Genomic DNA, 43,319 nt, shown 5'->3' on the forward strand with positions numbered 1-43,319 from the left:
GGCGCGGGCGCTCGCCGGCTACCGGGTGGCGCACGGCGGGCCGGACGCGGGCGCGACCGCCGGGGCGGGTGGCCGCGGATTGCTGTCGCTGCTGGGAGTCGTCGACCCGTTCGCCCTGAGCCCCGAGCGCGCCTGGGTGCGGCGCACGGGCCGCGACCGCCTGCGAGTGCCGATCGGTGTCGATCCCTCCGGCATGCCGGTGGAGATCGACCTCAAGGAGGCCGCGGAGGGCGGCATGGGGCCGCACGGCCTGTGCATCGGCGCCACGGGGTCGGGCAAATCCGAGCTGCTGCGCACGCTGGTGGTCTCGTTGCTGATCACCCACGGTCCTGAACAGCTCAACCTGGTCCTCGTGGATTTCAAGGGCGGTGCGACGTTCCTGGGGCTCGAGAAGGCTCCGCACGTGTCTGCCGTCATCACGAACCTCGAGGACGAGCTGTCGATGGTCGACCGCATGCGCGACGCCCTGGCGGGAGAGATGCACCGCCGCCAGGAGTTGCTGCGCGCCGCCGGGAACTTCGCGAACGTCGGCGACTACGAGGCGGCGCGCGCCGACGGCGCCGGCCTCGCCCCACTGCCCGCGCTGTTCATCGTCGTCGACGAGTTCTCGGAGCTGCTCAGCCAGAAGCCGGAGTTCGCCGAGCTGTTCGTGGCCATCGGCCGACTCGGCCGCTCGCTGCACATGCACCTGCTGCTGGCCAGCCAGCGGCTGGACGAGGGCAGACTCCGCGGGCTCGACAGTCACCTGTCCTATCGGATCGGCCTGAAGACATTCTCCGGCAACGAGTCCCGGAGTGTCCTCGGGGTGCCGGACGCGTACCATCTTCCGCCCGTTCCGGGATCCGGGTACCTCAAGTGCGATTCCGGCGACCTCATCAGGTTCACCGCATCCTACGTGTCCGGGCAGGCGCCCCGGGGTGGCGCAACGGCCATGTCGGTGGAGCAGGTGCAGCGCGCATGGGCGATGGAGTTCACCGCGCAACCGCGGACGCCGCCGCAGGCGTCGATGCTCGTCCCCGCCGCCCCGCCCGCCGAGGTGGAGCAGTCCGCCCCGGTGCTGCTGGACGTGGTCGTCGGGCGACTGCGGTCCGGCGCGTACCGCGCGCACGAGGTGTGGTTGCCGCCGCTCGGTGCGCCGCCCGCGCTCGCCGCACTGCTCGAGGCGGCGGACCCGCGGCACGGTCAGGGCGACCTCACGGTTCCGCTGGCGCTGGTGGACCGCCCGTTCGACCAGCGGCGCGATGTCCTCACGGTGCGCCTGGCGGGCGCCGGCGGCAATGCCGCGATCGTCGGCGGGCCGCAGTCGGGCAAGTCGACCGCGGCGCGCACTCTGGTGCTGGCGCTGGCGGCGCGGTGCTCGCCGGACGAGGTGCAGGTCTATTGCCTCGACTTCGGCGGCGGGGCCCTCGCTTGCCTGTCCGGTGCGCCGCACGTGGGGTCGGTGGCCGGGAGACGCGACACCGACCTTGTGCGCCGTACGGTCGCGGAGCTCACCGCGATCGTCGATGCCCGGGAAGAGCAGTTCACGCGGCTCGGGGTCGAGTCGATGGACCGCTTCCGTGCCCTCCGCGCCGGGCCGGGGTGGTCGGTGGGAGACCGCCTCGATCGGTTCGGCGACGTGTTCCTGGTTGTGGACGGCTTCGCCGTGGTCCGTCAGGAGTTCGAGCAGCTCGAACCGCAGATCCAGGCGCTCGCGGTGCGCGGGCTGTCCTACGGGGTCCACGTGGTCGTCACGGCGAACAGGTGGGCGGAGCTCCGACCGGCGCTCAAAGACATGATCGGCACTCGCATTGAACTGCGTCTGGGGGACCCCGCAGACTCGGAGATGCACCGCAAGCGTGCAGCGCAGGTTCCGGCGGGCCGCCCCGGCCGCGGCCTCACAGGGGAGGGCCTGCACCTGCTGATCGCGGAGCCGCGGCTGACACCGCCCAGCGGTGAAGGGCGTGCGGCAGTCGACGATGCGGAAGCCGCCGTGGAGCTGCTGCGCGGACGGTGGCCGGGCCGCGCAGCGCCCGAGGTCCGCATGCTCCCGCGGATCCTGCTCCGGGAGTCGCTCGTGGAGCGGTGCGGCCCGGGCGGCGCCGGACTTTCCGTGCCGTTGGGCCTGGACGAGGCCGCGCTGGCGCCGGTGTTCGCGCGGTTGGGCGACCAGCCGCACTTCATGGTGTTCGCCGACCCGGAATCCGGCAAGACCAGCGCGCTGCGCACCCTCTGTCGGGGCCTGGTGGACGGGCACACACCCGAGCAAATGAAGCTGATCGTGGTCGACTACCGCCGCACGATGCTCGGCGAGGTCGTCGGTCCCCACCTGGCCGGGTACGCCACCACCGGCGACGTCCTCGGCCGGATGGTGGCGCACCTGCAGTCGGTGCTCGTCGGCCGGCTGCCCGGCGCCGACGTCACCCAGGTGCAGTTGCGTGCCCGTTCCTGGTGGGAGGGCCCGGAGATCGTCCTCGTCGTCGACGACTACGACCTGGTGGCCACCGCATCCGGAAACCCGTTGCAGCCGCTGGTGGAGTACCTGTCGCAGGGGAAGGACATCGGCTTCCACCTCGTCGTCGCCCGGCGCACCGGCGGCGCCGCACGTGCGCTGTTCGATCCGGTGCTCGGCCGGCTCAAGGACCTCTCCACGGACGGGATCGTCATGAACGGCAGCCGCGACGAGGGGCCGTTGATCGGCGGCGCCCGGCCGGATCGGATGCCGCCCGGAAGGGGCGTGCTGGTGAGCAGGTCCGGAGGGCGAAGGCTGGTGCAGCTGGCGTTCTCCGATGCTGCAGGGTGACAGGGTGCAGGATGATGCGCCGTGAGATGCCATGCCGCGGATTCGCCGGGTGCACGAGCCTGTGGATAACTCTCCTTGCGCGGCACCGCCGGTGGCCGTTCGGTGTAGTGTCGGAATCGTTCGGCCGCGGGGGCGGCGCGGGCGCCGGGCGCACCTGGGGAGCGGCCGGGTCGTGTGGGGGAGTTGCCGGGGAGCCTCAGGCGGAACGGCACGAGTGTCTTGGGGGGATCGCATAGTGAATCTGATCGCGTCCGTCGACCACATCCGATGGTGTGCAGACGAATTCGCGGGGGCCGGTGACGGGGTCGGTGCGGCGTCGGACGCGGACACCGCAGGGGTGGCAGCGGCGCTCGGCCCGGTGTTCGGGGTCCTCGGCGGCGGATTCGTCGAGTCCTTCGCGGCGGCACACGCCGCACACGCCGCCGGCGCGGCCGGGCTGGGAGCGGTCCTCGGTGCCGCCGGGGCGACGGCGACGGCCATCGCTGACGCCTACGAGAAGCATGAGTCCGCGCAGGCGTCCGCGCTCGCGGCGGAGGGCGGGCTGTGATCGCGGAGGCGTTGGCCAGGCCCATCACCGACCTGATCGCGCAGTCCGGCACCGGTGATCTGGGTGCCTGCGGCGCGGATGCCCGCGTGCGCGATGCGTCGGCGGGAATCGCGGCGGCGATGCGCACGGGGGTCACCTCGGCCGGCGCGGTGGGCGCGGGCTGGGAGGGGGTGGACGCGGAGGCGTGCGCACGGCTGGCGGCGCAAGCGGGCCGCGCCGGGGCGGCGCTGGTGGAACAGGGTGACGGCATCGCCGCGGTGCTCGGCGACGCCGCAGCGGGGGTGCGCCGCGGCGTGGGGGAGCTCGGCGGGATCCTCGATTCGTTCCTCGCCGTCGTCGCGTGCCAGGGGCCCGCGCTGCTCACCCCGGCGGGGCAGGTCGCGGTGGTGGCCGCGGCCGCCGACCACATCGAGCAGGCGCTGGCGGTGGTGGCCCGCATGCGTGGCGAGCTGGAGGCGCACGCCGCCGAGATGGCGGAGTTCATCCCGCAGGTGCCGCTGCCGACGATGCCCGACGGCGCCGGGCTGGTGCGCTTCGCCGAGGGACTTTCGCAGGCGGGGGCCGATCTGGCCGGGCAAGTGCGCATGGCGGCCGCCGGCGCCTGGGGAGACGTGAAGAGCCAGGTGGACGCCTACTTTGAAGCCGGAGCAGCGGGCGAAGGGGCGTCAGCCGACGCCGCATCCGGCGGCGTCGGGGCGGGCCAAGACGGGGCTTGCCCGCCCGGCTGCACCTGTCCGGCGTGCGCGGGCGCGGCGGACGGTGCGCAGACGGCCCCGGTCGCCGCCGACGGTGCGGTCGCGTCCGGCGCCGGGACGGGCTTCATGGGCGCCGGGGCGGAGGTCAGGTTGCCGAGCGGCGACGTGGTCACCGCCCCGAACGCCGAGGCGGCCGATGCGGTCCGCGCGGCGCTCACGCAGCGCGGCGTGCCGTACAGCTGGGGCGGTACCGATGCCGGGGAGGGCCTCGATTGCAGCGGGCTCACTCAGTGGGCGTACGGGCAGGCGGGCGTGGACCTGCCTCGCCTCGCGCAGAACCAGTCGGTGGGCATGCCGGTGTCGGCCGACGTGGTGGCCCCCGGCGACCTGGCGGTGTGGGACGGCCACGTCGCGATGGTCCTCGGTGACGGCAGGATGATCGAGGCAGGCGATCCCGTCCAGGTCTCCGCGCTACGGACGACCAACGGGGACATGCAGTTCCAGGGATTCTATCGGCCGACGGCCGGATGAGCGCCTACGTTCATCCGGTGCGGGGCGGGATGTGAACCGGCGTGGGGAGTGCCGGTAGTGGACAAGGCGAGGGGGAGCGATGGTGATCGGTGAGGCAGTGCGTAACGAGGTGCCCCGAGGGGCGCACGATGAGGACTGCGGGGAAGCGGCGGGGGCCGCGGAGCGTTCGGGTGCGGTGCGCGTGCGCGCCGCGCAGTCGGGGTTGCCGGTGCACGTGCACGTCGACGCGCAGCTGCCGGCGCGATGCGGGAGGGAACGGCTTGCGGGGCGGATCCTGCGGGTGTGCACGGCGGCCGCGGCCGCCGCGCAGGCACGGCAGCGTGCCGAGCTCGCCGCGGGCGGGATCGACGACGGACTCCTGGGTCGCATCGGACTGACTGACGCGGCCGGGGCGGCAGCAATCGGGCGGCGGGCGTGCGGGGAGGGGGAACCGGAGACGTGGCTGAGCAGGACCTGACCCTGGAGAACAGCGACGACCTCGCCGCGGCGGTGGAAGGGGCCTGGACCCAGGTGGAACATCTGCGCCGCTGCGCCGAGCGGATGCGGGCCGCGGTCGGGACGGGGTGCAGCGCCGACGGCAGCGTCGAGGCCGACGTCGATGGACTGGGCGTGCCCGCGGGGCTGCGGTTGCACGGCGATGTGCGCCCGGTGCGGGGGTGTGACCTCGGTGCGCGCGTGGTCGAGGCGTTCGCCGCGGCGTCGCACGACCTGGCGCGGCGGCACCGCGAGGTGCAGGTCGAGCTCGGCCTGGCGGACGGCAAGTGACCGCCGTCCCGCGCTCGCGGGACAACGGATTTCGGCGGGGCCGAAGCAGGCCCCGCACCGATGGATAGGGGAGGAGCACAGCAATGGCATTGACCACCGACACCGAGGTGATGCGCGCATCGGCGCAGGGGGCGATGGACGCTTCGGAGCAGATGAAGGCGACGCTCGGCCGGCTCAACGCGACCGTCGAGGGCGTGGCCGCGTCGTGGCAGGGCGACGCGCACACTGCCTTCGCGGGCGTCATGCAGCGGTACCACGCGAGCATGAACAAGATGCAGCTGTCTCTGGTCGAGATCAGCGAGAACATCAAGGGCAACAGCGTCGGCTACGAGGGGACCAGCCAGGACAGCGCGCAGTCGCTGAGCCAGGTCGGCGGCGCGCTCGACCTCTGACATCGCTTCGCGCGGAGCGGGCGTGGACACTCGCCCGGCTGCGCACCACTCGGGAAGGAAACACCATGACGGGACGCATCCACTACGACTTCGGCGGCATCGAGCAGTCGGCCTCGGAGATCGACGGCCACATCGCGGCTTTCAACGGGCACAAGGCCGACCTGGACACTAACGTCCGCACGCTTCTGGGGTCGTGGGAGGGCGAGGCGCAGGCGAGTTACCACGCGTCGCAGTCGAAGTTCGACCAAGCGTACGTCGAGCTCACCCAGGTGCTGCAGGTGATCAGCCGCAAGGTCAGGGAGGGCAACGACCTCATGCACGAGACCAACGCCCGGGCCGCCGCCAGCTGGGAGTAGCCGAGCGAGACCGGAGGCCGCCGTCGCCGGGCGGGTGCGCGGTGCGCGCCCGCCCGGTCGGCATCGCGGGACCATTTCAGGTCACCCGGTCGTCGGCTGACGACGTCGTATGAGATTGGGCGCACTCTGCTGCCGAGGACGCGACGTCTTCCGCCCGCAGTGTGGTCCCATTGGGGGATGCTCGATCGGGTTCGAGGGCGATCCGCGCGGTGGTGGGCCGGGGCTGTCGCGGTGCTGTGCGCCGTGGCGGCGCTGGGCCTCTGGTTCGGCGCCCCGCCGCTGTATCACTGGATGAGCACTCGGCAGGAGCGGCAGGGCGCGGTCTCCCTCGCGACCTACCTGGGCCTGCGCTTAGCGGAGACCGATACGGTCGTCTATTACGAGCACCATTCCTCATTTCCGGATTCCAGCGCGTATCTGGTCGTGGACTCGGCATCCGGTGCGGGCGCGCGCGAGATGCGCAGATCTTCGGGCCTCGCATCGTGTCATCTGGCGGATTCCGCGGACTTCGCCAACGCGCCGCCGGAGTACCGGCCCGCACCATCGCCGACGCTGATGTATTGCGAGTCGCAGGTTGTGCCCGCAGACGGCTTCCTCCGTGCTGCGTGGGATCCGGCTGTGGACCACGGCGAGCGGACCTACCTCTGGGCGATCGAGATGTGATGCACCATGCCCGCGACTATGCGGACCGGGTATGCGCTCTGGTGTGCGAAAGCGATCTACTGCACGCGTTCGGCGCCCACACCGGGAATGGCGGCCAGCGCATCGATCAGGGCGACGGGCCCGGCGATGAAGAGGTCGCTGTCGTACGCCTCGTACGCGGCGAGCCACACCCTGTCGTCCGGCCAGATCAGGTCGGGCCATTGACGCTGGAACCGGGTGGGGGTCGGGTTCCAGCCCATGTTCGGCGCCGCGCCGGCCGGTCCGCTGAACAGGACGTACCGGCTGCCGTGACCGACGCCCCCGATCGTCGCGCGGGGCCCGTCGAGGAACATCGTCGGCAGTCCGGCCGGGGGCGTCTGCGGTGCGGGTGCGCCCGCGGGGACGTAGGACGCGCCTGTGCCGGCGTGGCTGCTCCGCGTGACCGGCGTCCCCTCCTCCACGGCGTACCAGCATGTGGAGGGCGTGGTGGTGGCGCGCGACAGTGCGGCGGTGACGGCGGCGAGCACGGCGTCGGGCAGACCGGCGACACCGTCGAAGTCGTCGGGATCATCCGGGTTGGACAGGCGCACCCTTGCGGGGTAGCCGGTGGCGCGACCGGCTACGAAGGCGCCGCGGGGGAGCCACTCCGCCGGCGCCGTATCGGTCACCGGGGTCAGTCCGCGGGCATGCCATTGCGACCATGCCCGCGCGTCGCCGGCGGTGAGGGCCCCGAACCCCGCAGTGTCGTCCGGGTCCGCCACCGGCGCGTTCCGGTCGTGCGGGTAGCCGTCGCCCCACCAGAGGACCCCGCCATCGCGGATCGGCCGCGCCGGCTGCCGGTTCCCGGACGGTGTCACGCCGACGGCGGTGGCAATGCCGTCCGCGACCGCATCGGCCGCAGGGACATGGAGGCTCTCCGGATGGCGGTGCACCCCGAGTGCGTCGGCGCGGAACCCGAACAGCCGCGAAGCGTCGGCGCGCCGGTAGACGATTCTCAGGTAGCCCGGTTGATCGTCCAGGCGGGCCGAGACGACGGTGGCGCGTGGGTCGGCGTCGATCATGGTGACGGCGCGGTCGAGCACGTCTTGCGCCCATGACTGCGCCCATCGGCGCCGACGGTGCCACCGCCGCCGCCGCACTGCTTCGACGCCGGGCCACTGAGAGCTCTGGCCGCCCGGACTGCGGTACGGCCCCGGCGCCGGGGAGGGAGGCATGCGAAAGTTGCGCGTCACTGCGTGCCCTCCCATCCCGAACCCGCCCTTTCCGATGACGTAGTGCCCGGCCGGCCCCTGCCTACTGCCTGCGCCGGCCCGCCACGCGCACTCGCCGCATCCTCCGCCCCGGCCGCAGTCGGCGGCTGGACGCGCCTTGCGAGGCGGCGGGGCGGTCGAATGCGACGGGCGTGGCCGTTGCGGATGATGCCGTGCTCCGTGCGGGTCCGGGCGTCTTCTCGGCTGGGTGCGCGCGGCCGGACGTATCGACCGAAGATCGAGGTGCGTTCGGGCCGTAGTCTGCCTCGCTCGTGTCCGCGTCGGGGCGGCCGCGCCGGATCGCGCGCCGTTCGGCCGGCTTGCAATCCCACGCGTCGGGGTGCGCCGCCACCCAGCGCTGACTGCGCACCGCGAACGGGATGTGCACCAGATACACCGCGACGAGCACCAGCAGCACCACGTACGGGTAGGTGACCAGTCCGGCGACGGTCACGGCCACGCCGCCGAGCAGCAGCACCGCCGCGCGCCGGGGCACGGATGCGGCCTTCATCGCCAGGGTGGGTATGCGCGAGACGATGAGTACCGCGGTGAACAGGAGCCACACCATCACCAGCACCTGGTTGGTCCACCATCCGTCGCCCCACTGTTCTTCCGCGGCGATCGGCGCCATCGCCACCAGCGCCCCGGCCGGCGAGGGCACGCCGACGAAGAAGTCTTTGGTGTAGGAGGGGGCGGTGTCGTCGTCGACGAGCGTGTTGAACCGGGCCAGGCGCAGCACGATCGCCACGACGAACAGCAGCGTCGCGATCCACCCCAGCCGGTGTCCCTCGAGGAGGGATACGTAGATGACCAGGGCGGGCGCCACGCCGAAGGAGATCGCGTCGGACAGCGAGTCCAGCTCGGCCCCGATCTTGGTCGTGGCGTCGAGCATGCGGGCCACGCGCCCGTCGAGCGAATCGAGGATCGCGGCGAGCGCGATGAGCGCCAGCGCCACCCCCGGCTTGCCGAGCAGCGCGAAGTGCAGGGCGGACAACCCCGAGCACAGCGCGGCGATGGTGATGGTGCTGGGCAACAGCCGGATGGTGCTGATGCGCATGCCCTGGCGGTCGTCGGCGTCCTCGGCGGGCCCGACGACGGGGCCGCTCACCGGTCGGCCCTCCCGGCGTCGCGAGCATCGGGGCCGGGCGCGTCGGGGGTGGGCGCGCTGTCCGGAAGCTCGGCCAGGACGGTCTCGCCGCCCACCGTGCGCTGTCCGGGCTCGACGAGGATCCGTGACCCGGCGGGCAGGTACGTGTCCACGCGCGAGCCGAAGCGGATCAGCCCGTAGGTCTCGCCGATCCCGATGGTGGAGCCCTCGCCGGTGCGGCACACGATGCGGCGCGCCAGCAGTCCCGCGATCTGCACCGCGATCACACGGTGCCCGTCGGGCGTGCGCAGGGCCACGGCGTTGCGTTCGTTCACCTCGGCCGCATCGGGCAGGTCGGCCGAGAGGAACCGGCCTTTGCGGTACTCGATTCGCTCGACCACGCCGGTGACAGGGGAACGCTGGGTGTGCACGTCCAGGACGGAAAGGAACACGCCGACACGGGGTAGCGGGGCCTCGCCCATGCCGAGCTCCGCGGGCGGCGGGGCGTGGTCGACGAGCACGGCCTCGCCGTCGGCGGGCGCCACGACGACGCCGGGGCGCGTGGGCGGGACGCGGCGCGGGTTGCGGAAGAACGCGCCCGTCACCGCGGCGGCGGCGAGGGCGGGACCGCGCACGTACCGCCGTCGTCGGCCCGCCAACGCCGCGGCCAGGGGCACCGCCACGAATGGCGTCCCCGCGCGGTCCATGGGCGGCACGGTGGTGCGGATCAGGTGCACCGCGTGGGAGAGGGAGAAGGCGGGCTGCCCGGCGGCCTGCGATCCCGGGGCGCCGGGACTGCCCGGGCCTTCTACGTCGGTGGACTTCGGTCGGCGCGCCACTGTGTTCAGTCGTCTCCTCGGTCGCGGCCCCCGCCTGCTGCGGGGTGGCGGGGCATCGGCCCATTGTGCCAACACGCGGCGGCGTCGTCGCACCCGCGCAGGTGAGGGCGTCGACGCGGGCGGGGTGGTGGCGGCCGGATCAGACGGTGAGGTCCCTGACGGTGACCTCGGCCCCGGCGTCGAGCGCGGTGGTGTCCGCGGCGATCTCGAGCAGGCAGTTCGACGCGGCCATCCACCGCAGATGGTGCGACCCGGGAGGCCCGACGGTGGTGACGGTGCCGGCGTCGCGGTCGAATACGCCGCGCCGGAACTGCGTCTTGCCGGCGGGGGCCACGAGCGGCTCGGAGAGCACCGCGCGCCGACGCGGCCGCTCGGTGTCGCGGTACCCCATCGCCGCACGCAGCGCGGGACGCACGAACACCTCGAACGAGACGAGCGAGCTGACGGGATTGCCCGGCAACGTGACGACGGGGGTGCCGTCGACGATTCCCGCCCCCTGCGGCTTGCCCGGCTGCATGGCCACCCGGACGAACTCGACGCCCCGGCCGGCGAGGGCGTCCTTGACCACCTCGTAGGCGCCCATGCTCACCCCGCCGGAGGTGATGACCAGGTCGGCGTCGGCGGACCGCAGCACGGACAGGAACGCGTCGGCGTCGTCGGCGACGAAGTGCGCCTGCTCAGCCACGGCCCCGGCCTCGCGCGCCGCGGCCGCCAGCATGATTCCGTTGGACTCGTGGATCTGCCCGGGCAGCAGGTCGCGGCCCGGTTCCACCAGCTCGCTGCCGGTGGACAGCACCAGCACCTTGAGCGGGGGCACGACCGTGGCGTGCGGCGCGCCCAGCGCGGACAGCAGGCCGAGCTGCGCGGCGCCCAGTGCGGCACCCGCCTCCAGGACGACGGTGCCGGGGGTGACGTCGCTGCCGGCGCGCCGGATGTGGCGCCCGGCGGTGGGCGCGCGGCGGATCGCGACGCGGCCGGGGACCGCGTTGGCAGGCGGGGTGCCCGGGGCGGGTCCGCCGAGGGGGGCGGTGTCTTCGACCGGCACGATCGCGTCAGCCCCCACCGGCAGGGGCGAGCCCGTCATGATGCGGTGCGCGGTGCCCGGATCGAGCGGCGGGGTGTCGGTACGGCCTGCGGGGATGTCGGCGGCCACCGGCAGGGTGACGGGCTCGTCTTCGGAGGCTGCGGCGACGTCGTGCGCGCGGACGGCGTATCCGTCCATCGCCGAGTTGTCGAAGGCGGGGAGTGCGCGCCCGGCGACGAGGTCCGCGGCCAGGGGGCGCCCGGCCGCCTCGGTCAGGGGTAGGTCGGTCGCGGCAGCGGAACGGGGGAGGAGGGCCGCGACCACGGCGCGGTGCTCGGCAACGGTGCGCATGAGGCCATTGTGCAGGACGGTCTTGCGGCCGTGGCCCGACAGGGATAATTTAAGGGGTAATCATTCGGTAATAGACCTCGGGTCTGGACGTTCGGCGGGCTCGTGGAGATGGAGTGCGGAACATGGCAGCGGTAGAGGATGCGGTCCTGGACGTGCGCACGGAGCCGCCGGCGCGGCGCCACCAGTTGATCTTCGAGAGCTACGGGGCCTGCGGCGCGGGCGAGGGCTTCATCCTGGTCAACGATCACGACCCGAAGCCGCTGTATTACCAGTTCGCGGCGGAACACGAAGGCGACTTCACCTGGGAATACTTCGAGGAGGGGCCGGAGACGTGGCGGGTGCGTATCGGACGTCCGTGAGTGGTCGCGTGCGGGCACGCTCCGGCGTCGCGTCGTTCGATCGGGTGACAGTCGCATGCGTGACAGGCGAACGCGGGATATTTACCGTGAGTTCGCGCTCCGTTTCTGGCGGCGGTCCGAGGCAGTCATGGTTGATGCCGCGGCCCGTCGTGGTGTGGCACAGCATCCAGGGGCGCGTGCGCCCGACGAGATGCCGGGCAACGGATTCGGTGACGTGTCGACCGGTTGCACTGTCGACTGGCATGCGGCGACGAACTTCGCGCTCGACAGTTCCGCGACGGCCGATCTCGACGTGTTCGTGTCGCCCGAGTTCGACTCCGCGGGCTACCTGCGCACCGACAAGTGGGGCGACGCCACTCATATGACCTGGCGCACCGTCGCCGCCACCGATCGGGCGATCAACGATTTCCCGCTCACGGTCACGCTGCCTGCCGGCTACACCTACGACGAGTCCGACGTGTCCATCAAGCCCGCCGACGACACCTGGTTCGGCACCTCGATGCAGACGGACGATTGGGCGACCGGCGTCGGACCCGACGATCTCCAGGTTGCAGGGCCTGTCGTGAACGAGGACGGCACCTCCACGTTCATGATCACCGCGGTGGGCGGCTCGCTGCCTGCCGACGGCCGGCTTGATCGCCGGCAGCCAGCACCTCACAGGCACCGCGGTGCCTGTGAGGGCGATGGCCCGTTCTGCGGCGACGGCATCTTCTCCGGATCCCTGGGCTCGCTGTTCGGCGGCGGTTCGCTCGGTTCGCTGTCCGCCGGCTGATCGGGCGGGCGGCACCGGGCGGGCGGCACTACGCGACGGCGCCCCGCACTCTGCACGAGCGCGGGGCGCCGTCGCGTCGCTACCGTGTGACGTGGCCTATACGTGAGTAGCAGGTGCCGACCCATGAGGACGAGCAGGCGTCCGCGGCGCAGGAGCAACCGGCCGGAAGACGGCATGCCGGCAAGATCATGCTGTGCCTCTGACCCGGCCGGACCTGTTGATGCGGCGGTGCAGAGGTCAGGCCGCCTCGGCCTCGCGCTTGATGCGGGCGAGCGTCGCGTCCATGCCCTTGGTGAGGTTCTGCTCGAACGGCTCGGTGCCGCCCATGAAGTACTTGACGAGGAACTGCGAGACCTTCGACGTGCCCTCGGGCGCTTCGCGGCGCTCGGTGACGGTGGTGGTGTGGCCGTCGCTGTTCAGCTCGTAGGACCAGATCGTGCGGTTCTCGTTGACGCGGAACGCGATCTGCTTGTTCGGCTCGTAGCGCACCACCTTGGAGGTCGTCGGCCACACGCGCCAGCCCGACTTGTTGAGGTTGAACGTCTTGGCGCCCACGCCCACGGGGCCGGTGACGCGCATCTTGCGCGTCATCGGGCTCCACTCGCCCATGCGCTTGAGGTCGGAGACGATCGTCCACACCTTCTCCGGGGGCGCTTCGATCTCGATGGTGGCCTTCAACTCGTCGGTCACGGGGTGTTCCAATCTGTCCGGGGTCTGAGGGGCGGGCTTCCGTCCCGCTGCGGGCCCGTTATCTGCAACCCGCGTTTACAGCCATGTGGAGCGTAGTGGGCGGAGGCGCTCCCGGCCAGTGGCAGTCCTCACAACGGTGGCGGGTATCCGACGGTAGACCATCAGGGACGGCCCCGGCCGAAGGCTGCGGGGTTCGATGGCGGGCGGCGAACGGGAGGGCCCTATGGAGAAAGTCATTTACGCGTTGTGGCGTGACGACGGGGCGGGCGAGGGGGACGTGGCCGCGCGTGACGCGTTCTCGGCCGCGCTGCGCGGTCCCGTGGCCGAGCGGATCGCCGCGGTCGGGGCGCGGGGCGTGCAGGTGTGCGCCGACGACGGGGCTGTCGCCGACGCGCCGCTGCGGCTGACCACGTTCGACCGTCCGGTCTCCGCGTTCGTCGCAGTATGGCTGGACCGGTGCCAGGGGCCCGAACGCCGGCGGATCGAGGAGATCCTGCAATCGCATGCGGGCCGGGCCGAGGGGTGGCTCGTCACCGAGTCGGTGCCGATGGCGATGCCCGCGCCGGACGGCTGCGGCGCGGGCGCGCGCGTACGCGGGTTCACGGGAGTCGCCCTGCTGCGGCGCCCCGACGGCATGGACGCGGAACACTGGCGCGCACGCTGGCAGGACCACCACACGCAGGTGGCCATCGACGTGCAGGGCACCTTCGGGTACGTGCAGAACCTCGTGATCCGCGCGGTGACGGACGGGGCGCCCCCGCTCGCGGCGATCGTCGAGGAACAGTTCCCCGACGCCGCCAAATCCGACATCTACGCCTTCTACGGCGTCGACCGCGAGCGCGACGACGCCAAGGCGGAGCTCAAACGGCGGACCGACGCGATGGGAGCGTCGACGACCACGTTCGGCGCGGCCGAGAAGATCGACGTGGTGCCCACCAGCCGGTACATGCCCGTGCCGCCGACATTCGGATCAGCCTTCGGATAGCTGGTGAATGCGCTGGTGCGACAATCCGACCAGCGCACCTACGTCGCGGTAGCTCGCGCCGCACTCGCGCAATTGGCGGATGCCATCGCGGAGCGTCTCCGCCTCGTTCGCCTGCGCCCTCCGCCGGTGCCGCCGTGCCTCGTCGATCCGGTGCAGCGTCTCCATGATGGGTAGGGGCCAGGTGATGTCCAGCGCGATGTCGGCGGCGCCGAGGCCTGTCACCGCGCAGATGAGGTCGGTGGACTTTTCGGCGACATCGCGGATGTTACGAGCGAATGCGACGCGGTCGACGGCGGGAACTTCAAGGGCCCAGCCGTGCGCGTCGGAGTTCACCCGTACGGCGAAAGTCTTCATTTATTTCCGGCCTCTCCGCGGTTCCTGCCCAGTGTTTTTGCGTCATGAGTTGTCTAGCAAGTGTGGACAACGGCAGGCAAGTCGGGATGGACAGAATTGGTGTGGGGAACGTTTTCGCTCCACACCGTCGTCGTGCCCTACTGATGCCGATCCTGTGGGGCCGTGTGGCAGGCGCCCGTTCGTGGGGTGAGCGGGACGGCCGGGAAAGACCAGGAAGACCCGGGTTTGCATTGGATTGTCCGCGGGAACCCGCGACCTGTCCGGTGGCGGCCGACCGTCGTCCGTTCCGTTCCATCGTGCGGGAAAACTATCCCATGAGCCGCTCGTCCACAACCGATGTAGAGCGTTCGGCTGACGCCGAATCTGCAGTTTTCGGGACGGCTTCCTTGTTGTCGGACTTCATGTGTATGGTCCCAACCATGACTTGGATTCCGGCGCGTCTTGGCGCGAGGAGCTGCTGCGGAGCCGGGCTTTTCAACTGTTTTGTCGAGATCGCGCAAAAGAGAAGGTTGTGAATTTCATGCGTACAGTACGGACTTCGATGCTCGCGGGTATCGGCGCGGTGGCCCTGGCCGGCGCGTTCGTCGCACCCGGTGTCGCCGCGGCCGCGCCGAGCGGCTCGCTCGGAAGCCTGGGGTCTTCCGGCGGGGAGGGGGCGGCCCCGGAAGCGACCGAGACGGGGGTCGTCAGCTACTCCCCGGACGAGCGCGTGACCGTCGCGGCCACCGGGTACGACAACTGCACGATCGACTTCACGCTGGGCGCGAAGAACAGCGACGCGATCAACTGGGTGGCGGACTTCCGCGTGGACGGCGAGGACGCGAAGATCGACGGTGGGGAGGGTGAATTCTTCGACGTGTACCGCCCGGTTGTCACCAACCAGGCTGATGCGGCGCAGGCCCTGAACGACAAGTACAGCGACAAGTACGGCTGGAACGTCGCGGTGGATGAGAACACCGTGAACCTCGACGATCTGGGTATCGCGCCGACCGAGGACGGCACGCACACGGTCACGTTCAAGATGTACCGGGGCAGCCCCGCGGGTGGATGGGCCGCGGCGGAGGAAAAGGGCTGGGCGGGACCGGTCACTGTCACCGGCTGCGAGACCACGGCGGGCACCGCTCTGGGCAGCCTGGATCTGTTCGGCAGCCTCGGCAGCCTGTTCGGCACCGAGAAGTAGCACTGCAAGTGGCAGCGCCGGTCCCGGGAGCGTCCGCCCCCGGAGCCGGCGCTGCTGTGCTCGGCGCAGTGAAGGCCGGTGTGCTCGCTCAGCGTCGCAGGCAGCACTTCGGCGAACCCGTCGCCGTCGAGCGCGAACCCGGCGTGCGAGGCGCGCAACGTCCGCACCGTGAACGGGTTGACCGGGAAACGCTCGTCGGCTTCGCGGATCATCCTGTCCTGCATGGCGCCCGCCCGACGCCGAGAGCCCCGGGGGTCGCCGACGTTCAGCCCCGCCAGGTCGGGCGGCAGGCTGGAGGAGAATTCCGGCTCCGTCATGTACCCATACGGTCCCGACCGCTCCACACACGCCCAGGCGGAGACGTAGACCAGCCCGTCGACGAGTTCCGGCGCCACACTGGCGACCCGGCCGATGGTGATGCCGCCCAGGCTTGCGCCCACCAGGACGACGGGCCCGTGCGCGCGCAGACGCCGGGCGGCTTCGACCACCGCCTCGACGTTGTCTCCCAGCGTGATCTCCGCGAGCGGAGAGGGTTCAGTCGCCCACGCGTCCAGACCCTGGGGTGCCTGATACGACTGCGAGTCCGGGGTGTCGAGCCCGTGACCGGGCAGGTCGATGGCGTACGAGCGGACGCCGCGCAGTGCGAGTGCACGCTGGACCGGGGCCCACATGAACGAGCTCGTTCCGGATCCGTGCACGAACAGATAGGTCGGTGCACCCGCACCGGAGTGGAAAATAGACATGCGTGACTGCCTGTCGGTCGAAGGAAGTTCGATCCATCGGCGACACATCGGAGCCGGCGGGGTTCTGACCGCCGGGTCGGAGGCCCGCTGCAGGGGCGGGCGGAGTGCGCCGGGTCAGTGGGCGCGCAGTCGCATGAACTCGATGAGCATGACGGTGAGGCTAACAGGGGTGCGCGGCGTCGCTTGCGGATCCGGGCAGCGAACTACTCGGCCCCGCCCGCCGATCAAGCAGTTTGTGCACGTTTCCCGCGCGGATCATGCAGAAACTGCTTGATCAGCGGGAACTGTCAGGCGTGGGCGGTGTGCGCCGGTAGGTGCTCGATGGCGCACCGCGGTCCGGGTGCTCGCGCCAACCGGGCATCGGTGGTGATGAGCGTGGCGTCGATCGATTCTGCCAACGCCACGTATGTCGCGTCATAGGCCGACAAGTTGTGGCGCAGTGACCAGATGCGCGGCCGCAGCCCCTCGGCTGGGAACCGGTCGAACGAGAGCGCGAGGAAGCCGTCCATCGTGGTGGTTGCCTGTGCGTCGGTGAGGATCGCACGTCGCGCGAGGGTGCTTAGCACGTTGGTGACCTCACTGTCGATGAGGTGGGGAACTGCCGGCGGATCGTCCCCCACGGCTGCGGGATCCACGTCTGCCACGAGGAGTTCGACGATGACGCCGGCGTCGTACACCTTCACCCGCGGCCCTCGTCGAGCGCATCGAGGATAGTGTCACGGTCCACGCTGGCGACTACCCGCTGCTGTGTACGGCGGATGACCTCGGCATTCTTTGCGGCAGTCTGCGTGCGCGCCGCGGTGCGCTTCAACTCGCGCAGCAGATAGCCGGTCAGCGACAATCCCTGCTCTGCGGCCGCCGAGGCCAGGGCGGTGTGCACTTCCTCGGGGACGTCCCTGATCTGCACGACCCTTGCCATGCCTCCAGGATTGTCATGGTGGGTGCAGAGTGCACCCACTTGGCGCCCGCCCCGGCGAGCAAGTTCTTTCTGCACGAGGATCGTGCAGAAAGCGCTTGGTCGGCGCTCGAAGGGCCGCCGGGGCGGTCTGCGACAGGGAACCGCTCCGCAGTCTGTCGCACTACGCTGAACCCATGAGTGACGCGGCGGGCGCGGGCAGCGCGCATCCGGTGGACGTGGACGGCGTGCTGCTGGACATCGACGGCGTGATCGCCACTTCCTGGCGTCCGCTGCCGGGTGCGGCGGACGCGCTCGAGGAGTTGGAGCGCCGCGGCATCCCGCGCGCGTTCCTCACGAGCACCACCTCGCGTACGCGCGCGGAGATCGTGGAGCGTTTGGCCGCCGGCGGCATCGCGGTGGATGCCGACGAGGTGCTCACCGCCGCGGTGCTCACCTCCGAGTATCTGCAGGCGACGCACCCGGGCGCACGCGTGTGGCTGATCAACAGCGGGGCCGACCTCACCGAGGACATGACGGGGGTGGCGTTCGACGCTGCCGACCCGGAGCTGGTGGTGCTCGGCGGGGCGGGCGCGGCCTTCGATCACCTCACGCTCAGCCGGGTCGTCGAGCTGATGCTGGAGGGCACGCCGGTGGTCGCGATGCACCGGGGTGTGGTGTGGGCGACCGAGGACGGGCTGCGCGTGGACACGGGGCTGTACCTTCCCGGGCTGGAAGAGGCGGGCGGCGAGGGGATCACCGTGGTGGGCAAGCCGTCGATCACGGCGTTCCTCTCGGCAGCGGAGGTCGTCGGTGTGGAGCCCACGCGGCTGCTGATGGTGGGCGACGACCTGCACTCGGACGTCATCGCCGCGCAGCGCGCAGGTCTCACGGGCGCGCTGGTGCGCACGGGCAAGTACCGCGAGGCCGTGGTAGACGTGTCGCCGGACAAGCCCGACCGCATCATCGACTCGATCGGAGACCTGCCGGCGCTGCTCGGCAGATCCTGAAGGTCCCCACATACCGCCGAGTTCCGCCAGGCCCACCGGCGGGGCCCGCGATGCCTTGCACTCTCAGGTGGTGAGTGCTAAAAATGGGGTTGGCACTCGCCGCGCGTGAGTGCCAGGTCGGGACGGTGAGACCGTGGCCGCCCGCACGTGACTGCGCGTGCGGCACTGGCGGCGGTCGTCCGTCGCGGGCACCGAGCCTGGCCAGCAGCGTACTAGGGGTGCGGCACCATCCGCCCGCCCCGTGTGTCAGCCTTCCTACCTGGAGGATCACTTCGCAATGGCCAAGATGATCGCGTACGACGAAGAGGCCCGCCGCGGCCTCGAGCGGGGCCTGAACTCCCTCGCCGACACCGTCAAGGTCACGTTGGGGCCCAAGGGCCGCAACGTGGTCCTGGAGAAGAAGTGGGGCGCCCCCACGATCACCAACGATGGCGTGTCCATCGCCAAGGAGATCGAGCTGGAGGACCCTTACGAGAAGATCGGCGCCGAGCTGGTCAAGGAGGTCGCCAAGAAGACGGACGACGTCGCGGGCGACGGCACCACCACCGCCACCGTGCTCGCCCAGGCGCTCGTGCGCGAGGGCCTGCGCAACGTCGCGGCCGGCGCCAACCCGCTGGGCCTCAAGCGCGGCATCGAGCAGGCCACCTCGGCCGTGTCCGAGTCGCTGCTCAAGGCCGCCACCGAGGTCGAGACCAAGGAGCAGATCGCCGCCACCGCCGGCATCTCCGCGGGCGACATGTCCATCGGCGAGCTCATCGCCGAGGCCATGGACAAGGTGGGCAAGGAAGGCGTCATCACGGTCGAGGAGGCGCAGACGTTCGGTCTGAGCCTCGAGCTCACCGAGGGCATGCGCTTCGACAAGGGCTACATCTCCGGCTACTTCGTCACCGACGCGGAGCGCCAGGAGGCCGTCCTGGAGGATCCCTACATCCTGCTGGTCAGCTCCAAGATCTCCACGGTCAAGGATCTGCTGCCGCTGCTGGAGAAGGTCATCCAGTCCGGCAAGCCGCTGGCCATCATCTCCGAGGACGTCGAGGGCGAGGCCCTGTCCACGCTGGTGGTCAACAAGCTCAAGGGCACGTTCAAGTCGGTCGCCATCAAGGCCCCCGGCTTCGGTGACCGCCGCAAGGCGATGCTGCAGGACATGGCCATCCTCACCGGTGGCCAGGTCATCAGCGAAGAGGTCGGCCTCTCCCTGGAGAGCGCGGGCCTGGAGCTGCTGGGCCAGGCGCGCAAGATCGTGGTCACCAAGGACGAGACCACCATCGTCGAGGGTGCGGGCGATTCCGAGTCGATCGCGGGCCGCGTGAGCCAGATCCGCGCGGAGATCGAGAACTCCGACTCCGACTACGACCGCGAGAAGCTGCAGGAGCGCCTGGCCAAGCTGGCCGGCGGTGTTGCGGTGATCAAGGCCGGCGCCGCCACCGAGGTGGAGCTCAAGGAGCGCAAGCACCGCATCGAGGATGCCGTGCGCAACGCCAAGGCGGCCGTCGAGGAGGGCATCGTCGCCGGCGGCGGCGTGGCCCTGCTGCAGGCTGTCCCGGCGCTCGACGGCCTCGCGCTCGAGGGCGACGAGGCGACGGGCGTCAACATCGTCCGCGTCGCGCTGGAGTCGCCGCTCAAGCAGATCGCCGACAACGCCGGCCTGGAGCCGGGCGTCGTCGCCGCGAAGGTGCGCGAGCTGCCCGCGGGCCAGGGCCTCAACGCCGCCACCGGCGTGTACGAGGACCTGATGGCCGCCGGCATCAACGACCCGGTGAAGGTCACCCGCTCGGCGCTGCAGAACGCGGCGTCCATCGCGGCCCTGTTCCTCACCACCGAGGCCGTCGTCGCCGACAAGCCGGAGAAGGCCGCCCCCATGGCGGACCCGACCGGCGGCATGGGCGGCATGGACTTCTGAGTCCGCCGCGCACGCGCTGACAGAAAGGGCGGGCCCCACACCGGGATGGTGTGGGGCCCGACCCTTTTTACTTGCGGTGCGGTGGCCTACGTGGTCTGGGTGTTGGTGCCTTCGCTGTCTCCGCCGTCGCCGTTGTCGTCGCCACCGATGGCGCCCATGACGCAGTCGATGATGGTGGTGATCGAACCCGTGCCAGTGTCGGCGTCCTCATTGTCGGTGCCGGTTCCCTCGTCGCTGGAGAAGCAGCCGAGGACCGCCGTCACGCTGCCGAACATCGAATCGCCCTCGTCGGCGGCATCGGTCTCGGAGCTGCCGGTGTCGCCGAGGATGTCCGTGATCGAGCCGAGCAATTCGCTCGAACCGGCGTCGGTGTTGTCCTCGGCCGACGCGACGCCCGGGACGATGAATGCCGCCGCCACAGCCATGGCGAAACCGCCGCCTACGACGCGCTTGAGGGCAGAAGTGTGGGTACGCACGTGAGTTGCCTCCGTTGTCGCTGAGATGTTCAGTTGCAATGTGCGAGTGGGCTAGACCACCGGCACAAGAGGGACCTTTCCCGGTCGTGGGGCCGATGTCAACGAACCAGCGGCATTTTCGAGATGGCTGGTTGTGAACGCCGGGGCGTGAGATTCCACAGGGTTGGTGGACATCGAGATAGCGGGATCAGAGGCCCTGCTGGAAGGCTGTCCCCATGCCCGATCCCGCGATCGTCTGGTTCCGCCGCGACCTGCGGCTGACCGACCTGCCGGCACTGCTCGCCGCCCGCGACCGCAGCACACGTGCGCTCGCGGTGTTCGTCCTCGACGATGCGCTGCTGCGCCCGGCCGGCTCCCCACGGATCGCCTTCCTCGCCGGCTGCTTGCGCGCCCTCGACGCCGACCTGGGCGGCAGGCTCCTTCTCCTCCACGGCGACCCGGTGGAGGTCATTCCTCAGCTCGCCCACTCCATCAATGCCGACTCCGTACACGTCAGCGCCGACTTCGGCCCGTACGGCACGCAACGCGACGACGCGGTCCAAGCGTCACTTGCAGCGGCGGGCGTCCCCCTCATCCGCACCGGATCGCCCTACGCCGTCACCCCAGGACGCATCAGCACGAAGGCCGGTACGCCCTACAAGGTCTTCACCTCCTACCGTCGCGGCTGGCTGGACCACGGCTGGCGCTCGCCGGCCGCCACCACCGCGGACAGTCTCGCCTGGCTCGACCCGGCCGAACTCCCCCCGCTCGCGGGTGCGCTCCGGTGCTCCGCGCTCGGCGCACTCCCGGGCATCGGCGACGAGCGGGACGGTCCTGCGTTGCCGCCACCGGGCGAGGCGGCGGCGCTGCGCCGGTGGCGGACGTTCCGCGACGAGCGGCTGACCGGCTACGACACGCACCGCGACCGGCCGGACCGGGACGCCACCACCAGGCTCTCCCCGCATCTGAAGTTCGGGTGCATCCACCCCCGCACGGTGCTGCACGATCTGCGCGAGAGCCCGAGCTCGGCCGCATCCGTGCTCCGCAGCGAGCTGGCCTGGCGCGACTTCTACGCCGACGTGCTGTTCCACCGGCCGGACACGGCGCGCCGCAACTACAACCCGCGGTTCGACGCGATGCGGTACGACGCAGGACCGGACGCGGAGGCCGCGTTCGACTCCTGGCGCGAGGGCCGCACGGGCTATCCCATCGTCGACGCGGGTATGCGGCAGCTGCTCGGCGAAGGCTGGATGCACAACCGGGTACGGATGATCACCGCGTCGTTCCTCACCAAAGACCTGCACCTGCCCTGGTGGCGCGGCGCGCGGCACTTCATGAAACACCTGGTGGACGGTGATCTGGCATCCAACCAGCATGGCTGGCAGTGGACGGCCGGGTGCGGCACCGACGCCGCCCCCTACTTCCGCGTGTTCAACCCCGTCACGCAAGGCGAGCGGTTCGACCCGGACGGCGACTACGTGCGTCGTTGGGTGCCGGAATTGCGGCACATCGACGGCAAAGCGGTGCACCGGCCCTGGGCGCGCGGCGCGGCAGCTCCCCTGTTCTCGGTCAACGGCCCCGTCTCCGCCGATATGCCCGTCTCCGTCGGTACACCCGGATACGCCGATACTTCCGCGTATCCGTCGCCGATCGTCGACCATGCGGAGGAACGGGTGGTTGCACTGGCCCGGTTCGGGGAAATCCGATGACCACCGCCGCCCTGCGCACAGACCTTGAAGGGCGTAACCACCAGGAGGTATGACGGCACATGGGCATCACCTACTCGAGCGTCATCGGCGCCTCGCGCGAGGAGGTCTTCGCCTGGCACGCGCGGCCCGGCGCCCTCCACCGCCTCATCCCGCCCTGGCAGCCCATGCGCGCTATCGCCGAGGCGTCCTCGCTGGCCGACGGGAGCGCCGTCCTGGGGCTGCCCGGCGGCCTCCGCTGGTATGCGCAACACCAGCCGGACGAGTACGACCCACCCCGCCGCTTCGTCGATCAACGCGTGAACGGCGGCTGGTCGACGCTGCCCGCCGCGGCAGCGGGCCCGTGGCGCCACGTGCACGAGTTCAGCGACGCGGGCAACGGGCGCACCCGGCTCACCGACACCGTGCACACACCCGTGCCGGAATCGCTGCTGCGCCCCACCTTCGCCTACCGGCACCGGCAGCTCGCCGACGACCTCGCGGCGCACGCACGGGCGCGCGCCGCCGGCATGGCGCCGTCGGTCGTCGCCGTCACCGGGGCGTCGGGGCTCGTCGGCTCCGCACTGTGCGCGTTCCTCACCACCGGCGGGCACCGCGTGCTCCGCCTGGTCCGCCGCGCGCCGGTCGCCCGGGACGAACGCCGGTGGGACCCGGAGGCCCCCGAGCCCGGGCTCCTGGAGGGCATCGACGCGGTGGTGCACCTGGCGGGCGCGCCGATCGCGGGACGGTTCACCGACGCCCACAAGGGCGCGATCCGCGACAGCCGCGTCGGCCCCACCCGCCGGCTCGCCGAGGCCGCCGCCCGCGCCGACGACGGGCCCGACGTGTTCGTCAGCGCGTCCGCGATCGGCTACTACGGTCACGACCGCCCCGGCGGGATTCTGGGCGAGGACGCCGAGCCGGGCGCGGACTTCCTTGCCGGCGTGGTGCGCGAATGGGAGGACGCAGCCCGGCCTGCGACGGTAGGCGGGGTGCGCACGGTGCAGGTGCGTACCGGGATCGTGCAGAGCCCGCTCGGCGGCACGCTGCGTCTGCAGCGGCCGCTGTTCACCGCCGGCCTGGGCGGGCGGCTCGGCGCGGGCACGCAGTTCCTGTCGTGGATCGACCTGGACGACCTGACGGACGTTTACCACCGCGCGCTCTACGACGCGCAGCTGAGCGGGCCGGTCAACGCGGTGGCCCCAGGAGCCGTCACCGCGGCCGAGCACGCGGACACGCTCGCGCGGGTGCTGCACCGCCCGTCGTGGATGCCCGTGCCGGCACTCGGACCCCGCCTGCTGCTGGGCGCGCAGGGCGCCCGCGAGCTGGCCCTCGCCGACCAGCACGTCGTGCCGGAGGTGCTGACCGGGCGCGAGCACCGTTTCCGTCGCCCGGAGCTGGAGCAGTGTCTGCGGCACCAGCTCGGCCGCCACCGCGGCGCCGGGCTGCACGCGGTGGCGTGAGCGGCGCGCACCCCCGTACCCATCCGCGGGCGCTGCGGCGCCGAATCCACCTCAGCAATCAACGTTGTGCCGACGATGGAGTAGCCGCCGATGACCTACCAGCATCCCGCCACGACGACGCGTCCTCGGCGAGTCGCCGTGATCGGCAGCGGTATCGCGGGTCTCATGGCGGCGCACGTGCTCTCCCGCCACGACCACGTGACGCTCTTCGAGGCCGCCGGCCGCCTCGGGGGCCACGCCGACACGCACCGCGTCGACCTCGGACGCGGCCGCAGCGTAGACGTGGATACGGGCTTCATCGTCCACAACGACCGCACCTATCCGAACCTGCTGCGCCTGTTCGGCGAGCTGGGCGTCGTGACCCGCGACACCGACATGTCGATGTCCGTCCGCAATGCGGCCACCGGTCTCGAGTACGCGGGCGCCCGCGGCCTCGGCGGACTGTTCCCGACGGCGCGGAACCTGACGCGCCCGCGCTACTTGCACCTTCTCGCCGAGGTGCCGCGTTTCCACCGGGCCGCGCGCCGCACCCTGGCGGCGCCCGCCGCCGGCCCGGATGCGGCAGAGACGCTCACGGCGTTCCTGGCCCGGCACGGGTTCGGCCGCTACTTCACCGACAACTTCGTCGCCCCGCTGGTGGCCGCGGTGTGGTCCTGCGATCCCCGGCAGGCCGGCGAGTACCCGGCCCGCTACCTGTTCACATTCCTCGAACACCACGGCATGCTCACCGTCTTCGGTTCGCCCCGGTGGCGCACCGTAGTGGGCGGGTCCGCCCGCTACGTCGAGGCGGTGGCGGCCGGGGTCGCGCAGGTACGGACGGACGCCCCCGTGCTGCGGGTGACGCGGTTCCCCAGCGGGGGAGTGCGTTTGGCCTACCGGTGCGGCCACGGGACCACCACCGCCGCGGACTTGTTCGACGCGGCGGTGATCGCCGTGCACCCACGCCAGGCTCTGGGCCTGCTCGACGAGCCGACGCCGTTCGAACGCGCGGTGCTGGGGGCCATGCCGTACTCGGTCAATCATGCGCTGCTGCACACCGACGAGTCCGTGCTGCCCCGCGCCCGCCGTGCCCGTGCCTCGTGGAACCAGCTGACCCCGGCGGGGCGCTCCGACGCCGGCAGCGTCGTCGTCACCTATGACCTGACCCGGTTGATGCGGCTGGACGAGCAGGTCGGCGACCGGCGCTTCCTCGTCACCCTCGGCGGCGCGGGCCTGGTGGATCCGGCCTCCGTCATCGACGAAATGACCTACGAGCACCCGATCTACACGATGGCCTCTGTCGCCGCCCAGGCCCGGCTGCCGGAACTCGACACCGACGCCGTCGCGTTCGCCGGCGCCTATTACGACTGGGGTTTCCACGAGGACGGCGCCGCGTCGGGTCTGCGTGCGGCCGAGCGGATCGGCGGCAGCTGGGACCGCCCGCGCCCCCGGGCCGCGGCGGCAGGGCGGTAGGCCGGGGCCCGTCACGGACTACGGGTATACCCACGTACCGTTCACGGGAGGACGACTCGTGTGTGATGACGTCGGTTTTGCGGGCCGGAGGGTTCCTGAAAGCAGACCGATGCGGCTGGCTGTGCCTGTGGAGCGAGGGGAGTTCGACGGTGAATCGGGACTCAGGTACCGGCCCGCACGTGCTCCGCTGGCTGCTGCCGGCCGTCGTGGTCCTCGCGTGGCTGGTGATCGGCGGCGTGGGAGGCCCGCTGATCGGGCAGCTCGCGAGCGTCCAGTCCAACTCGCAGACCTCCTACCTGCCCGCGTCGGCCGAGTCCACCCGCGCGGCGGAGCTGCAGAAGCAGTTCGCGGACACGGACACCGTGCCCGCCGTGCTCGTCGCCGACCGGTCAGGCGGCCGGCCGGTGACCGATGCGGACTCGGACTACCTGCAGTCGCTGTCGGAGTGGGCGACCGGCTCGGGCGCGGGGGCGCAGCAGGGTTCGCCGCCGATCCGCTCCGACGACGGCCAGGCGCTGGAGATGGTGCTGCCGGTGGACGCTGCGGACACCTCGAACGCCGTCGAAGCGCTGCGCACCCACGTCTCCGACACCGCACCGGACGGGCTGCGTGTGCTCGTATCCGGGCCCGCAGGCCAGGCGGCGGACCTGGGCGTGGCGTTCTCCGGCATCGACGGGCTGCTGCTGGGCGTGGCGGGGGCGGTCGTGTTCGTCATCCTCGTCATCGTCTACCGCAGCCCGCTGCTGTCGATCTTCGTTCTCGTGTCCGCTGTGTTCGCCCTCGCCGGCGCGGGGGCGATCGTGTATCTGCTCGCCGGCAGCGATGTGCTCGTCCTCAACGGCCAGAGTCAGGGCATCCTGTTCATCCTCGTCTTCGGCGCCGCCACCGACTACGCGCTGCTGCTGGTCTCCCGGTTCCGTGAGGAGCTGCACCTGGACGGCCGCCGGATCCCCGCGGTGCTCCGGGCCTGGCGGGGCGTGCTGGCGCCGGTCGCCGCCTCGGCGGGCACGGTGATCCTCGGCGTGTTGTGCCTGATGCTCTCCGAGCTCAACTCCAACCGCAGCCTGGGGCCCATCGCCGCCATCGGGATCGCCGCCGCGTTCGTGGCGTCGATGACCTTCCTGCCCGCGGTGCTCGCGCTCACCGGCCGCGCGGCGTTCTGGCCGCTGCGCCCCGCGATCACCGGCCGCAGCGTGCGCGACGCCGAGGACGCCTCCGGCGGCGAGCGCAAGGGCCTGTGGTGGACGATCGCCCGCAAGGTGGACGCGCACCACACCGCGGTGTGGGTGGTGTCCGCGCTGGTGCTCGCGGTGTGCGCGGCATTCACCCCGCAGCTCAAGGCCAGCGGCATCCCGCAGTCCGATATCTTTCTCACCCAGGTCGATTCGGTCACCGGGCAGTCGGTGCTCAGCGAGCATTTCCCGGGCGGTTCGGGTTCGCCCGTGCTGATCTTCGCGCGTCAGGGCGCCGCCGCCGAGGTAGTCGACCGGGTGCAGGGGGTGCCCGGGGTGGCGCCCGGCGTCGCGCCGGTGTCGGCGTCGGGGGCGCCCGGCGGCCCGCCCAAGGTCGTCGACGGCCGGGTGCAGGTCCAGGCCACGCTGGCATCGGCCGCCGACTCGAGTGCCGCAGAATCCGCCGTCCGCGGCATCCGCGATGCGGTGCAGGCGATTCCGGGTGCGGACGCCGTGGTCGGCGGCACCACCGCGACGCAGATCGACACCCAGGACACGGCCGCGCGCGACCGTAACGTCGTCATCCCCGCCGTGCTGGTGGTGGTGCTCGCGGTGCTGATGCTGCTGCTGCGGGCCGTCGTCGCCCCGGTGCTGCTGCTGGCCACCGTCGTTCTCTCCTACGCCGCGACCCTCGGCGTGGGCGCGCTGGTGTTCAACCACATCTTCCACTTTCCAGGCGCGGATCCGACGGTGCCGCTGTTCGCGTTCGTGTTCCTCGTCGCCCTGGGAGTGGACTACAACATCTTCCTGATGACGCGGGTGCGCGAGGAGTCCGCGCGGCACGGCACCCGCGAGGGCGTGCGCCGCGGGCTGGCCGTGACGGGCGGCGTGATCACGTCGGCGGGGATCGTGCTGGCTGCCACCTTCGGCGCGTTGGCGGTGATCCCGCTGATCTTCCTCGCCCAGGTGGCGTTCCTGGTGGCCTTCGGGGTGCTGCTGGACACGATCATCGTGCGCTCGGCGCTGGTTCCGGCGTTGACGCTGCAGATCGGCGACCGCGTCTGGTGGCCGTCGCGGCTGTGGCGCGGCGCGCCCGGTCGCGGTCGCGACGCCGGTGAGGGTATGAAGGGGCCGTGATGAACAACGACCCGGTGCGCGAACCGGATTCGGGCTCGCCACTGCCGGTGGGGGACACGGACCGTGCGGCGGCGGCCGCGCGGCTCGCGGAGGCGGTGGGACACGGCCAACTCGACCTCAACGACTACATCGACCGGCTCGACAGGTCCGGCCGGGCGCGCACCGGTGCCGAGCTTGCGGAGATCACGGGTGACCTCGCGCCGATCGTCGGCACGACGCCGGCCATTGTCCCCCGCAGTATCGCGCTGTTCGACAACGTGGTGCGCGCCGAAAACTGGCGGCTGCCCGCGCGATCCAAGGCCGTCGCCGTGTTCGCGGACATCGAACTGGACCTGCGACCGGCGACCATCACCGACGGCGAGATCCGCATCGACGCCACCTGCGTGTTCGGCGACATCCGCATCACCGTTCCCGAAGGGGTCGAGGTGGTGCTGGACTCCGATTCGGTGCTGTCGGACACGCACTCGTGCACGCTCGCCGCGGTGCCGCGGATTCCCGGGACGCCGCTCATCCGAGTGCAGCCCGCCGGATGGTTCGGCCGGGTTCTCATCGAATCCCGCGCGGCGGACGAACCCCGGTTGAGCACCCGATGGCGGGAGGGCTGGCGGCGATGGCGGGCGAAACGCAACCGGTAGCCGCGCCCCGCCGGTGCGGTGCCGGTCAGCCGAGCGGCGTGAGCGTGAAGGCTCCGACGACGAAGGGCCCCAGATACGCCGGCCCCGAATATCCGCCGTGCCCGTCGCTGTTCATCACCACCCGGTGGCCGGGGAAGAAGTCGACGTAGCCGCCGGTGGGCGTCGGATGGATCGGGTAGCGCCCGATCAGAACGAGGTCCCGGCCCTCGACGTGCCCCACGCGCTGCAGCAGCACGCTGCCCGCCGACAATGTCGTCGAAGTGTAGGCGCCGGGGGCGACCTCGGCGGACGCCTGGCCGGCCGCGCCGAACAGTGCGACGGCGCCGATCGCGGCGGTGATTGCGGCGGTCCGGGTTATGACTGCACGAGCTCGTGTGAACATCGTCGGCTCCTCGCGGGGTGGACAAAGAACGCTACGCGCGGCTTCCTCCTGCTGTCCATGCCGGGAGGCGCGTGTGCGGGCAGTGGCGTCCCTGGGGATGTGACCTGCGCGGTGGTCGGGTCGAGGAACGATCGCCCACCCATCCGCTCCGGCAGCCGCGCCGAATCCTCACTATGATGGAATCCGTGGATATGCAGGCGGCGGCGACGGCGCTGTACCTCACCCGCATCACCCACGTGCGCACCGAGCCGGTGCGCCGGCGCATGGTGCATACGAGCTACTGCTGGTTCGTCGACCTCGACGATCTGCCGCGCCTGCCGGGGCCATTGGCGCCGCTGGCCCGGTTCCGCGGCGCGGACCACCTGGGCGGCGCGCCCGGCGAGGGGCTGCGCGCCCGTGTCGACGCCTTCCTGGCCCGGCATGGTGTGGACCTGTGCGGCGGCCGTGTCACCGCGATGATGAACGCGCGGGTGCTCGGCTACGTGTTCAATCCGCTCACCGTCTACTGGTGCCACGATCCGGACGAGCGGCTCGTGTGCGTGATCGCCGAGGTGCACAACACGTACGGCCAGCGCCACAGCTACCTGCTCGAGACCGACCGGCGCGGCCGGGCGTCGGCGGACAAGGCGTTCTACGTCTCCCCGTTCAACGACAGCGACGGCCGCTACGGCATGGCCCTGCCCGAGCCCGGCGCCCACCTGGCGCTCAACGTGACGCTGCACCGTGACGGGCACGACCCGTTCATCGCCCAGGTGACCGGCGACCGTCTGCCCGCGACCGTCGGGAACATCCTGCGTGCCCAACTGCGCGCCCCCTGGGCGCCGCTCGCGGTGTCGGCGTACATCCGCGCGGAGGGGGTCCGGCTGTGGGCGCGCGGCCTGCCGATCCTGCCGCGTCCGGCGCACCCCCGGCACGCCGCATCGGACAGCCGACCGGGTTCGACAGCACTGGGACAGGCCCGGGACGGCGATGCCGACCGTGCAGGTGGAACCGTGCGCGTGCCCGACGCGCCGCGGACGGTCCGGGCGCGCCTGGCCGCCCCGGTGGTGGCGCTGCTGTTCCGCCGGATCGCCGGCCGGCTCGCCGCCCAGGGCACTCCGATCCGCATCGAGCTGCCCGACGGCACGGTGATCGGCGACGCGGCCGAACCGTCGCCGGACCTTCCGCCCGCCCCGCGGATGATCCTGCACGATCCCGCCGCGTTCGCACGGCGCGTCGGTGCCGACGGACTGATCGGCTTCGGCGAGGCCTACATGGCCGGGGACTGGGCGTCGCCGGACCTCGACGCGGTGCTCGCCCGGCTGGCCACTCGGATGACCGACCTGGTGCCGGGGCGGCTGCAGGGCCTGCGGAGGCTCTACGTGCGGGCCAGGCCGCAGCACGAGCGCAACACCACGGAGAACGCGCGCCGCAACATCGCGGAGCACTACGATCTGTCGAACGACTTCTTCGCCCTGTTCCTCGACCCGACCATGACGTATTCCAGCGGGCTGTTCGACGATGCGCAGGCGGCCGGATGGGGCGATCTCGCCGCGGCGCAGCGGGCCAAGATCGACCGGCTCCTCGACGCCGCCGGGGTCGGCGAGGGCACGCGGCTGCTCGAGATCGGCACGGGCTGGGGGGAACTGTGCATCAGGGCGGCGGCGCGCGGTGCCCACGTCCGCTCGGTGACGCTCTCGGAGGAGCAGCAGGCGGAGGCGGCCAGGCGCGTGCGGGCCGCCGGATACGGAGACAGGGTGCGGGTGGACCTGTGCGACTACCGCGCGGTCGACGGGCAGTACGACGCGGTGGTCTCGGTGGAGATGATCGAGGCGGTCGGGCACGAGTACTGGGCCGGCTATTTCCGTTCGGTGGACGCGTTGCTGGCGCCCGGCGGCCGGTTCGCGCTGCAGGCCATCACCATGCCGCACGACAGGATGCTGCGCACCCGGGACACCTACACTTGGATCCAGAAGTACATTTTCCCCGGAGGGTTCCTGCCGTCGGCGCAGGCGATCGAGTCGGTGGCGCGCCGGTGCACGGATCTGCGTGTGCGCGGGACGATGTCCTTCGGTCCGCACTACGCGCGCACGCTGCGCCTGTGGGACCAGCGCAGCCAGGCGCAGAGCCGGCGGATCGCCGCGCTGGGGTTCGACCGGGTGTTCCGGCGCATGTGGCACTTCTACCTGTGCTACGCGGAAGCCGGGTTCCGGTCCGGCTACCTGGACGTGCAGCAGATAGTGCTCGATCGCCCCGTGGAGCGCACGCCGGCGCCGCTGCAGGTCGGCACAGACAGGGAAGGCCGGTAGTTTCGGGATATGCACGAAGAGACGACGATGACGATGCACGCGCCGATTCAGGCGGTCTGGGAGCTGGTCAGCGATGTGACGCGGATCGGCGAGTTCTCGCCGGAGACGTTCGAGGCGGAGTGGCTCGGCGGTGCGTCCGGGCCGGCCGCCGGCGCCCGGTTCCGCGGCCACGTGCGCCGCAACGAGATCGGCCCCACCTACTGGACCCCATGCACGGTGCTGGTGTGCGAGCCGCGGCGCGAGTTCACCTTCGGCGTCGGCTCCGCCGACAACCCCATCACCCGGTGGGGCTACCGTCTGGAGCCCCGCGCCGACGGGGACGGGGTGGATGTGACCGAGACGTTCGATTTCACCTCGGCGCTGTGGGCACGGCCGTACTGGATTCTGCTCGGCGCGGTGCGCGGACGGCGCATCCGCAACGACATGCGCCGCACCCTGGAACGGATGCGGGACGTGGTCGAGTCATGACCGATGCCGGGCATGCGCTGCGGATGATGGCCGATTCCGCGCTCGATCGCACTGTGGTGCCCGGCTACTCGCGCTTCGGGTACGCGCTGCGGGCGCGGCTGTGGCGCGGCGGGGAGGGCCCGGACCTCGCCGACGGTGCGCTTGCCGGTGGCATCGTCGCAGTGACGGGCGCGAACTCCGGCATCGGCAAGGCCGTCTCGACGCAGCTCGCAGGGCTGGGCGCGCAGGTCGTGATGCTCGTGCGCAACACAAGCAAGGGCGCCGACGCACGCGACGAGGTTCTGCGCGCCCATCCGCAAGCCGACGTCCGCGTGGAACGCTGCGATGTGTCGGACCTCGACGCTGTGCGCTCCACCGCGCGGCGGCTGAGGTCGTCGCTGCCGAAGCTGGACGCCCTCGTCCACAACGCTGGGGTGCTGCCGGAGTCGCGCGGCGAATCGGCGCAGGGCCACGAGATCACGCTCGCCACGCACGTTCTCGGCCCGTTCCTGCTCACGGAGGAGATGCGGCCACTGCTGGCCGGAGCGGCCCGGCCGCGCGTCGTGTTCGTCTCGTCGGGAGGGATGTACACGCAGACGCTGCACTCCGAGGACCCCGAGTACCGCTGCGGACAGTTTCGCGGTGCCACCGCCTATGCGCGGACCAAACGCATGCAGGTCGCGTTGCTGCCGCCCCTCGCCGAGCGCCTGTCGGGCGAAAAGGTGACGGTGGCGGCGATGCATCCGGGTTGGGTCGAAACCCCCGGTGTCGCCAGATCGTTGCCAGGGTTCCACCGGCTGGTAGGCGCTATCCTCCGCAGCCCCGACCAGGGTGCCGATACGATCACCTGGCTCGTCGCTACCGGCCGGGAGTTGCCCGGCGCGCGCTTGTGGCATGACTGGGCGCCACGGCCGGAGCACTATCTGCCGCGCACCCGCTACTCCGCCGACGACAGGGACGCGCTGTGGCGGTATGTGCGCAGCGCGGTGGAGGGCTGACGGCAGGACCCCTACCCGTTCGGCAGCGTCGTCAAACCCATCCGGCGAGTCTGCTGCTTCGAATCCTTTGCATGAGAGTGTTCGCATTTTCGCAACTGGGGACGGAGCCCGAGAAGCAGCGGGCGAAGGCGGCCTCGGCATGCACCGAGCCTGTCCGGTGACGGGGTGAATGCGCGATGGCGATGCGACTGGCGCCGGCGGGGGCGGCGCGGCGGCGTTCCTGGGACGGCCGAGTGACGTGCTCCGGTAGCATTCTCGCCTGTGGAGAGTCCGACAGCGTGAGCGCACGACAGCGTGCAGGCGAGACCACCGACCCGGCCACGCTGCTGGGTCGGCTCTCCGGCGGCGACAGGGAGGCGTTCGCCGATTTCTACCGCGTCACCAGCCCTCGGGTCTACGGAATGGTGTTGCGCGTACTGCGCGACCCGGGCTACACGGAGGAGACGGTCCAGGAGGTCTACCTGCAGGTGTGGCGCACGGCGTCGTCCTTCGACCCCGCCAGGGGCTCGGCGATGTCCTGGCTGATCACGCTCGCGCACCGGCGCGCCATCGATCGGGTGCGCAGTGAGCAGGCGAGCACGAACCGTGACAATGCCTACGGGGCAGCGGATACGACCACCGGATACGACGATGTGGCCGAGGCCGTCGTCCGAGGTGATGAGCAGCGCGCGGTGGCGGACTGTCTGGAGACGCTCACGGCCGTGCAACGCTCCAGCGTGGACCTCGCCTACTACGGCGGGTTGACCTACAGGCAGGTGGCCGAACGACTGCAGGTGGCCCTTCCCACGGTCAAGTCTCGGATGCGTGATGGCCTCGCCCGGCTGCGCGACTGCCTCGGCGGGCAGAGCCGGAACCGCAGGGGGCGCAGCGATGGCTGAACAGATCCGGATCGTCGGTCCGGGCAGTGACGACGAGCTGCTGGGCCTCGCCGCGGCCTACGCGCTCGACGCGGTCGACGACGCGGAGCGCCGGGCCATCGACTCCGCAATGGATGCCGCCCACCAGGGGGTGCGCGACGAGTTCCTGCGGCGCGTCCGCGGGCACCGCGAGGCGCTGGCGGATTTTGCGCGGAGCACCGAAGAGCAGCCGCCCGAAAGCCTGCTCGGCGGGATCCTGGCGCGGATCGACGCGGACGGGGACATGGCCGGGCCGGCCGGCCGCGCAGCACCGGGACACGTGCCGCCCGCGCCGGTGTCCCTGGACGAGCAGCGGCTCCGGCGGCGCTGGCGCTGGACGCGCGGAGTGGGAGCGGCAGCGGCGGCCGCGGTTCTCGTGGCCGGGGGCGTGGTGATCGGCAACCGGATCGGCGGCACCGAGGGGCCGCCTGCCGCGGCGCAGGTGTTCGACGCGTCGGATGTCCGCACCGGCGCCGTCGACGTCGGCGGGGGCACGGCCACGGTGGTGTATTCGCGGGACGCGAACGCGGCGGTGCTGCTGATGGACGGCGTCGCGCCGCCGCAGCCGAACACCGTCTATCAGCTGTGGCTGTTGGGGTCGGATCACCCGCCGACATCGGTGGGGATGATGGAACCGGCCGAGGTGACGCCGTCGACGCGTGCCGTCGTCGAGGACATCGACGCTTCCACCCGGATCGGCATCAGCGTCGAGCCGCCCGGCGGTTCGCCGCAGCCGACGAACGTTCTCGCGACCATCAGCCTGGCCTGACGGCCGTCCGTACCTATCGCGGCAGGCGCGCCGCGCGCCGGTTCGCACGACACGCCGGGAGAACACGCGCGCGAGATGCGGATCGGCGCGCGGCGCCCGCCACCCGCCGGGATCACCGGCGCTTTCGTCTGACGAGCGGACGGCCCGCAGCGTGCCCGGCCCGCCGCCTCCAACGAGGCGGCGGGCCGGGGTTCCTGCGGGGGACCGTCAGCTCTGCGGGGGCATGAGCACGCTGTCGATCAGGTAGACGGTGGCGTTGGCGGTCTGCACGCCGCCGCACACCACCGACGCGCCGTCGACCTTGAGGTCGTCGCCGCTGCCGGTGACGGTCACCTCGGCGCCCTCGACCGTTTTGTGGTCACCGGCGATCTCGTCGGGGCTCAGCTGTCCGGGCACCACGTGGTAGGTGAGGATCTGCGTGAGCGCATCGGCGTTGGTCTGCAGCATCGACATGGTCTCCGGGTCGATCTTCGCGAAGGCGTCGTCGGTGGGGGCGAAGACCGTGAACTGCCCGCTGTTGAGCGTGTCCACCAGGTTGACGTCCGGGTTGACCTGGCCGGACACCGCCTTGGTGAGGGTGGTGAGCATCGGGTTGTTCGAGGCCGCCGTGGCGACCGGGTCCTGCGCCATGCCCGAAACCGAGCCCGGGCCCGACGGGTTCTGCTCGGCGTACGTCGCGCAGCCGGGGCCCACCAGGTTTGCGGCCGGTTCGGCCATGCCGTCGGAGGAGGCGGTCTCCGACGCCATCGCGGTGCCGGATGCGGCGGATCCGGACGTCGCGGAGTCGCCGCCGCCCGAGGAGCAGGCGGTGAGGCCGATCGCCGCCGCCGCGGACAGGGCGACGATCCCGCCGAGCCTTGTACGAGTGGTTGTGCGCATTGCGGTTCCCTTCGGTCTGTGTCCGGGGCGCGCGGCGCCGGACCGGTCGAGCAGCTGTCGAGAGTCATTCGCTGCCGCGGCTGCGGCGGATGGGTGGCGGCGGAGAATGATTCGGCGCCCATCCGCCGGCGCCGCCGCTCCGAATCCCCGAACATGACCAGACCGCAGGAACCGGCACAGACGGACGCGGATAGGCCGAGGCGCGGGCGCCGGGCCGCGCTGCTGTGCGCCCGCGCCGCCACCGGAATCCTGGCGGCGGGGCTTGTGCTCGGTGTCGGCGAGCTGGTGAGCGTGGCCGTCGCGCCGAACTCGTCGCCGTTCTTCGCGGTGGGGGCGACCACGGTGGACCGGGCGCCGGCGTGGGCCCGCGAGTTCGCCATCGACACGTTCGCCACCAACGACAAGCCCGCCCTGTTCGCCGGCATCGCGCTCGTGATCGTCGTGCTCGCCGCCGTCGCCGGACTGGCGGAACGGCCGCGGCGGCCGGCGGGGTCGGTGATGCTGTTCGCGGGCGGGGCCGTGGGGATGTATGCGGCGCTGACGCGGCCGGAGGCCACTGCGGCGTGGGCGGCGCCGACGGTCGTTGGCGTGGCGGCGGGGATCGTCGCGCTGCGGCTGATGCAGAAGACGCTGGCGCACGAGTCCGCGCCAACGGGGGTGGGGGCGGATCCGGCCTCATTGCCGACGCCGGGGGAGCGGCACGGTGTGTCGCGGCGCCGGTTCTTCGCCGTTTCGGGCGCCGCCGCGGCGGTCGCAGTCGCCGCGTGGGCAGGGGGCCGCTCGCTGGGCGCCCACCTGCGCGACGTGGTCGCCGAGCGTGCGCACCTGCGGCTCCCGTCCGTCGCCGACCGCGCCGCGCCGATCCCGCCCGGTACCGACATCGACGTGCCAGGATCCACGTCGTTCATCACCCCCAACCCGCGCTTCTACCGGATCGACACGGCGCTGCAGGTGCCGGCCGTGAGCACGGACGAGTGGCAGTTGCGCATCCACGGCATGGTGGGACGCGAGCGCACCCTGGACTGGGATGATCTCGCCGCCCGCACGCCGGTCGAGCGGATCATCACCTTGACCTGCGTTTCCAACGAGGTGGGCGGGAGCCTGGCCGGCAACGCCACGTGGATCGGCTACCCCATGCGTGATCTGATCGCCGAACTGGACGTGGATCCGGAATCGGACATGCTGCTTTCCACCAGCGCCGACGGGTTCACAGTGGGCACGCCGGTGGCCTCGCTGACCGACGGGCGCGACGCGATGCTCGCCGTGGCCATGAACGGCGCGCCGCTGCCCCTGGAGCACGGCTACCCGGTACGCCAGGTGGTGCCGGGGTTGTATGGCTTCGTCTCCGCAACCAAGTGGGTGGTGGACTGGGAGTTCACGCGATTCGACCGGGCGCAGGCCTACTGGACGCGCCGCGGCTGGGGCGCGAAGGCACCGATCAAGACGGCCTCGCGCATCGACGTGCCGGACGCGTTCGCGACGGTCGGGCCCGGCCGGGTGCGGGTGGCGGGCACCGCGTGGGCGCAGCACCGCGGCATCGCGGCCGTCGAGGTGCGGGTGGACGACGGCCCGTGGCACCCGGCGACGCTGGCGGAGGAGTACTCGATCGACACGTGGCGGCAGTGGTTCTGGGATTGGGACGTCGCCGCCGCGGACGCCGGCAGCGCGACACTGCAGGTGCGGGCCACCGACGGTGACGGCGTGGTGCAGACGCCCGAGCGCACCCCGCCGATCCCGGGCGGGGCCACCGGTTGGCAGAGCATCGTCGTCACAGTCCGGGAGTAGCGGCCGGTGCGGCTGCGATCGGCCGCGTGGCCGGCGGATGCCCGCGGCGACTGGGTGGAGAGGAACCTGGCGCACCTCGCAGGAGGGCGGGCCAGGGCGGCTCCGGCCCGCCTGCGAGGGCGGTGCTAGCGATCAGCTCAGCCGAACAGGTTCGCGAGGCTGCCGTTGACGAAGTCGAACGCGTCGTTGACGTTTCCGACGAACATGGCGCCGAGGTCGCCGATCGAGCCTGCAACGTAGTTGAACATGTCCTGAAGCGATCCCATGATGTTCCTCCTGGCCCAGGGGCACCCGGTGCCATCACGTGAATTCAGATGCCGCCCATTGCATCGCCGCGACGGCGGGAAAGGTTACCTGGCTCACCCGACTCGTGGATGGTGATGCGTGTCATGGGTCCGTTCGGATGACATCCGGTGCTGCCGGAATTCCGGCCATTGCACTGAAGGGTGTATCCACCGCGGCGACCACCGGGTAACCTTGCGGCGTTGCTTGACGATGGTCCTGGTGAAGTGCGGTGAATCGCCGCGCACGCTGCGGCGGACCGCCTCCCGGTCGGGGGATCGGGCGGAGTCGGGCAGAATCGTGATGCGTTGACCCGTGATGGCGTCGGGTCTTAGTGAGGAGTTGATGGAGCGGATGAGCCCACAAGGTAAGGCCGGAGTGGTCCGGCGGGGGACGCGGGCCGTGGTCGCGGCTTCAGTGCTGGCGCTGTCGTCGATGGCGCTCGTGCCGGCCGTCGCCCAGGCGGAGGTGAACTGGGAGAACAGCTCCACCGACATTCAGAACGACCCGGAGTCCTACCCGCGGCTGTCCGCCCTGATCAACAAGATCGAAAGCACCACGATCGTCTCCGCGGACAAGAACGTCCCGGAGTACAACACGCCCAACAAGTGGAACGAGCAGGTCGCCGCCTCGCACCTGGTGCGCGCCCGCGCGATGAACCTCGCGCCGGATGGCGTGACGGCCCCCAAGACCGACACCAAGAACCGCGTCAGCGACCCGCTGATCATCAACAACTCGTCCTACCAGGACTGGCAGTCGGACCGGAACATCATCCTCGACGTCTACTCGGCGTCGATGCAGCGCACCATTCCGATGCACGTGATGCTGCCCGCCGACCCGGACGTGGCCTCTCCGGTGCTGTACCTGCTCAACGGTGCGGGCGGCGGTGAGGACGCCGCCAACTGGAGCGCCCGCACCGACATCCAGTCGTTCCTCAAGGACGAGAACGTCTACGTCGTGACCCCGCTCGAGGGCATGTTCTCCTACTACACCGACTGGCAGCAGCCCGTCGAGGAGCTCCACGGCTACAACAAGTGGACGACGTTCCTCACCGAGGAGCTGCCGTCCATCATGAACCAGACCTTCGACACCAACGGCAAGAACGGCCTCGCCGGCCTGTCGATGTCCGGCAGTGCGGTGCTCTCGCTGGCCGAGTGGGCCAGCGACAACGGCTCCGAGGCCAACGGCGGCACCCCCGGCGGCAACCTGTACAACGCCGTGGGCGGCTACAGCGGTTGCGCGGCCACGTCGACCTTCCCCGGCCAGCAGTACGTGGAGGTCGTGACCGGCATGCGCGGCGGTATCGACGTCGAGGACATGTGGGGCCCCAAGGGCGGCCCGGACTGGGTCGCCAACGACGCGGCCGTGAACGCCGAGAAGCTCAAGGGCATCGACTACGTCTACGTGGCCACCGGCAGCGGCCTGCCGGGGGAGCATGACACGCTGGCCAACCCGGAGCTCGAGGGCAATCAGTTCGCGCTGGCCAACCAGATCGTCGTCGGCGGCGTGATCGAGGCGGCCACCAACATGTGCACGCACGACCTGGCGAACCGCACTAACGCCATGGGCATGACCAACATCACCTACAACTTCAAGCCCACCGGCACCCACTCGTGGGGGTACTGGCAGGACGACCTGCACGACTCCTGGGGCGGAATGGCGGCGGCCATGCAGGTTCCCCCGCGGAACTGACACGTGTAACGGCGGCCATCCGATGGATCGCTGAGGCACACTGATTTACTGCAAACGTCGGCGGCGGCGACCGGAAGAGGTCGCCGCCGCCGACGTTCCTCATTGCATTGAACGGTACGGTGGTGCGGATGGGGCGCGTACGTTTGCCCAGGTAGGCGCGGTCGTGAACGCCTGACCAGCACTGATGGCATCGGGACTGAAATGGTCTTGTGATGGGCGCAACATTCCGGTTAGATGGACGGCGGCGCCCGGAGGGGGCGTTGGAGGGTGTTTCGCCCCATGCACGATCAACCCAGTAGGAGACAATATGTCTTTCAAGCGCACTCCCGCGGACGGCTCGCTCTCTTCGCTCAGCGGCGGTTCCAGCGGCGGCAGCAGCGGTGACCTCGGCTCTTCCCAGATCGCCGATCTGGGCGACATGCTCGAGACCATCGGCGGCATGCTGCAGGATATCGCCGGCTTCAGCGCCAGCTGATCTCCGTAGTAACACACAGGAGCCCCGCACGTATGTAACGTGTGGGGCTCCTGTTGTGTCGTGGGGCGCTAGTGTTGATCCCGCCGCATCGTCGGCGTCGTGAGAGGAGACCGCCGTGGGCGAATCGAAGAGCTTTTCCATGACCCTTTCCGCCGAGGGCTCCGGCGACTGGAGTGTCCCGCTGGTCGCGCTGTTCTACGCCGTCATCACCAAGCTGGCACCGGACTTCTTCTGAGCACGCCCGCCCGTTGCGGCGCCGGCCGGTTGGTCAGAACAACGAACCCGGGCCGCCGATCGGTGCGACGAATGCGCCCCGTTCGGCCAGCCAACGAGCCGGGTCCACGGCGACTCCGGCTGCGTTCCGGACTTTGAAATGCAGGTGCGGCCCCGTGGGGTCGCCACGGTTGCCCACGGTGGCGATCTGCCGGTCGGCCCGGACGTTCTGTCCTCGCTCGACGAGGGCCTCGTTGATGTGGCCGCAGATCGTGGTGCTGCCGTCGTCGTGGAGCACACGCACCCACAGTCCGAACCCCGAAGCGGGGCCGGCATCGGTCCCGATCCCGTCGGCTGCGGCCGCCCCAGCGCTCCGGAGGTGCCGGCCGCAACGAGCGCCAGCTTGTTGCACACCGGGCAGCCCACCGCGAACAGTGCCAGAGCGGCGCCGCCGTAGGCGCCGGACCTGCCGGCGGTGTCCTCCCGGCGGGCCATCCGGATGCCTAACCATGCCGCCGTGAGTACGCACGTGGCGACGAACTACTATCATGCATAGTAGTGACTGTGGGACTGCCGCGGGATGCACCGTTGTGCAACCCGCGGCGGTGGATACCCGCACGCCACGCACGAAGACACGGAGCGCAGATGAGTACGAGCCCTGGACCGGACCGCACGCCGCGCGCCGTCGGCAACACCCGGCGGCGCCTTGAGATCGCCGCAATGGCGGTGCTCACCGTCGTCGCCGTCACGCTCGGGGTGCTCCTCTTCACCGGCAACGACGGGGGTGGCGGAGCGGAATCGCAGACGGCCGCATCCGAGGGGCGGGGAGTCACGCCCGGTGAGTCCGGGCCGCTCGGCGAGCTCGCGAACCGCGAACCGGGTGACCCGTTGGCGCTCGGCGCCGTCGATGCCCCCGTGACGCTCGTCGAGTTCGCCGACTACCGGTGCCCGTTCTGCGCGAAGTTCAGCCGGGACATCGAGCCCGCCCTGATCGAGAAGTACGTCGATTCGGGGCGGTTGCGGATCGAATGGCGTGACATGCCCATCTACGGCGACGAGTCGATGCTCGCTGCCCGCGCCGCGCGGGCCGCGGCCGAACAGGGCCGCTTCTGGGAGTTCAACCGGGCGCTGTATGCGGCGGCCCCGGATGGCGGGCACCCGTCGATGAACGTCGACAAGCTGCGCGGTTTCGCAGAGGACGCCGGCGTGCCGGACATCGGACGGTTCACCGCACAGATGCGGAGCGCTGAGTTCGACGCGGCTATCGCCGCGGACTCGACGCAGGCCCAGCAACTGGGCATCCCCGCTGCCCCCGCGTTCTCGATCAACGGCAATCCGATGCTCGGCGCACAGCCGACCTCGGAGTTCACCGACATGATCGACACGCTGCTGGACGGGCAGGACGGCGCATGAGCTCCGAGATCGGCCTTCTGGGCGCGCTGCTCGGCGGCATGCTGCTCCTGCTCAGCCCCTGCTCGGCGCTGCTTCTGCCGTCCTTCTTCGCCTATGCCTTCGACGGGGTCGGCAAGCTTGCCGCGCGCTCTGCGCTGTTCTACCTGGGTCTCGCGACGGTGATGGTGCCGCTGGGCGCCGGAGTCGGCGCCTTCAGTTCGCTGGTGACGCGGTATCGGGGCACCGCCACACTGGTCGGCGGGATCGTGCTGATCGTGTTCGGCGTGGTGATCATCGTGGGCAAGGGCTTCTCCTTCGGGCCGGCCCAGCGTGCCAGCGCGTCGATCAAGATCTCCGGAAACGTCTCGGTGTATCTGCTGGGAACCGTGTACGCGCTGGCCGGGTTCTGTGCCGGGCCGCTGATCGGGGCGGTGCTCTCGCTGGCGCTGATCGGGTCCAACCCGATCTACGGCGGCATCATCGGAGCGGTGTTCGCCCTGGGCATGACACTGCCGATGTTCCTGTTGGCGCTTCTGTGGGACCGTTTCAGCCTCGGCGACAGGCGCTGGCTGCGCGGACGCGGAATCAAGATCGGCCCGCTGCACACCCACACCACATCATTGGTGTCGGGGCTGCTGTTCATCGCGATCGGCGCGCTGTTCCTGGCCACCGACGGCACGGCGAACCTCGGTGGGATCGTGGGGGTCGACACCGACCAGCAGTTGCAGGAGAACGTGAGCCGTTTCGCCGGGTCCGTCTCGAACGTGGCGGTGGTCTTCGCCGTCGTCATCGTCGCAGCGCTGGTGCTCGGGTGGCGGATACTCCGCCGGCGCCGCAGCGAACGGCGCGACGCCGGCAGCAGCGTGGACGACCGCGGCGAGCATGCTGACCACGCCGAGGGGGACCACGACCTGCAGCGCCGATAAGCGGATCTCCGAGTTCGCAGAGGCGAACATTGCGTGGACGGCCGTCCCGGAGATCCTGCCAGTGATGATGTACGAGACCCGCACGCGTGCGCCGCGTGCGCCCCGGGCCGCGCCGACGCTGACGCGGTCGTTGACGCGCACGACGGCCGTGATGCTGCCGGCGCTGTTCGTCGTGCAGCTCCCCATCACCTCGACCGGAGGCCGGCTGATCCTTTTCGGGGGTCTACGCGGGCGTCGCGCTGGTCGCGTTCGTCGCACATCGGCGTCATCTGTTCGCCACCCTGGCCGCACCGTGGCGCGGTACGGTGACGATCCACGCCGGACCCGTGCACCGGGACGGGGCGAGCGGCCCCGCGTATCCGGTGGGCTGACCGCCCCACGGTCCCGGTTCCGGGGATTTTGCCGAAAGCGCTTGCATTAAGTCGCCGGCAGGGTCATTGTTCGATGAAGGAAATTTTTGATCGACAGGCCTCCGCATCGACGACCGTCCGCGGCGAGGAGGGCCGGTTCCACTGATCCGCGCTGCGGGGGCATTGCCGTCAACACAGGTGTGCCGCCGTAGTGAGGATGGGCCCGGACATGACGGAGACTGTTCCCAAGCCGAGGCTGAGGCGGCCGTACCCGGGCCTCGCGCCCAAGGGCACGGCCATCTACCGGCTGATCACCACCACCGATCACAAGACCATCGGCATCATGTACATGGTCACGTCTTTCTCCTTCTTCATGGTCGGCGGCCTGATGGCGATGCTCATGCGCGCGGAGCTTGCCCGGCCGGAGCAGCAGTTCCTGTCCAACGAGCAGTACAACCAGCTGTTCACCATGCACGGCACGATCATGCTGCTGCTGTATGCGACGCCGATCGTGTTCGGCTTCGCCAACTACATCCTTCCGCTGCAGATCGGCGCGCCCGACGTCGCCTTCCCGCGCCTGAATTCGATGGCGTACTGGATGTTCCTGTTCGGCGGGCTGATCACGCTGGGCGGGTTCATCACCCCCGGCGGTGCCGCGGACTTCGGCTGGTTCGCCTACACGCCGCTGTCGGACTCGATGTACTCCCCGGGTGCCGGCGGCGACCTGTGGGTCATGGGCCTGGTGCTCTCCGGGCTGGGCACCATCCTCGGCGGCGTCAACATGGTGACCACGATCGTCACCCTGCGTGCGCCGGGCATGACGATGTTCCGGATGCCCATCTTCACCTGGAACATTCTGGTCACCGCCATCATGGTGCTGCTGGTGTTCCCGTTGCTCGCGGCGGCGCTGCTGGGGCTCATCATCGACCGGCACTTCGGCGCCAACATTTACGACCCGGCCAACGGTGGCGTGATCCTGTACCAGCACTTGTTCTGGTTCTTCGGCCATCCCGAGGTCTACATCGTCGCGATCCCGTTCTTCGGCATCGTCTCGGAGATCTTCCCGGTGTTCTCCCGCAAGCCCTGCTTCGGCTACGTGGGCCTGGTCTACGCGTCCATCTCCATCGCGGCGCTGTCGATGACGGTGTGGGCGCACCACATGTTCGCCACCGGCGCGGTGCTGCTGCCGTTCTTCTCGCTGCTGAGCTACATGATCGCCGTGCCCACGGGCATCAAGTTCTTCAACTGGATCGGCACGATGTGGCGGGGCCAGCTGACGTTCGAGACACCCATGCTGTTCTCGGTGGGTTTCATCATCACGTTCCTGTTCGGCGGCCTGACGGGCGTCATCCTGGCGAGCCCGCCGCTGGACTTCCACGTGACCGACACGTACTTCG

Annotated in this window: 42 protein-coding genes and 3 pseudogenes; 31 read left to right on the forward strand and 14 right to left on the reverse strand. The window is 70.8% G+C overall.

Translation table 11 applies throughout. The features are described from left to right. From eccCb to JJ683_RS13610, 8 genes are all read left to right on the forward strand, one after another. Positions 1 to 2,782 (forward strand): type VII secretion protein EccCb (eccCb, locus tag JJ683_RS13575; protein ID WP_200174879.1); only part of this gene is annotated, 2,782 nt, incomplete at its 5' end. A gap of 235 nt (positions 2,783 to 3,017) precedes the next feature. Further along, positions 3,018 to 3,329, forward strand: coding sequence for a type VII secretion target (locus JJ683_RS19160; RefSeq protein ID WP_307810927.1), 312 nt, complete (start codon positions 3,018 to 3,020; stop codon positions 3,327 to 3,329). After that, positions 3,326 to 4,555: a C40 family peptidase gene (locus JJ683_RS13585; protein ID WP_307810928.1), complete on the forward strand. Its 1,230-nt coding sequence runs from the start codon at positions 3,326 to 3,328 to the stop codon at positions 4,553 to 4,555. The genes JJ683_RS19160 and JJ683_RS13585 overlap by 4 nt, the downstream gene beginning before the upstream one ends. A 79-nt stretch (positions 4,556 to 4,634) precedes the next feature. Continuing rightward, positions 4,635 to 5,012 (forward strand): hypothetical protein, encoded by a 378-nt coding sequence (locus JJ683_RS13590; RefSeq protein ID WP_200174883.1) that lies wholly within the window; start codon positions 4,635 to 4,637, stop codon positions 5,010 to 5,012. Further along, on the forward strand, positions 4,994 to 5,320 hold the full coding sequence (locus JJ683_RS13595) for a hypothetical protein (RefSeq protein ID WP_200174885.1): 327 nt from the start codon (positions 4,994 to 4,996) through the stop codon (positions 5,318 to 5,320). The genes JJ683_RS13590 and JJ683_RS13595 overlap by 19 nt, the downstream gene beginning before the upstream one ends. 83 nt (positions 5,321 to 5,403) lie before the next feature. Next, positions 5,404 to 5,712, forward strand: coding sequence for a WXG100 family type VII secretion target (locus tag JJ683_RS13600; protein ID WP_200174887.1), 309 nt, complete (start codon positions 5,404 to 5,406; stop codon positions 5,710 to 5,712). Between the two features lie 65 nt (positions 5,713 to 5,777). Further along, entirely contained in the window at positions 5,778 to 6,068 is a 291-nt protein-coding gene (locus JJ683_RS13605) for a WXG100 family type VII secretion target (RefSeq protein ID WP_200174889.1), read from the forward strand. 177 nt (positions 6,069 to 6,245) lie between these two features. Continuing rightward, positions 6,246 to 6,731, forward strand: coding sequence for a hypothetical protein (locus tag JJ683_RS13610; RefSeq protein WP_242474707.1), 486 nt, complete (start codon positions 6,246 to 6,248; stop codon positions 6,729 to 6,731). Positions 6,732 to 6,787: 56 nt separating this feature from the next. Here the strand turns inward: JJ683_RS13610 and JJ683_RS13615 are convergent, their stop codons facing one another. From JJ683_RS13615 to moeA, 4 genes and pseudogenes are all read right to left on the reverse strand, one after another. Further along, a complete protein-coding gene (locus tag JJ683_RS13615) occupies positions 6,788 to 7,792 on the reverse strand; it encodes a hypothetical protein (protein ID WP_200174891.1) in 1,005 nt (334 codons plus the stop codon). Positions 7,793 to 8,222: 430 nt separating this feature from the next. After that, positions 8,223 to 9,017, reverse strand: a pseudogene (locus JJ683_RS13620) (CDP-alcohol phosphatidyltransferase family protein); the annotation flags it as partial. A 47-nt stretch (positions 9,018 to 9,064) separates the two neighbouring features. Further along, positions 9,065 to 9,886 carry a phosphatidylserine decarboxylase gene (locus JJ683_RS13625; RefSeq protein ID WP_372435299.1) on the reverse strand — a complete coding sequence of 274 codons (822 nt, stop codon included), beginning with the start codon at positions 9,884 to 9,886 and terminating at the stop codon, positions 9,065 to 9,067. A 139-nt stretch (positions 9,887 to 10,025) separates the two neighbouring features. Continuing rightward, positions 10,026 to 11,261 (reverse strand): molybdopterin molybdotransferase MoeA, encoded by a 1,236-nt coding sequence (moeA, locus tag JJ683_RS13630; protein WP_200174893.1) that lies wholly within the window; start codon positions 11,259 to 11,261, stop codon positions 10,026 to 10,028. A 122-nt stretch (positions 11,262 to 11,383) separates the two neighbouring features. On the opposite strand from moeA, the gene JJ683_RS13635 reads away from it, so the two are divergent. Continuing rightward, positions 11,384 to 11,620 carry a DUF2249 domain-containing protein gene (locus JJ683_RS13635; protein WP_200174894.1) on the forward strand — a complete coding sequence of 79 codons (237 nt, stop codon included), beginning with the start codon at positions 11,384 to 11,386 and terminating at the stop codon, positions 11,618 to 11,620. A gap of 154 nt (positions 11,621 to 11,774) precedes the next feature. Further along, on the forward strand, positions 11,775 to 12,392 hold the full coding sequence (locus tag JJ683_RS13640) for a hypothetical protein (protein WP_200174895.1): 618 nt from the start codon (positions 11,775 to 11,777) through the stop codon (positions 12,390 to 12,392). A 237-nt stretch (positions 12,393 to 12,629) separates the two neighbouring features. Here the strand turns inward: JJ683_RS13640 and JJ683_RS13645 are convergent, their stop codons facing one another. Next, positions 12,630 to 13,082 (reverse strand): SRPBCC family protein, encoded by a 453-nt coding sequence (locus tag JJ683_RS13645; RefSeq protein WP_200174896.1) that lies wholly within the window; start codon positions 13,080 to 13,082, stop codon positions 12,630 to 12,632. 223 nt (positions 13,083 to 13,305) lie between these two features. Here JJ683_RS13645 and JJ683_RS13650 point away from each other — a divergent pair, with 223 nt between their 5' ends. After that, the gene (locus JJ683_RS13650) at positions 13,306 to 14,067 is read left to right on the forward strand and encodes an EthD domain-containing protein (RefSeq protein ID WP_200174897.1); all 762 of its coding nucleotides are present in this window, start codon (positions 13,306 to 13,308) and stop codon (positions 14,065 to 14,067) included. Here JJ683_RS13650 and JJ683_RS13655 read toward each other — a convergent pair. Further along, positions 14,053 to 14,400: a hypothetical protein gene (locus tag JJ683_RS13655; RefSeq protein WP_200174899.1), complete on the reverse strand. Its 348-nt coding sequence runs from the start codon at positions 14,398 to 14,400 to the stop codon at positions 14,053 to 14,055. The two genes, JJ683_RS13650 and JJ683_RS13655, sit on opposite strands and share 15 nt — an antisense overlap. A gap of 541 nt (positions 14,401 to 14,941) precedes the next feature. Here JJ683_RS13655 and JJ683_RS19165 point away from each other — a divergent pair. Further along, positions 14,942 to 15,601: a hypothetical protein gene (locus JJ683_RS19165; protein ID WP_242474708.1), complete on the forward strand. Its 660-nt coding sequence runs from the start codon at positions 14,942 to 14,944 to the stop codon at positions 15,599 to 15,601. A 164-nt stretch (positions 15,602 to 15,765) separates the two neighbouring features. Here the strand turns inward: JJ683_RS19165 and JJ683_RS19775 are convergent. The 3 genes and pseudogenes from JJ683_RS19775 to JJ683_RS13670 all read right to left on the reverse strand — a co-directional run. Then, positions 15,766 to 16,392: pseudogene (locus JJ683_RS19775) on the reverse strand (alpha/beta fold hydrolase); the annotation flags it as partial. Positions 16,393 to 16,631: 239 nt separating this feature from the next. Next, positions 16,632 to 17,027 (reverse strand): type II toxin-antitoxin system VapC family toxin, encoded by a 396-nt coding sequence (locus tag JJ683_RS13665; protein WP_200174902.1) that lies wholly within the window; start codon positions 17,025 to 17,027, stop codon positions 16,632 to 16,634. Beyond that, positions 17,024 to 17,263 carry a hypothetical protein gene (locus tag JJ683_RS13670; protein ID WP_200174903.1) on the reverse strand — a complete coding sequence of 80 codons (240 nt, stop codon included), beginning with the start codon at positions 17,261 to 17,263 and terminating at the stop codon, positions 17,024 to 17,026. Before JJ683_RS13670 ends, JJ683_RS13665 begins: the two co-directional genes overlap by 4 nt. A gap of 173 nt (positions 17,264 to 17,436) precedes the next feature. On the opposite strand from JJ683_RS13670, the gene JJ683_RS13675 reads away from it, so the two are divergent. Continuing rightward, positions 17,437 to 18,249 (forward strand): HAD-IIA family hydrolase, encoded by an 813-nt coding sequence (locus JJ683_RS13675; protein ID WP_200174907.1) that lies wholly within the window; start codon positions 17,437 to 17,439, stop codon positions 18,247 to 18,249. Between the two features lie 277 nt (positions 18,250 to 18,526). Then, complete coding sequence (gene groL / locus JJ683_RS13680) at positions 18,527 to 20,149, forward strand: chaperonin GroEL (protein WP_182349047.1); 1,623 nt, start codon at positions 18,527 to 18,529, stop codon at positions 20,147 to 20,149. A gap of 86 nt (positions 20,150 to 20,235) precedes the next feature. Here groL and JJ683_RS13685 read toward each other — a convergent pair whose 3' ends face one another. Further along, the gene (locus JJ683_RS13685; RefSeq protein WP_200174908.1) at positions 20,236 to 20,625 is read right to left on the reverse strand and encodes a hypothetical protein; all 390 of its coding nucleotides are present in this window, start codon (positions 20,623 to 20,625) and stop codon (positions 20,236 to 20,238) included. A 215-nt stretch (positions 20,626 to 20,840) separates the two neighbouring features. Here JJ683_RS13685 and JJ683_RS13690 point away from each other — a divergent pair, with 215 nt between their 5' ends. The 5 genes from JJ683_RS13690 to JJ683_RS13710 all read left to right on the forward strand — a co-directional run bounded on the left by JJ683_RS13690 (position 20,841) and on the right by JJ683_RS13710 (position 28,148). Next, a complete protein-coding gene (locus tag JJ683_RS13690) occupies positions 20,841 to 22,313 on the forward strand; it encodes a cryptochrome/photolyase family protein (RefSeq protein WP_200174909.1) in 1,473 nt (490 codons plus the stop codon). Between the two features lie 59 nt (positions 22,314 to 22,372). Continuing rightward, the gene (locus JJ683_RS13695; RefSeq protein WP_200174910.1) at positions 22,373 to 23,752 is read left to right on the forward strand and encodes a TIGR01777 family oxidoreductase; all 1,380 of its coding nucleotides are present in this window, start codon (positions 22,373 to 22,375) and stop codon (positions 23,750 to 23,752) included. A 90-nt stretch (positions 23,753 to 23,842) separates the two neighbouring features. Further along, positions 23,843 to 25,204: an NAD(P)/FAD-dependent oxidoreductase gene (locus tag JJ683_RS13700; RefSeq protein WP_200174911.1), complete on the forward strand. Its 1,362-nt coding sequence runs from the start codon at positions 23,843 to 23,845 to the stop codon at positions 25,202 to 25,204. Positions 25,205 to 25,353: 149 nt separating this feature from the next. After that, positions 25,354 to 27,513, forward strand: coding sequence for an MMPL family transporter (locus JJ683_RS13705; protein WP_307810931.1), 2,160 nt, complete (start codon positions 25,354 to 25,356; stop codon positions 27,511 to 27,513). Then, positions 27,513 to 28,148: a DUF1707 domain-containing protein gene (locus JJ683_RS13710; protein WP_200174914.1), complete on the forward strand. Its 636-nt coding sequence runs from the start codon at positions 27,513 to 27,515 to the stop codon at positions 28,146 to 28,148. The genes JJ683_RS13705 and JJ683_RS13710 overlap by 1 nt, the downstream gene beginning before the upstream one ends. Positions 28,149 to 28,173: 25 nt before the next feature. On the opposite strand, the gene JJ683_RS13715 is transcribed toward JJ683_RS13710, so the two are convergent. Next, a complete protein-coding gene (locus JJ683_RS13715; RefSeq protein WP_200174915.1) occupies positions 28,174 to 28,530 on the reverse strand; it encodes a hypothetical protein in 357 nt (118 codons plus the stop codon). Positions 28,531 to 28,721: 191 nt separating this feature from the next. On the opposite strand from JJ683_RS13715, the pseudogene JJ683_RS13720 reads away from it, so the two are divergent. From JJ683_RS13720 to JJ683_RS13745, 6 genes and pseudogenes are all read left to right on the forward strand, one after another. Further along, a pseudogene (locus tag JJ683_RS13720) lies at positions 28,722 to 29,420 on the forward strand (DUF1365 domain-containing protein); the annotation flags it as partial. A 102-nt stretch (positions 29,421 to 29,522) separates the two neighbouring features. Next, positions 29,523 to 30,818 (forward strand): class I SAM-dependent methyltransferase, encoded by a 1,296-nt coding sequence (locus JJ683_RS13725; RefSeq protein WP_372435301.1) that lies wholly within the window; start codon positions 29,523 to 29,525, stop codon positions 30,816 to 30,818. Positions 30,819 to 30,827: 9 nt separating this feature from the next. Then, positions 30,828 to 31,286 (forward strand): SRPBCC family protein, encoded by a 459-nt coding sequence (locus JJ683_RS13730; RefSeq protein ID WP_242474709.1) that lies wholly within the window; start codon positions 30,828 to 30,830, stop codon positions 31,284 to 31,286. After that, positions 31,283 to 32,263: an SDR family NAD(P)-dependent oxidoreductase gene (locus JJ683_RS13735; RefSeq protein WP_200174916.1), complete on the forward strand. Its 981-nt coding sequence runs from the start codon at positions 31,283 to 31,285 to the stop codon at positions 32,261 to 32,263. Before JJ683_RS13730 ends, JJ683_RS13735 begins: the two co-directional genes overlap by 4 nt. A gap of 278 nt (positions 32,264 to 32,541) precedes the next feature. Further along, complete coding sequence (locus JJ683_RS13740) at positions 32,542 to 33,141, forward strand: sigma-70 family RNA polymerase sigma factor (RefSeq protein ID WP_307810932.1); 600 nt, start codon at positions 32,542 to 32,544, stop codon at positions 33,139 to 33,141. After that, complete coding sequence (locus JJ683_RS13745) at positions 33,134 to 33,928, forward strand: anti-sigma factor (protein ID WP_200174917.1); 795 nt, start codon at positions 33,134 to 33,136, stop codon at positions 33,926 to 33,928. Before JJ683_RS13740 ends, JJ683_RS13745 begins: the two co-directional genes overlap by 8 nt. A 207-nt stretch (positions 33,929 to 34,135) precedes the next feature. On the opposite strand, the gene JJ683_RS13750 is transcribed toward JJ683_RS13745, so the two are convergent. Then, complete coding sequence (locus JJ683_RS13750) at positions 34,136 to 34,807, reverse strand: fasciclin domain-containing protein (protein ID WP_200174918.1); 672 nt, start codon at positions 34,805 to 34,807, stop codon at positions 34,136 to 34,138. A gap of 153 nt (positions 34,808 to 34,960) precedes the next feature. Between JJ683_RS13750 and JJ683_RS13755 the strand changes: the two genes are divergently transcribed. Continuing rightward, a complete protein-coding gene (locus tag JJ683_RS13755; RefSeq protein ID WP_200174919.1) occupies positions 34,961 to 36,592 on the forward strand; it encodes a molybdopterin-dependent oxidoreductase in 1,632 nt (543 codons plus the stop codon). A 137-nt stretch (positions 36,593 to 36,729) separates the two neighbouring features. On the opposite strand, the gene JJ683_RS19460 is transcribed toward JJ683_RS13755, so the two are convergent. After that, complete coding sequence (locus JJ683_RS19460; protein ID WP_277952140.1) at positions 36,730 to 36,858, reverse strand: hypothetical protein; 129 nt, start codon at positions 36,856 to 36,858, stop codon at positions 36,730 to 36,732. Between the two features lie 370 nt (positions 36,859 to 37,228). Between JJ683_RS19460 and JJ683_RS13760 the strand changes: the two genes are divergently transcribed. Both JJ683_RS13760 and JJ683_RS13765 read left to right on the forward strand, forming a co-directional pair. Continuing rightward, the gene (locus JJ683_RS13760; protein WP_200174920.1) at positions 37,229 to 38,566 is read left to right on the forward strand and encodes an alpha/beta hydrolase; all 1,338 of its coding nucleotides are present in this window, start codon (positions 37,229 to 37,231) and stop codon (positions 38,564 to 38,566) included. A 307-nt stretch (positions 38,567 to 38,873) separates the two neighbouring features. Next, on the forward strand, positions 38,874 to 39,041 hold the full coding sequence (locus JJ683_RS13765; protein ID WP_200174921.1) for a hypothetical protein: 168 nt from the start codon (positions 38,874 to 38,876) through the stop codon (positions 39,039 to 39,041). A 268-nt stretch (positions 39,042 to 39,309) separates the two neighbouring features. Here the strand turns inward: JJ683_RS13765 and JJ683_RS19780 are convergent, their stop codons facing one another. Continuing rightward, positions 39,310 to 39,804: a peptidoglycan DD-metalloendopeptidase family protein gene (locus tag JJ683_RS19780; protein WP_372435300.1), complete on the reverse strand. Its 495-nt coding sequence runs from the start codon at positions 39,802 to 39,804 to the stop codon at positions 39,310 to 39,312. Positions 39,805 to 39,899: 95 nt separating this feature from the next. Between JJ683_RS19780 and JJ683_RS13775 the strand changes: the two genes are divergently transcribed. From JJ683_RS13775 to JJ683_RS13785, 3 genes are all read left to right on the forward strand, one after another. After that, a complete protein-coding gene (locus JJ683_RS13775) occupies positions 39,900 to 40,667 on the forward strand; it encodes a DsbA family protein (RefSeq protein ID WP_242474710.1) in 768 nt (255 codons plus the stop codon). Further along, positions 40,664 to 41,572: a cytochrome c biogenesis CcdA family protein gene (locus JJ683_RS13780; RefSeq protein WP_200174922.1), complete on the forward strand. Its 909-nt coding sequence runs from the start codon at positions 40,664 to 40,666 to the stop codon at positions 41,570 to 41,572. The genes JJ683_RS13775 and JJ683_RS13780 overlap by 4 nt, the downstream gene beginning before the upstream one ends. 579 nt (positions 41,573 to 42,151) lie before the next feature. Further along, positions 42,152 to 43,319, forward strand: a 1,168-nt coding sequence (locus tag JJ683_RS13785; protein ID WP_200174923.1) for a cbb3-type cytochrome c oxidase subunit I, incomplete at its 3' end; no start/stop codon positions are given.

Source organism: Tomitella cavernea, from assembly GCF_016599145.1.
Taxonomy (GTDB): domain Bacteria; phylum Actinomycetota; class Actinomycetes; order Mycobacteriales; family Mycobacteriaceae; genus Tomitella; species Tomitella cavernae.

Excerpts from the sequence above, each read along its gene's own strand:
- groL (WP_182349047.1), top strand. The coding sequence starts at position 18,527 with ATGGCCAAGATGATCGCGTACGACGAAGAGGCCCGCCGCGGCCTCGAG.
- JJ683_RS13755 (WP_200174919.1), top strand. The coding sequence starts at position 34,961 with ATGACCAGACCGCAGGAACCGGCACAGACGGACGCGGATAGGCCGAGG.
- JJ683_RS13675 (WP_200174907.1), top strand. The coding sequence starts at position 17,437 with ATGAGTGACGCGGCGGGCGCGGGCAGCGCGCATCCGGTGGACGTGGAC.
- JJ683_RS13730 (WP_242474709.1), top strand. The coding sequence starts at position 30,828 with ATGCACGAAGAGACGACGATGACGATGCACGCGCCGATTCAGGCGGTC.
- JJ683_RS13650 (WP_200174897.1), top strand. The coding sequence starts at position 13,306 with ATGGAGAAAGTCATTTACGCGTTGTGGCGTGACGACGGGGCGGGCGAG.
- JJ683_RS13780 (WP_200174922.1), top strand. The coding sequence starts at position 40,664 with ATGAGCTCCGAGATCGGCCTTCTGGGCGCGCTGCTCGGCGGCATGCTG.
- JJ683_RS13700 (WP_200174911.1), top strand. The coding sequence starts at position 23,843 with ATGACCTACCAGCATCCCGCCACGACGACGCGTCCTCGGCGAGTCGCC.
- JJ683_RS13735 (WP_200174916.1), top strand. The coding sequence starts at position 31,283 with ATGACCGATGCCGGGCATGCGCTGCGGATGATGGCCGATTCCGCGCTC.
- JJ683_RS13610 (WP_242474707.1), top strand. The coding sequence starts at position 6,246 with ATGCTCGATCGGGTTCGAGGGCGATCCGCGCGGTGGTGGGCCGGGGCT.
- JJ683_RS19460 (WP_277952140.1), bottom strand. The coding sequence starts at position 36,858 with ATGGGATCGCTTCAGGACATGTTCAACTACGTTGCAGGCTCGATCGGC.
- JJ683_RS13775 (WP_242474710.1), top strand. The coding sequence starts at position 39,900 with ATGAGTACGAGCCCTGGACCGGACCGCACGCCGCGCGCCGTCGGCAAC.
- JJ683_RS13710 (WP_200174914.1), top strand. The coding sequence starts at position 27,513 with ATGAACAACGACCCGGTGCGCGAACCGGATTCGGGCTCGCCACTGCCG.
- JJ683_RS13605 (WP_200174889.1), top strand. The coding sequence starts at position 5,778 with ATGACGGGACGCATCCACTACGACTTCGGCGGCATCGAGCAGTCGGCC.
- JJ683_RS13600 (WP_200174887.1), top strand. The coding sequence starts at position 5,404 with ATGGCATTGACCACCGACACCGAGGTGATGCGCGCATCGGCGCAGGGG.
- JJ683_RS13695 (WP_200174910.1), top strand. The coding sequence starts at position 22,373 with ATGGGCATCACCTACTCGAGCGTCATCGGCGCCTCGCGCGAGGAGGTC.
- JJ683_RS13715 (WP_200174915.1), bottom strand. The coding sequence starts at position 28,530 with ATGTTCACACGAGCTCGTGCAGTCATAACCCGGACCGCCGCAATCACC.
- moeA (WP_200174893.1), bottom strand. The coding sequence starts at position 11,261 with ATGCGCACCGTTGCCGAGCACCGCGCCGTGGTCGCGGCCCTCCTCCCC.
- JJ683_RS13635 (WP_200174894.1), top strand. The coding sequence starts at position 11,384 with ATGGCAGCGGTAGAGGATGCGGTCCTGGACGTGCGCACGGAGCCGCCG.
- JJ683_RS13765 (WP_200174921.1), top strand. The coding sequence starts at position 38,874 with ATGTCTTTCAAGCGCACTCCCGCGGACGGCTCGCTCTCTTCGCTCAGC.
- JJ683_RS13750 (WP_200174918.1), bottom strand. The coding sequence starts at position 34,807 with ATGCGCACAACCACTCGTACAAGGCTCGGCGGGATCGTCGCCCTGTCC.
- JJ683_RS13670 (WP_200174903.1), bottom strand. The coding sequence starts at position 17,263 with ATGGCAAGGGTCGTGCAGATCAGGGACGTCCCCGAGGAAGTGCACACC.
- JJ683_RS19165 (WP_242474708.1), top strand. The coding sequence starts at position 14,942 with ATGCGTACAGTACGGACTTCGATGCTCGCGGGTATCGGCGCGGTGGCC.
- JJ683_RS13590 (WP_200174883.1), top strand. The coding sequence starts at position 4,635 with ATGGTGATCGGTGAGGCAGTGCGTAACGAGGTGCCCCGAGGGGCGCAC.
- JJ683_RS13745 (WP_200174917.1), top strand. The coding sequence starts at position 33,134 with ATGGCTGAACAGATCCGGATCGTCGGTCCGGGCAGTGACGACGAGCTG.
- JJ683_RS13760 (WP_200174920.1), top strand. The coding sequence starts at position 37,229 with ATGAGCCCACAAGGTAAGGCCGGAGTGGTCCGGCGGGGGACGCGGGCC.
- JJ683_RS13690 (WP_200174909.1), top strand. The coding sequence starts at position 20,841 with ATGCCCGATCCCGCGATCGTCTGGTTCCGCCGCGACCTGCGGCTGACC.
- JJ683_RS19780 (WP_372435300.1), bottom strand. The coding sequence starts at position 39,804 with ATGATAGTAGTTCGTCGCCACGTGCGTACTCACGGCGGCATGGTTAGG.